We start from the raw sequence: 55726 nt of genomic DNA, 5'->3' as shown, positions 1-55726 counted from the left end.
GGCAAGGTCCAGCCGTACTTCGTCCCCCGGGTCCACGCCCACCAGCACACCGACTGACCCCCGACCCGTCCCTCCTGGGAGGCGCCATGCCCGAGGTGACCGAACGCTATCTCCCCGGCACCCCGTGCTGGGTCGACCTGATGGCGAAGAACCAGCAGGAGGCCCTCGACTTCTACCGCGACGTGTTCGGGTGGCAGGGCGAGGTCGGCCCGGCGGAGTTCGGCGGCTACACGGTGTGCACGCTGAACGACCGTCCGGTCGCGGGCATCGGCCAGGCGGAGGCGCCGGACGGCGCGCCGCCGCCGCCGACCGTCTGGACCACGTACCTGGCCACCGAGGACGCCGACGCCGCACTCGCCGCGATCACCGCGAACGGCGGCACCTCGCTGACCCCGGTGCTGGAGGTCGGCGACACCGGCCGGATGCTGGTGGCGCTGGACCCGACCGGCGCCGTGTTCGGTCTGTGGCAGCCGGTGGAGTTCCCGGGCGCCCAGGTGGTCAACGAGCCCGGGGCGCTCACCTGGAACGAGCTGCACACCACCGACCCGGACGTCGCGCGGGCCTTCTACGAGGCGGCGCTGTCCGTGGCCACCCCGCCGATGGAGGGCGCGCACCACTACTGGCAGTTCGCGGTGAACGCCCGCACGGTCGGCGGCCTGTGCCCGCTGGACCCGGAGTCCCCGGCGGGCACCCCCTCGCACTGGCTGACCTACTTCGCGGTGGACGACACCGACTCCACCGTGGACGCCCTGGTCAGGCGGGGCGGCTCGGTGCTCGTCCCGCCCGCCGACTCGCCGTGGGGCCGGGTGGCCCGGGTCCGGGACCCGCAGGGCGCCGCCTTCGCGGTCATCCGGTCGACCTAGCGCGCGACGCGCCAGGCGCGCCGGGAATGGCGATTCGTACGCCGCCCGCGGGTGAGACTGCAGACATGCTGGGACTTCCGGATCACATCCGCGCCTTCCTGTTCGACCTGGACGGCGTCCTCACGCAGACCGCCAAGGTGCACGCGGCCGCCTGGAAGGACATGTTCGACTCCTTCCTGCGGGCGGAGGCCGCCCGGGACGGCGAGGAGTTCGTCCCGTTCGACCCGATCGTCGACTACGACCGCTACGTGGACGGCCGGCCGCGGCTCGACGGCACCCGCACCTTCCTCGCCGCCCGCGGCATCGACCTGCCCGAGGGCACCCCGCAGGACCCGCCGGGCACCCGTTCGGTCAACGGCCTGAGCAGCGCCAAGAACGACACCGTGCTGCGCATGATCCGCGAGCAGGGCGTGCAGCCCTACTCGGGTTCGGTGGAGTACCTGCACCGGCTGCGGGTGCTCGGCCTGCCGCGCGCGGTGGTGTCGTCCAGCGCCAACTGCAAGGACGTACTGCGCGCCGCGGGCATCGACGGGCTGTTCGAGGTGGTGGTGGACGGGCTCACGGCCCGCCGCGACGGCCTGGCCGGCAAGCCCGCGCCGGACACCTACCTGGCCGCCGCGCGGCAGCTCGGCGTGGAGCCCGGGCACGCCGCGGTCTTCGAGGACGCGCTGGCCGGCGTCGAGTCCGGCCGGGCCGGCGGCTTCGGCGCCGTGGTCGGCGTGAACCGCACCGGCCAGGCGGACGCGCTGCGCGCGCACGGCGCCACCGTCGTCGTCGACGACCTGGCCGACCTGGTCCCCGGGGAGGCGTCGTGACCACCCCCGACCCCTTCGCGGTCGACCCCTGGGGCGTCGTCGAGCACGGCTTCGACCTGGCCGGGCAGGCCCGCGCCGAGTCGGTGTTCGCGCTGTCCAACGGGCACATCGGGCTGCGCGGCAACCTGGACGAGGGCGAGCCGCACGGCCTGCCCGGCACCTACCTGAACGGCGTCTTCGAGCTGCGCCCGCTGCCGTACGCGGAGAGCGGCTACGGCTTCCCCGAGTCGGGCCAGAGCGTCATCAACGTCATCAACGGGAAGCTGATCCGGCTGCTGGTCGACGACGAGCCGTTCGACCTGCGGTACGGCGAGGTGCGCGGCCACCAGCGCAGCCTGGACTTCCGCGAGGGCCTGCTGCGGCGCAGCGCCGAGTGGACCTCGCCGGCCGGGCGGACCGTCCGGATCTCCTCGCAGCGGATGGTCTCGCTCACCCAGCGGGCGGTCGCCGCCGTCGAGTACACGGTGGAGGCGGTCGACGGCCCGGTCCGGATCGTGGTCCAGTCCGAGCTGGTCGCCAACGAGCAGCTGCCGCTCGGCGACGGCGATCCGCGGGCCGCAGCGGTCCTGGAGGCGCCGCTGGCCGCGGAGTTGCGGCACGCGGCCGGCAGCAAGGCGGTGCTGGTGCACCGGACCCGGTTCAGCGGGCTGCGGGTCGCGGCCGGCATCGACCACGTGATCGAGGGCCCGGGCCGGGTGGACACCACCGCCGAGTGCTCCGAGGACCAGGCCCGGATCACCGCCACCACCGTGCTGAAGGCGGGGGAGCGGCTGCGGCTGGTGAAGTTCATCGCGTACGGCTGGTCGGCGACCCGCTCGCTGCCCGCCGTCCGCGACCAGGTGGAGGCCGCGCTGACCGCCGCCCGGTACACCGGCTGGGACGGACTGGTCGACGAGCAGAAGGAGTACCTGGGCCGGTTCTGGTCGGACAGCGACATCGAGATCGAGGGCGACGTCGAGCTGCAGCAGGCGGTCCGCTTCGCGCTCTTCCACGTCCTGCAGGCCGGTGCCCGCAGCGAGGAACGGGCCATCCCCGCCAAGGGGTTGACCGGGCCCGGCTACGACGGGCACAGCTTCTGGGACACCGAGACCTTCGTGCTGCCGGTGCTCACCTACTGCCTGCCGGCGGCGGTCAACCAGGCGCTGCGCTGGCGGCACACCACGCTCCCGATGGCCCGTGACCGGGCCGCCCAACTCGGCTTGGCCGGAGCGGTGTTCCCGTGGCGGACGATCCGCGGCGAGGAGTGCTCGGGGTACTGGCCGGCCGGCACCGCGGCGTTCCACATCGGGGCGGACATCGCGCGGGCGGTGGTCCGCTACGTCCGGGCCACCGGCGACCTGGAGTTCGAACGGGCCTACGGCCTGGAGCTGTTGGTGGAGACCGCCCGGATGTGGCGCTCGCTCGGCCACCACGACGCGGGCGGCCGGTTCCGGATCGAGGGCGTCACCGGGCCGGACGAGTACAGCGCGGTCGCCGACAACAACGTGTTCACCAACCTGATGGCGCAGTCCAACCTGCGCAGCGCCGCGGAGAGCGCCACCCGGCACCAGTTCGAGGCGGCGGCGCTCGGCGTGGACACCGAGGAGGCGGCCGCCTGGCGGGACGCCGCCGACAAGATGTTCATCCCCTACGACGAGAAGCTCGGCGTCCACCCGCAGGCCGACGGCTTCACCGACCACCAGCTGTGGGACTTCGAGGGCACCCCGCCGGAGAAGTACCCGCTGCTGCTGCACTACCCGTACTTCGACCTGTACCGCAAGCAGGTGGTCAAGCAGGCCGACCTGGTGCTCGCCATGCAGGTGCGCGGCGACGCCTTCACGCAGGAGCAGAAGGTCCGCAACTTCAACTACTACGAGCGGCTCACCGTCCGGGACTCCTCGCTCTCCGCCTGCACCCAGGCGGTGATCGCCGCCGAGGTCGGCCAGCTCGACCTGGCCTACGACTACACCGCCGAAGCCGCCCTGATGGACCTGCGCGACCTCGGCGGCAACACCCGCGACGGCCTGCACATGGCCTCCCTGGCGGGCGCCTGCATCGCCCTGGTGGCCGGCTTCGGCGGCCTGCGCGACCACGACGAGCACCTCTCCTTCCGGCCCAAGCTCCCCTCCGGGCTGCAGCGCCTCGCGTTCTCCATGGCGGTGCGCGAGCACCTGCTGCGGATCGACATCACCCACGCCACCACCACGTACACGCTGCTCCGCGGCGGGGTGCTGCCGATCCTGCACGAGGGCGAGTCGCTGCGGGTCGAGAAGGGCCGGCCGGTCACCCGGCCCACCCCGACCCCGGAGGCCCCGCCCGAGCGGGCCGTCCAGCCGCCCGGCCGGGAGCCGGCCCGCCGGCACGGCCAGGCCGGTGTCCAGGTCGGCACCGTCGACCACCTCCCCGCAGAGTGAGGCGCTGAACTCCGGACAGTACGGGCCCGCCCGGCGCCGCCTCCCGGTCGCGCGGGCCCGGTGTCCCTAGGCTGGCCGGCATGGTGACCGTGGCCGAGCAGATCGTCGAAGTCCTCCGGCAGGCCGGCGTCGAGCGCGTGTACGGCGTGGTGGGCGACAGCCTCAACCCGCTGGTCGACGCGATCCGCCGCACCGAGGGCATCTCCTGGGTGCACGTCCGCAACGAGGAGGCCGGCGCCTTCGCGGCCGCCGCCGAGGCCCAGCTCACCGGACGGCTCGCGGTCTGCGCCGGCTCCTGCGGGCCGGGCAACACCCACCTGATCCAGGGCCTGTACGACGCGCAGCGCAGCGGCGTCCCGGTGCTCGCCCTCGCCTCGCACATCCCGTCCGGGCAGATCGGCACCGGTTTCTTCCAGGAGACCCACCCCGAGCGGGTGTTCACCGACTGCAGCAGCTGGTGCGAGATGCTCTCCACCCCCGCCCAGCTGCCCCGGCTGCTCCGGGTCGCCGTCCAGCACGCCCTCGGCGCCCGCGGCGTCTCCGTCCTCGCCTTCCCCGGCGACGTCGCCGCGCTGCCCGCCGCCGGGCCGACCGGCGAGTCCCGCTTCCTCACCGAACCCGGCACCGTCCAGCCGCCCGCCGGGCAGCTCACCGCCCTCGCCGAGGCGCTCAACGACGCCGAGAAGGTCGCGGTCTTCGCCGGCGCCGGCGTCCGCGGCGCCCACGCCGAGGTGATGGAGCTCGCCGGGCTGCTCAACGCCCCCGTCGGGCACTCGCTGCGCGGCAAGGAGTGGATCCAGTACGACAACCCGTACGACGTCGGGATGAGCGGACTGCTCGGCTACGGCGCCTGCCACGAGGCGCTGCACGAGGCCGACCTGGTCCTGCTGCTGGGCACCGACTTCCCGTACGACTCCTTCCTGCCGCGCACCCGCACCGTCCAGATCGACCACGACCCCACCCGGCTCGGCCGCCGCACCCCGCTCGAACTCGCCGTCCACGGCGACGTCGGCGCCACCCTGCGGGCCGTCCTGCCGCGGCTGGAGCAGAAGAAGGACCGGTCTTTCCTCGACGGGATGCTCGACAAGCACTGCAAGGCGCTGGAGACCGTCGTCGGCGCCTACACCCGCGACATCGCCGGGCACCGGCCGATCCACCCCGAGTACGTCGCCTCCGTCCTCGACGAACTCGCCTCCGACGACGCCGTGTTCACCGTCGACACCGGGATGTGCAACGTCTGGGCGGCCCGCTACCTCACCCCCAACGGCCGCCGCCGGGTGATCGGCTCCTTCCTGCACGGCTCGATGGCGAACGCCCTGCCGCACGCGATCGGCGCCCAACTCGCCTTCCCCGAGCGGCAGATCGTCTCGATGTCCGGCGACGGCGGGATCGGCATGCTGCTCGGCGAGCTGCTCACCGTCGCCAAGTACCGGCTGCCGGTGAAGACCGTGGTCTTCAACAACGGCGCGCTCGGCATGATCAAGCTGGAGATGCTGGTCAGCGGCTACCCCGAGTCCGAGATCGACAACGGCGACGTCGACTACGCCGCCATCGCCCGGGCCTGCGGGGTGCCCGCCGAACGGGTCACCGACCCGGTGAGGCTGCGCGAGGTGCTGGCCGACGCGCTCTCCCGGCCGGGCCCGGTCCTGGTCGACGTGGTCACCGACCCCAACGCGCTCTCCATCCCGCCGCACATCACCGCCGCCCAGCTCAAGGGCTTCGCCCTGGCGGCCGGCCGCACCGTGCTGTCCGGCGGCGTCGGCCGGATGATCGACCTGGCCCGCTCCAACCTGCGCAACATCCCCCGGCCCTAAGGGAGGTCCGCACCCTCCGGGGCGTCCGGGACGTCCGCCGCGCGGTCGCCGTGGCTCAGCAGCAGGGTGCGCAGGATCGCGGCGAGTTCGTCCTGCCGGTCCTCGTCCAGCGCGGCCAGGATGCGCCGCTCGTTGTCGAGGTGGGCGGCGACCGCGTGGTCGATCAGGTCGAGGCCGGCGGGAGTGAGGGCGACCAGGACGGTGCGCCGGTTGTCCGGGTCCAGCTCGCGGGTGACGTAGCCCTTGGCGACCAGTCGGTCGAGCCGGTTGGTCACCGCCCCCGAGGTCACCATGGACGAGCGGGCCAGCGCGCCGGCCGTCATGCCCTCCGGCGACCCGGCCCGGCGGAGCGTGGCGAGCACGTCGAACTCCCCCCGTTCCAGGCCGAACTCGGCGAAGAGCGCCTTGAGTTCGCGTTCGGCGATGCGGGTCAGCCGGGAGAGCCGGCCGAGCACCCGCATGGGCGAGGCGTCGAGGTCCGGACGGGCCCGGGCCCACTGCTCCAGGACGAGGTCGAGGGCGTCCCGCTCGTCGGCGTGCCGGTCCATGAGGAAACCTCTCAACGCTGAACTGTTTGACACCAAGGTATCAGTCTCCCTACCGTCATCAACGTTGAACATTTCAACGTTGAGAGGTCTTCCCATGGCTTCCGCACCACGCCGCGGCACCGCCGCGGTGACCGCCCTGACCGCCACCGTCCCGATCAGCTGGGGCACCACCTACCTGGTCACCAGCCAGTACCTCCCGCCCGGATTCCCCCTGGTGTCCGGCGTGATCCGGGCCCTCCCCGCCGGGCTGGTCCTGCTCGCCGCCACCCGGACGCTGCCGCACGGACCCTGGCGCCTGCGCTCGGCCGTGCTCGGCGTGCTCAACATCGGCGCACCCTTCGCGCTGCTCTTCGCCGCCGCCTACCGGCTGCCCGGCGGCGTCGCCTCGACGCTCTTCGCCGTCCAGCCACTGCTGGTCGCCGCCCTGGCGCTGCTGCTGCTCGGCGAACGGCCCACCGGCCGACAGCTCGGCTGGGGCCTGGCCGGCGTGGCGGGCGTCGGGCTGATCGTGCTGCGCGGCCGGCTCGCCTTCGACCCCGCCGGCGTGCTGGCCGGCCTGGCGGCAGCCGGAGTGATGGCCGGCGGCATCGTCCTGACCAAGCGCTGGGGCCGCCCGGCGGGCGTCGGAGCGACCGCCTTCGCCGGCTGGCAGCTCACCGCGGGCGGGCTCGCCCTCCTGCCGCTCGCGCTGACCGCGGAAGGACTGCCGGGCGGGCTCGACGCCCGGGCGGCCGGCGGGTACGTGTGGCTCGCCGTGGTCGGCTCGCTGCTGCCGTACCCGATCTGGTTCCACGGCATCGGCCGGCTGCCCGTGGTCGCGGTGTCCTTCCTGCCCCTGCTCTCGCCCGCCGTCGCCACCCTGCTCGGCCTGCTCCTGCTCGGCGAGTCCCTGACGCCGTGGCAGGGCGCCGGATTCGCGCTCGCCCTGAGCGCCGTCGTCGCCGCCCAGCTGCCGCCGGGTGCCCTCCGCATCCGCCGGAGGAACCCCGCCCGTACCCCCGCCGCCACCGTCCCCACCGGAGAATGACGATGTCCCGCACCGTACTGATCACCGGAGCCACCGGAACCGTCTCCACCGCGCTGCTGAACGAACTGGGTGCCCGTGCCCCGAAGCTGCGGGCACTCGTCCGCGACGGGTCCGCGGCGGACGGCCTGCGGGCGCGGGGAGCGGAGGTCTTCACCGGCGACCTCGACGACGCCGGGTCGCTGCCGCCCGCCTTCGAGGGCGTCGACGACCTGTGGCTGCTCACCCCGAACGGCCCGCGGGCGCCCGAGCAGAGCGCGAACGCGGTCCGGGCCGCGGTCCGGGCCGGCGTGGAGCGGGTCGTCCGGCTGTCCGCGGTGGGTGCGGCGCCCGACGCGCCGAACCGCAGTGGCCGGCTGCACGCGGCTGCCGACCGGGAGCTCCAGCGGTCCGGCCTGCTCTGGACCGTGCTGCGTCCGCACTGGTTCATGCAGAACCTGCTCGGCGAGGCCGAGGACATCCGGGCCACCGGGACCTTCTCCCTGGACATGGCGGCGGCCAGGCTCGGGATGATCGACGCCCGCGACCTCGCCGCCTGCGCGGCCCTGATCCTGCTGGACCGCCCCGAGCGCCACCACGGCGAGGCATACACCCTGACCGGCCCGCGCCCGCTGACCTTCGACCAGGTCGCCGAGGAGCTCGGCCACGTCCTCGGCCGCACCGTCGGCTACCGGCTGGTCGGCCACGACGCCAGGCGCCGCACCCTCCTCGCCCACGGCGCACCCGGCTGGATCGCCGACATGCTGGAGGACTACGCGCGGGCCTACGCCGCCGGCTGGGGCGACCTCACCACCGGCACCGTCACCGACCTGCTCCACCGCCCCGCCCGGGACATCGCCGACTTCCTCCGCGACCACGCCCCGGCCTTCGCCCGCCAGGACCCCTCTTTCGGTGATCCGACGTGGTCCGAAAGGGACGACCTAGGCCCGGCGCGGAGGGGCCTGCCCGAGTGAGCGCTCGATGCGGGTGGCGAGCGCGCGCAGGTGGTCGCGGAGCTCGGGCGGCTCGTGCACCTCGAAGTCGCAGCCGACGGTGGCCAGCCGGACGGCCAGCCAGTCCAGCGAGTCGGCCCGGGTGCGCAGGCGGCAGCTGTGCGCGTCGATCGGCTCCAACTCGCCCGCCGCGGCGGACATGTGGGTGGCGAGGCGGTCGTACGGGGCGTGCAGCGTGACGACCGCGCGGTGGGTGTCCTGGTGCCGGGCCAGCTTGCCCGCGACGTACGCGCCGGCGTCCGCCGCGGGCAGCTCGCGCGGCTCGAAGCGGAGCCCGGTGCGCTGCGGGTCGGCGAGCCGGTCGACGCGGAAGATCCGCCAGTCGTCGCGGTCGAGGTCGTGGCCGACCAGGTACCAGCGCCGCCCGTAGGAGACCAGCCGGTGCGGTTCGACCTGCCGGCGGGTGGCGGCGCCGCCGCGGTCGCGGTAGTCGAAGCGCAGGCGTTCGCGCGCGGCGACGGCGGAGGCGAGGACGGTCAGGTCCTCCGGGTCGATCCGCGGGCCGTCCCCCGGGAGGACGGGGACGGTGGCCGCGTTGAGGGCGGCGACCCGGTGCCGGAGCCGCGCGGGCAGCACCTGCACCAGCTTGGCGAGGGCCCGGACCGACGCTTCCTCGATGCCTTCGACGGCGTGCCCGGCGGCGGTCCGCAGGCCGACGGCGATGGCCACCGCCTCCTCGTCGTCGAGCAGCAGCGGCGGCATCGCGGCCCCGGCGACCAGCCGGTAGCCGCCGACCGGCCCGCGGGTGGCCTCGACGGGGTAGCCGAGCTCGCGGAGCCGGTCGATGTCGCGCCGGATGGTCCGCGGGCTGACCTGGAGCCGGTCGGCGAGTTCGCTGCCGGGCCACTCGCGCGGTGTCTGGAGCAGCGAGAGCAGGCCGAGGAGCCTGCCGGGGGTGTCCGTCATGCCCCCCATGATGACGCGCGAAGCGGTCAGGATCTGGCCTATAAGGCCTCTAGCGTGTCTCCCGCAACCAAGGGATTCCACGAGCTCAGGGAGAGCCATGTCCACCGAAGTCAACGACCGCAGGCGCTGGTTGGCGCTGGCGGTGGTGATGACGGCCAGTCTGATGGACCTCGTCGACGTCACGATCGTCAACATCGCGATGCCGAGCATCCAGCAGGACACCGGCGCGTCGTTCAGCGCGCTGCAGTGGATCACGGCCGGCTACGCGCTGGCGTTCGCGGTCGGCCTGATCACGGGTGGCCGGCTGGGTGACATCTACGGCCGCAAGCGGCTCTTCCTGCTGGGCATCGGCGGGTTCACCGCGGCGTCCGCGCTGTGCGGCCTGGCCGGCACCCCGGACCTGCTGGTGGCGGCCCGGGTGCTGCAGGGCGCGACGGCGGCGCTGATGGTGCCGCAGGTGCTGTCGATCATCCACGCGGGGTTCCCGGCGCACGAGCGGGGCAAGGTGTTCGGCCTGTTCGGCGCGGTGGTGGGTCTGGGCGCGGTGATGGGCCCGCTGGTGGGCGCGCTGCTGACCGAGTGGGACCTGTTCGGCCTGGGCTGGCGCCCGATCTTCCTGGTGAACCTGCCGGTCGGTGTCGCCGGTCTGCTGCTCGGCCGCCGCTTCATCGAGGAGTCGCGGGCGCCCAGGGCGCTGAAGCTGGACCTGGTGGGCATGGTGCTGGTCGGCGCGGGTCTGCTGATGGTGCTGTACCCGCTGACCCAGGGCCGGGAGAATGGCTGGCCGCTCTGGGGCCACCTGCTGATGGCGGGCGGCGTGCTGGTGCTGCTGGGCTTCGTCCGGTACGAGCGGTACAAGACCGCGCGGGACGGTTCGCCGCTGGTGGAGCTGTCGCTGTTCCGGGTGCGCAGCTTCGCCGGCGGGATCGGCGTGCAGCTGCTGTTCGGCGTGACCAACGGCCTGTTCTTCCTGGTCTGGACGCTGTACATGCAGCTCGGCCTGGGCTGGAGCCCGCTGAAGGCCGGTCTGACGGGCGTGCCGTTCTCGATCGCGGTGTCGCTGGCGGCGGGCCTGTCGGTGCAGAAGCTGGTGCCGCGGTTCGGCCGTCGGGTGCTGCAGGCGGGTGCGCTGACGATGTCGGCCGGTGCGCTGCTCTACCTGGCCGAGGCGGACCGGTACGGCGCGGCCATTGCGCCGTGGCAGATGGCGCTGCCGCTGGTGGTGATGGGCCTGGGCATGGGCCTGATCGTGGCGCCGCTGACCGACGCGGTGCTGTCCGAGGTGCCGCAGGAGCACGCCGGTTCGGCGTCCGGCCTGATCAACACCACCGGCCAGCTCGGCATGGCGCTCGGCCTGGGCCTGTCCTCGGTGGCGTTCTTCGGGGTGGTGGACCGGCGCGGCATGGTCGAGGGCGTGTTCGTGGACGCCTTCGAGCACGCGATGTGGTGGGTGGCGATCGGCCTGCTCGCGGTGTTCGCGCTGATGGCGGCCCTGCCGCGGCGCACCGCCCGGGACGCGCACCCGGCCGCGGGCGAGCCGGCCGAGGAGCAGCAGCAGGACGGGAAGCCGGTCCTGGTGGGCTGACCCGGGGGAGCCGGCCGGCCGCCGGGCGCGGGGATTTGCCTCTGAGGCAAATTTCTTGCCCCGGCGGCACGGCGGGTGTGGACTGGTCCCATGAGCGACGACCAGGAGGTCGCGGGCCTCGGCGCGCGGCTGCGGGAGCACCGGCTGAGCAGCCGGCTGACGCTGGAGGCGGCCGCCACCCGGGTGGGGCTGTCCCCAGCGTATCTGTCCCGGCTGGAGACCGGGCGCCGGCAGCCCTCGCTGCCGGTGCTGCTCGGCCTGGCCCGGGCGTACGGCACCACGGTCTCGGGGCTGCTCGGCGAGCAGCCCGGCGAGCCGGACCCGGTGATCCGGGGCGGCTCCATCGAGCCCGGACGGGCCGGCGGCTGGGGCTACCGGCGGGCCGGGGCGCCCGGCCGGGCGATGCAGGCACTGCGGGTGCACGTCCCGCCGAGCGTGCAGGACGCGGTGGTGCGGGTGCACCCCGGCGAGGAGTGGCTGTACGTCACCCGGGGCCGGATGCGGCTGACCCTCGGCGAGGCCGTCCACCTGCTGGAGGCCGGCGACTCCGCGCACTTCGACTCGCTCACGCCGCACTGCATCGCGGCCGCCGACCCGGACGACCGGCTGGAACTGATCTTCGTCCACACCCTGCTGCAGAGCCCGGGCGGCGAACTCTGCCTCGGCGACGCACCCCGTCTGTGACCCGGGAGGATCCGATGACCGACACCACCACCAGCGCGCCCGCCCGACCCGCGGTGCACGCCCCGACCACCGACGCCGGCCACCGCACCGACCGGCGGGTGTGGATCCGGGCGACCGTCTACATCGCCGCCACGCACGCCTTCGCGGGCTTCGTCATCCTGCTCTTCGAACTGGGCGGACGCGGCCACTGACCCACCCCCGGCGGGTCAGTCCGAGACCAGCGCGCACAGCGCCTCCAGCGCGGCCGGGAACGCGTGGTCCGACGGCGTGCCGAACCCGATCACCAGCGCCGACCCCGCCGACGGCCCGTCCGCCCCGGCCGCCCGGCACCACCCCCGGGCGTGCAGCCGCACCCCGGCCCGCTCGGCCCGGCGCAGCAGCTCCGCCTCGTCCGGCGCGCCGGGCGGCAGCTCCAGCACCGCGTGCAGCCCGGCGTTGATCCCGGTCACCCGCACCTGCGGCGCCCGCCGGGCCAGCGCAGCCACCAGCTGGTCGCGCCGCCGCCGGTAGCGCAGCCGGCTGCGCCGGATGTGCCGGTCGTAGTCGCCCGAGGTGATCAGCTCGGCGAGCGCGAGCTGCTCCAGCACGCCGGTCTGGCCGTCCGCCAGCCGCTTGCGCTCCAGCACCGGCTCCACCAGCGCCGCCGGCAGCGCCAGCCAGCCCAGCCGCACCCCCGGCGCCAGCGACTTGCTGGCCGTCCCCGCGTACACCACCCGCTCCGGGTCGAGCGCCTGCAGCGCGCCGACCGCCTGCCGGTCGTAGCGGAACTCCCCGTCGTAGTCGTCCTCCAGCAGCACCCCGTCGTACGCCCGCGCCCACGCCACCGCGGCCGCCCGCCGGGTCGCCCGCAGCGCGGCGCCGGTCGGGAACTGGTGGGCGGGGGTGAGCACCGCGAGGCCGGTCCCGGTGGCGGGCAGCAGGTCGGTCCGGGCGCCGTCGCCGTCCAGCGGCAGCGGTACCGCGGTCAGCCCGGCGGCCGCGATCACCGCGCGCTGCGGCGGCAGCCCGTACTCCTCCACCGCCACGCTGCGCAGACCCCGCCCGTGCAGCGCCGCGCAGACCAGGCCGAGGCCCTGGGTGTAGCCCGAGCAGACCAGCAGCCGGTCCGGGTCGGTGCGCACGCCGCGGACCCGGGCCAGGTAGTCGGCCAGCGCCCGGCGCAGCTCGATCCGGCCCCGCGGGTCGCCGTAGCCGAACGCGGTGTGCGGCGCGGACGCCAGCGCCCGGCGGGTCGCCGCCAGCCACGCCGACCGGGGGAACTGCGAGAGGTCCGGGCTGCCCGGCATCAGGTCGTGCCGGGCGGCCGCCGGACCGGCCTCCGCCGGCGGCGCGGCCGGCGGCTCCGGCTGCGGCCCGCGTTCCGCCACCACCGTGCCCGAGCCCTGCCGGGACGCCAGCCAGCCCTCCGCCACCAACTGGGTGTACGCCTCCGCCACGGTGTTCCGGGCGATCCCGAGGTCCGCCGAGAGCGCCCGGGAGGACGGCAGCCGCGTCCCGGCGGGCAGCCGGCCCTCCCGGACGGCACCGCGCAGCGCGTCCTCCAGCGCCGCCCGGACGCCCAGCCCGCGCGACCGCCCGGCCGACAGGTCGAGGTGCAGGTCGCCGCCGAAAGTGGCCCAGGATCCCATACGGCAAATGAACCACACCGGCGGGCCACCTCGCACCTACGGTGGATGCCATGAGCGACCACGCCCACGTCCCCGCCCCCGTCCAACGCATCTCGCTGCCCGAGCAGGCCCCCGAGTTCTACGCCGCGATGCGCGCGCTGGAGCAGGCCGCCAAGGCCGGGTTCCACGACCCGCTGATCACCGAACTGGTCAAGGTCCGCGCCTCCCAGCTGAACGGCTGCGCCTTCTGCCTGGACATGCACGCCACCGACGCCCGCCGGCTCGGCGAGCAGGAGCACCGCCTGCACACCCTCGCCGCCTGGCGGGAGACCCCGTACTTCACCGCCCGCGAGCGCGCCGCCCTCGCCCTCACCGAGTCCGTCACCCTGCTCGCCACCCACCACGTGCCGGACGAGGTCTACGACGCCGCCGCCAAGGAGTTCGACCAGGGCGAGCTGGCCCACCTGATCGGCATGATCGTCGCGATCAACTCCTGGAACCGGATCGCCGTCACCTCCCGGCTCAGCCCCGCGCCGAAGACCGCCTGAGCCCCCCGGCCGATCTGACAGGGTGACACCCATGACCCTCAGCAGCCAGTCCGACCGCGCCGCCCGCCTGCGCGAACTCCACCGCCCCGGCGACCCGCTGGTGCTCGCCAACGTCTGGGACGCCGCCACCGCCCGGCTGGTCGCCGCGGCCGGCGCGCCCGCCGTCGCCACCGCCAGCGCCAGTGTCTCCTGGACCCTCGGCGTGCCCGACGGCGACCGGCTGGGCCGCGACCTCGCGCTCGCCCAGGCCGCGCTGGTCGTCGCCAACGTCCCCGGGCTCCCGGTCACCGTCGACCTGGAGAGCGGCTACGCGGACACCCCGGCCGGGGTCGGCGACACCGTCACCGCCCTGCTCGCCACCGGCGCGGTCGGTCTCAACCTGGAGGACGCCGCCGGTCCGGGCGTCCGGCCGCTCGCCGACGCCGCGGACCGGGTCGCGGCGGCCCGCGCCGCCGCCGACACGGCCGGGATCCCGCTCTTCCTCAACGCCCGGACCGACGTCTTCCTGCGCGCGGTCGGCCCGGCGGAGGGACGGCTGGACGAGGCGCTGACCCGCGCCAAGGCCTTCCTCGCGGCCGGCGCGGACGGCGTGTTCGTCCCCGGCGTCGCCGACCCGGAAGTGATCGCCGTCCTCGCCCGCGAGATCCCCGCCCCGCTCAACGTCCTCGCCGGACCGGGCTCCCCGACCGTGGCCGCCCTCGCCGCCCTCGGCGTCGCCCGGATCAGCCTCGGCCCCGCCCTCGCCAAGTCGGCCTACGCCGCCGTCCGCGACGCCGCGACCGAGATCTACACCACCGGCACCTACGACACCCTGGCCGGCGGCCTCGACTACGCCGAGCTCAACGCCCTGTTCGGCTAGAGCCGGTCGTCCGGACCACGCCGGGCACCCGGCTCTCCGCCCGCCGCAGGCGTTCTCAGAACGCCGGGGGGTTGTCGACCGTCTCGCCGATCGCGTTGCACGCGCCCGTGGTGCGGTCGGCGAGCGGGCCGACGATCGGGTACTGCTCCAGGTCCTTGTGGCACAGGTCGGTCGTGGAGACCGTCGACCCGAAGAAGCCCGCGCCGTCGGCCGTCCCGGCCGGGGTGTCGACGCCGTGGGCGGAGGACAGGCCGTGGCCGAGGCCGGGCAGCCCGGTCGGCGCGCCGCCCGGGAGGGCGGCGGCGGGGGCGGCGGACATGGCGAGTCCGGCCATGGTGAGTACGGCGAGCGCCGTGGTCCTCTTCATGGCCGTACCAACGACCGCGCCGCCCGCCCGGTCACCCCCGTTGCGCCTATCGGTCGACCCGGACCATCAGCTTCCGCACGCTGTTGCTGACGAACGAGGCGATCGGCTCCGCCTGCGCGCCGTCCACCGGCCGCAGGCCGGGGTACCGCCCGAACAGCCCCCGCAGCGCGGTCTCCGCCTCCAGCCGGGCGAGCCCGGCACCGAGGCAGAAGTGCGGCCCGTGCCCGAAGGACAGGTGCCGCGCCCCCTCCCGGGTGATGTCGAAGGCGTCGGCGTCCGGGTAGTGCCCGGAGTCCCGCCCGGCGGCCGCGTACGAGGCGAGCAGCGCCTCGCCGCGCCGGATCACCACGTCGCCGACCGGGATGTCCTCGCTCGCGTACCGCAGCGGGAACTGCCCGACGGGCGAGTCGTACCGCAGGGTCTCCTCCACCACCGCCGACCAGTCCGCGGCGCCGTCCAGCACCAGCTTCAGCTGGGCCGGGTGGGCGAGCAGCGCCCGCACCGCGTTGGTGATCAGGTTGAGCGTGGTCTCGTGCCCGGCGACCAGCATCAGCAGCAGGGTGCCGACCAGTTCCTGCTCGCTGAGCCGGTCGCCGGCCTCCCGGGCGGCGATCAGGTCGCTGGTCAGGTCGTCGCCGGGGCGTTCCCGCTTGGCCGCGACGACCGAGCCGAGCAGCGCGTACAGGCCCTGCTGCGCGGCGATCGCGGCCTGCGGCGTCGCCGAGCTGCTGACCAGGGTGTTGGACAGCTCGTGCAGGGCGTCCTGCTGTTCCTGCTCCAGCCCGAGCAGCGAGCCGATCACCCACATCGGCAGCGGGTAGGCGAAGTGCTCGCGCAGGTCGAACCCGCCCTCCAGGCCGGCGATCCCGTCGAGCAGTTCGGCCGCCCGCCGTTCGATTGCCGGCGCCAGCTCGGCGATCCGGCGGGGGGTGAAGGCCTGGGTGACCAGGGAGCGCAGCCGCCGGTGGTCGGCGCCGTCGGCGGTGACCATGCCCGGCACGGTGACGAAGTTGAGCAGCGGCCAGCCCTCCGGCAGCCGCCCTTCCCGGAAGGTCGTCCACAGCTGGGCGTTCTTGCCGACCCGGGGGTCGGCGAGCAGCTCCTGCAGGGTGTCGTGGTGGGTTATCGCCCAGACCACCACCCCGCCAGGGAGTTCCACCAGGACCGCGGGCCCGGCTTCGCGGAGTCGGGCGTTCTCGGTGTGCTGGTCGCGGCCGAAGGGGTCGAGTCTGACGGGCCGGTCTGCGGTGTCGGTGTCCATGGGGACCTCTCGGGAGAAGGAGCGGCCGCGCGGGGCGGGGTGAACGCGCTGTACAGCACCGGGAGGGCGACCAGCGCCCGCGACCACGGGGACGGCCGCCAGGCCAGTTCGTGTCCCGGCACCGCCAGTTGGAGGTCGGGCAGCCGGTGCAGCAGCGTCTCGACGGCGGTCTCGACGATCAGCCGGGCGGGCGACTGCGCGGGGCAGACGTGCCGTCCGGCGCCCCAGGCGAGGTGCGCCCGGTTCCCCGCGAGGCCGTCCCCGCCCGGGCCGCCGTGCCCGCCCGTGCCGCTGCCGTGGACCACCGGGTCGGCGTTGGCGGCGGCCAGGCCGAGTACCAGCATGTCGCCCGCGCTGATGTACTGGCCGCCCAGGACGGTGTCCGAGGTCGCCCACCGGCCGGGGAAGTTCTGGGTCGGCGGGTCGCGCCACAGCACTTCGTCCAGCGCGTCGGAGACGGTCAGCCGGCCGCCCGCCAGGGTGGCCCGGAAGCGCCGGTCGGTGAGCAGCAGCCGCAGCGTGTTGCCGGTCCAGTTGATGGTGGTCTCGTTGCCGGCGACCAGGATCACCACCAGGTGGTGGACGGCCTCCTCGTCGCTGAGCCCGGCGTGGTGGGCGAGCAGCCAGCTGGTCAGGTCGGCGCCCGGCCGCTCGCGCCGCTGCCGCACCAGGTCGACCAGGATCGCCTGGAACTCGGCGTTGGCCCGGACCGACTTCTCGCTGCTGTCCACGAAGTGGCTGATCAGCTCGATCAGGTGGGGGCCCATTTCGGAGGGCAGGCCGAGCAGCCGGGTGAACACCAGCAGCGGGAGCTTGCGCGCGTACTGGGCGATCAGGTCGGCGGTGCCGTCCGGACCCCAGCTGTCGATCAGCGCGTCGGCGGCCTGCTCGGTGGTCTCGCGCAGCTGCCGGTGGTCGATCCGGGAGAGCGTGTCGGAGACGGCGGCACGCAGCCGCTGGTGCTCGGCGCCGTCCAGGTTGAGCAGGGTGGGCCGCCAGACGGTCATCGGCAGCAGCCGCGAGTCGCTGCGCAGCCGGCCCTCGCGGGGGACCCGCCAGCGGCGCGAGTCCTTGGAGAACAGCTGCTCGTTGCGGGTGAGTTCGAGCAGTTCGGGGTAGCCGAGGACCAGCCAGGCCTCGACCCCGGGCTCCAGTTCGATCGGGGCGACCGGGCCGTGCTGCTCGCGCAGCCGGGCGTACAGGCCGTGCGGGTCGGCGGCGACCACCGGACCGTACAGCGGGGTGGTGGCCGGGGTGGCGCCCCGGTGCGCGGGGCAGCCGGGCGGCGGCACCAGTGCCTGGTCGGGGGTGGGGCCGGTCGTCATCGGGCGAGCTCCAGGACGGCGGTGGAGTGCAGGTGGTCGACGAAGTCGATCAGGACGTCGTACGCGGCCCGCCGGTTGCGGGCGTCGCACTGCAGGATCGGCACCTCGGGCAGCAGGTCGAGGGCGGCGCGCAGCTCCTCCTCCGGGTACCGGGGGGTGTCCGGGAAGAGGTTGACGGCGACCGCGAACGGGATGCCCTGCTCCTCCAACTGGCCCAGCACGTCGAAGGACTCGTCGATCCGCCGGGTGTCGACCAGCGCGATCGCGCCGAGCGCCCCGCGCGACAGGTCCTCCCACAGCGGCCAGAAGCGCTGCTGCCCGGGGGTGCCGAACAGGTACAGCGCCAGACGGGAGTTGAGCGTGATCCGGCCGAAGTCCAGGGCGACCGTGGTGGTGGTCTTGTCCGGGCGCCCGGAGAGGTCGTCCACGCCGACGCCGGCGGCGGTCATGGTCTCCTCGGTGCGCAGCGGGGATATCTCGCTGAGGGATCCGACCAGGGTCGTCTTGCCGACCCCGAACGGGCCGGTGACCAGGATCTTCACCGCGCCCTGGACGGTGGGCGGCAGGTAGGACGGCTCAGCGGAGTTGGCGGAGGCCAACGAGCACCTCTTCCAGAAGAGTGGTGGGCAGGCGCTCGGCCTGCGGGACGGGCGGGACCACCTGGACGGCGCCGAGGTCCCAGAGATCGCCGATCAGCACCTTCACCACGCTGATCGGCAGGCCGAGATGGGCGGCGATCTCGGCGACGGACAGCAGCCGCCGACAGATCGCCAGGATCGCCTGCTGCTCCCGGTTGAGCGCGTCCGGCTCCGGGCTGATCCCGGGGACGGCGCTGACCAGGCTCTCCAGGGCCAGCACGTTCCGGCTGGGCCGGCTGCGCCCCCCGGTGATCACGTACGGCCGGACCGGCCCCCGGCTCACCGGAGCTCCCCGGCCGGGTGCTCGATCCGCGGCGGGCTGGTCAGGTGGGTGCCGATCCGCTCCACCAGCACCTGCATCTGGTACGCGACCAGGCCGGCGTCCACCGCCTCGCTGGTCACCACCGCGAGGTGGGCGCCCGCCCCGGCCGCGACGACGAACAGGTAGCCGCCGCCGTACTCGATGATGATCTGCCGGGTGGTGCTCTGCCGCCCGCCGAAGCCCTGGGCCACTCCGCGGGCCAGCGACTGCAGGCCGGAGCAGGCGGCGGCCAGCCGCTCGGCGTCGTCGCGGCCGATCCGCTCGCTGCGGCCGATCTCCAGGCCGTCGTTGGACACCACGACGGCGTGCTGCACCTCGGGGACGGTGACGATGTCGGTCAGCAGCCAGCCGAGATCAGGGTTGGTGGTCATGGAACTCTCCGGAGCGCTGGGGAAGTTGGGGGGAAGCGGGCGAAGCGTCGGGGTCGATCTGGTGCTGCCGGGCCGCCGAGCGACCACTGGCGGTACCGGCCTGGAACAGCGCCATGAAGGCCTGGGCCTCCCTGGCGGAACGCTCCGGCGCGGGGGCGCCGGCCGCGGGGTTGCGCCGGGCGGCCGGTGCGGCGGCGCGCCGGTTGGCCCGCCGGGGGAGCTCGCCGCCGGCCGGGGGGCCGGCGGGCCGCTCGGCGGCGGGCGGTTCGGCCGCCGACCGCTCGGTGGCCTGCCGCCGGGGCAGCGGCCGCTCGGCCGGGCGCTCGAACAGCGAGCGGTCGGCGTCGGGGCCGTACCCGAAGTCCCGGTCCATCGCCGGGTCGCGCTCGGGCGCGGGCAGCGGCGGCCCGGCCGGACCGCCGCTGCCCGGCAGGACCTCGGTGAGCAGCGCGTTGGGCAGCAGCACCACCACCCGCACGCCGCCGTACGGCGAGGGCGCGGAGGAGAGCGTGACCCGGAAGCCGTACTGCTCGGCGAGCCGCCCGACCGCGGCGAGGCCGAGCTGCGGCACCTCGCCCAGCCGGGAGACCTCCAGGGTGCCGCCGCCGGCCAGGGCGACCGCGGCCTTCTCCACCGCCTGCTCGGGCATGCCGACGCCGCAGTCGTCGATCTCGATCACCGCGCCGTTGTGCACCGGCATCAGGGTGACGAACACCTGGGTGCTGGGCGGGGAGTAGCGGGTGGCGTTGTCGAGCAGCTCGGCGACCGCGTGGATCAGCGCCTCGGCGGCCGCGCCGACCACCGCGGACTCCACCCGGCTGCGCACCACGACCCGCTGGAACGGCAGGATCCGGGACTGCGCGCCGCGCACCACGTCCTCCAGGGCGACCGGCTCGGGCCAGTGCCGGCCGGCCCGGGCGCCGCACAGCACGGCCAGCGTCTGGGCCAGCCGGGCCTGTTGGGCGGCGGCGTGGTCGGCCTTGAGCAGGCCGTCGAGCAGCGCCGGGTCGTCGTGGGTGCGCTCCATCTCGTCCAGCCCGGCCTGCTGGTCGTGGGCCATCACCAGGATGCGCCGGGCGACGCTGAGGAAGGCCCGCCGGGTGGCGGCGTTGAGCTCCTGCTCGTGCTGCGCGGCGGCGGTCTCGGCGCCGCGGCGGGCCAGTTCGGCGTCGAGCCGGCCGGTGGCGGTGGCGAGCCGGTGGTCCTGCTCGGCGAGCCGCCCGCGCAGGGTCGCGGTGACGGCGCGGTAGCGCGCGGCGGCCGCCGACGAGATAACGGCGAGCAATCCGGCGGCCACCGCGCACCACTGAGTCATCGTCACGCGGCGAATTCTAGGGTGGCGATCCTACGGGCGTATGAACAGCCCACCCTTTGGCTGATCTGACCACGTCAACGCCCCCGCGGAGGTCAGCGCGACCACTCCGGGTCGTCGAACTTCGGCATGGTGTCGACCGTTCCGTCCGCCTTGGTGGGCAGCGGACTCGGGGCGGCCCCGAACGGCTGCTCCGACTTCGGGTCCTTCACCCAGGCGTTCGCACTGATCGTCACGTTGCCCGGCGCGCCGATGCTCACCGTGATCCCGACCCCGTCCTTGGTGCGGGCTCCGGCCTCGAAGGTCGAGGCGCTCTCGGTGATCGAGTAGCCCTGCGCCTTCCAGTACTCCCGGACCTTGTCCAGCAGCTTCGCCTGGTTGCCCTTGGCCACCTTGGTCAGCACGTACCGGCGGCGCGTCAGCTGCGCCGAACCGTCCGCCTCCCGGCTCACCCCGTCCTCGTGCGCCCGCGCCTGGAAGGCGTCGTCCGCGTACTTCAGCGAGGGCGAGACCGCCTTGGTGGTGCCGTCCAGCAGCCCGTCGATCTCGGTCCGCGCCGTGCCGATCTCCACCAGGGCGTGGTCCGCGGACCCGCCGTCGCCCGAGGACGTGCAACCGGCCACCAGCGAACCGCCCAGCAGCACCGCCGCCACCGCGCCCAGTATCCGCAGCTTCACAACCACTCCCACCTCGAACTCCTCGAAGCGGTGGGCCCCGGCCGAGGCCGGGGCCCACCCCAGATCAGTCGGTCACGCGGACCAGAACGGGTCGTCGAACCTCGGCACGGTGTCGATCGTGCCGTCCGGCCGCAGCGGCACCGTGCTGTCCCCGCCGAACGGGTAGCTGGTGCCGACCGCCGGCACCCGGGGCACCCGGGCGACCAGCGTGACGTTGCCCAGGTGGCCGACCCGCAGCTCCACCGTCGACCCGCCCGGCGCCTCGGCCCGCACGTCCGGCAGCACCGGGTCCGGGTCCATCGAGGTGATCCGCCAGCCGCGGCCCTGCCACTCCCGCTCCACCACGCCCAGCAGCGCGCCGTACCGGGCGGCGGCGAACCGGGTCAGCAGGTAGCGCCGCTTCTCCAGCCGCGCCGTGCCGTCCGGCTCCTTGGTGAACGGGTCGTCGTGCTCGCTGGCCACGTACGGCCCGTCCGCCCACTCCACCGCGGGGGTGATCGCGGCCAGCGTGCCGTCCAGCAGGGCGTCGATCTGCGCCCGGGCGATGCCCAGGTCGGTCACCGGGGCCTGTCCGTAGTCGTTCATCGGCGGTCCTGTCCGTAGACCCGGTCACCGTGGCCGGAGACGATGTTGCCCATGTTCCGCAGCGAGTGGCCGTCCCGGCCGTCCCCGCTGTCCCAGTAGTCCGAGTGGGAGGACATGCCCAGCGGGCCGTCGTCCACGTCGAAGCGGTGCGCGCCGAAGTCGTTGCTGGCCGGGTCCTGCCCGAACCACAGCTCGTGCGGGTCGTCCGACTTGCCGACCTGGTCGCCGATGATGGCGCCGCCGATCGCGCCCGGGACGCCGAGGATGGCGCCGCCGATCAGCGCGCCGGTCCCCATGCCCTTCGCCTCGTCGTGGCTCGGCAGGTGGCTGACCGGGTCGTTCTCGGCCGCGCCGACCCACACGTGGCTCGGGTCGACCCCGAGCTGCGAGGCGTGCTGCGCGCCGGTGCCCGGGCTGCCGACCAGGATGATGTCGTCCGCCGGGATGCCGCCGGGCCGCTGCGCGGCCTGGCCCACGGTGAACGAGCCGTACGAGTGGCCCAGCGCGGTGACGTGCGCCGGCTGGCCCTCGTGCGAGGCCCGCAGGCCCTGCAGGAACTCCTGGTAGTTCTTGCCGCCCTGCTGGCCGCGCTCCGGGCCGGCGACCGCCAGGCTCTCCGCGCTGACGTCCTTGGCCTGCGGCGCGTCGTAGCCGAGCCAGGCGATCGAGGCGGTGGACCGGCTGGGGTCCGCGTCGTGCGCCGACTGCCACATGTCGCGGGCCCGGTTGCCGTCGCCGCCACCGATGTTCTTCACCTCGGTGTTCAGGCCCGGCACGTAGGCCACCACGTCGTCCGCGGTGTCCGGGTTGCCGTAGGAGATCGCGGCGCGGCCCTGGCCCTCGTCGTCGATCGCCATCAGGAAGACCGGCGGCTGCTTGCCCTTGTCGTCGTCCAGCCGCTTGCGGACCGCCTGGAAGCCCTCCAGCTGCTTCTTCTGGTTGTCGTCGAGGTCCTTGCGGCCCTCCATGTTCTTGATCATCTGGTCGAGGTGGATCCGGTTGGCCTGGTCCTTGTCGACCGTCGGGATGCCGTTCCGGTTGCCGATCTCGTCCGGGTAGTTGTGGATCAGCCGCTGCCGCTCCGACTCGGGCAGCGCCTTCCACCAGGAGTTCACCTCGGTCGGCGGCGCGTCCGGGCCGGGCATGCCGGCCTTGACCAGGTCCTCCGGACCGCCCCACGGGGTCACGGCGTCCATCACGGCGCTGTTCAGGTCCATCGAGGCGGTCTCGGTCTTGAGGCCGTCGCCGGTCCGCGCGTTGTCGGTGTAGTGGCGCAGCCGCTCCGAGGTGACCTGGTCGGCGTGGTCGGCCTCGGACAGCGCCTGCGAGATCCGGTCCCGCAGGTCGGTGCCGCGCTGCTGGCGGTCGTTGCGGAAGTCCGGGTCGTGGTGCTCGGCCTGGCTGGGCGGCGGCCAGGAGACCCCGCCGTCGTTCGCGACGTCGAAGCCGTTCGCCTGCGCCTCGTCCAGGGCGGCCTTCAGCTTCGCCTGGGCGATCAGGAAGGCCTCCGCGCCCTCGCGCAGGATCGGCGCGATCCGGTCCAGCTCGATCTGGGCGGCCGTCAGCTTCCCGGTGGTCTGGGTCAGCGACTGCTCGGCGTTGTTCGCGGCGTCGCCGGTCCAGCCCGAGTTGCGCACCCGGGTGTCCACGCCGTCCTTCCAGGTGCCCGCGTGCTGCGCGAACTTGGCCGACAGGTCGGCGTACGCGTCGGCCGCCCGGTACAGGTCGTCCGGCTTGGCGTCACGGAGGGTGGGGACGTCCACGGTCACCTCCCCGCCCCGGCGCCGGACAGGCCGCGCGAGGCCTCCTGCTCGGACTTCCGGTAGTTCGCCGCGGTCTGCTTCAGGTTGTCGCCCTGACGGTCCATCTCCTTGGAGAGCTCGTCGAGCAGCCGCTTCCACTCGTCCGTGCAGGAGTTCAGCTCACTGCCGGTCAGGAAGCCGCGCAGGCCCCCCTCGGCGGTGTCGGACGCGGCCAGGACGCCCGAGGTCTCGTTCGGAACCTGCTCGGCGGTGCTCCGCGCGGTGTTGCCCGCGCCGTCGAGCTCGTCGGGCATCACCCGGAACCCGGTACCGCCCGAGCCCCCTGGATCGACAGGTCGCACGTTTCCCCCATGTGATGTCGCGATCCGACTGTATGAACCAGTCACGGTAGCGAACACCGAGCCCAGGGGGGTACACGGGTACCGGGAGCCGGATCAGTCCCCACCGGCCGTCGACAGCCGGTGCAGCAGCAGCACCGCGACGTCGTCCGGCCGCGAGTTCCGCTCCGTCACGTTCAGCGTGAGCAGGTCCGCCAGCCGGTCCAACGCCTCGTCAGGACCGCCCAGCGCCGGCTCGCCGGTCTGCCGGGCCCACAGCTCCAGCCCGCCCAGCATCCGCTGCACCGACTCGTCGTAGTCCTCGTCCCGGACCTCGACCAGGCCGTCGGTGTACGCCAGCAGCGTCTCGCCCGCCGCCAGCCTCCCCACCGCCGGCGGGTACTCCGCCCACGGCTCCACCCCGAGCGGCGGACCGCCCGGCAGATCCAGCTCGGACGCCTTCCCGTCGGAGATCCGCACCGGCGGCGGATGCCCGGCCCGCGCCCCGCGCAGCGTCCCGTCCGCCGGATCCAGCGTCAGGTACAGGCAGGTCGCGAAGAGGTCGGTGTCCAGCTCGGCCAGCAGCCGGCTGGTCCTGGCCAGCGTCGCCGCCGGGTCGTGCCCGTCCGTGGCGTACGCCCGCAGCCCGCTGCGCAGCTGGCCCATCACCGCGGTGGCCTCGGCGTTGTGGCCCTGCACGTCGCCGATCACCAGCCCGACCCGGCCGTCCGGCAGCCGCAGCAGGTCGTACCAGTCGCCGCCGATCTGCATGCCCTCGGTGGACGGCAGGTACCGGGCCGCCGATGCCACGCCGGGCAGCCGGGGCAGGGAGCGCGGCAGCATCGCGCGCTGCAGCTCGGTCGCCCGGTGGTGGTGGATGTCGTACAGCCGGGCGCGCTCCAGGGTCTGCGCCAGGATGCCGGCGAAGGCCGAGTACATGGTGCGGTCCTCGCGGCCGAAGACCCGCTCGGTGGCGAAGGTGATCAGGCAGGAGCCGACCTGCCGGCCGGAGGCCACCAGCGGCAGCACCGCCCAGGCCGCCGGGGCCAGCGGATTGCCGGTGGCCCGCCCGCCCGGCTCGCTGAACAGCGGGGTGGCCCGGCTCAGCGCGTGCTCCATCACCCCGGAGGACAGCTCGTGCAGCCGGTTCAGCTCGGTGCGGTACGGCCCGCCGAACACCGCGGGGGAGACCGGCAGCAGCCGGCCCTCGTCCACCAGGTCCAGCACCACGCTGGCCGCGCCGAGGGCCGGCCGGGCTATGTCGGTCAGCGCCGTGGTCACCTCGCGCACCGTGACCGCCCGGGACAGCGCCCGGGTCAGCGCCAGCAGCAGCGCGGTGCGGGCGCCCACCGTCGGCGTCGCGCCCTGCGGCGCGGCGGCCGGCTCCGGCCGCTCCACCCGGGCCCGGTCGGTCAGCAGCCCGGCCACCCGGACCGGCCGCTGGTGGATGTCCAGCATCACCTCGCCCGACTCGTCCACCCGCGCGACCGTCCCGTCGGGCCGCACCACCCGGTAGCTCAGCCGGTAGGGGCCGCCGGCGGCCAGCGCCTCGGCCATCCCCGCCTGGAGGTCGGGCAGGTCCTCCGGGTGCACCACCCGGGCCAGGTCGGGCGCCTGGGCGCTGGGCCGCTCCGGCAGCGGCAGGCCGATCACCTGGTAGGCGCGGGCGTCCCAGGTGGTCTCGCCGGTCACCAGGTCGCGTTCGAACGCCCCGGCCCCCGCCGCCCGCACGGCCAGGGCCAGCAGCTGCGGGTCCACCGGCCGCGGCTCGGCCCGGATGCCGTCGGGCACCGGGCCGGCGGCCGCGTGCACGTGGTCGATCAGGTGCGACAGCCGGGTCGCGCACGCCTCGGCGAGGGTCTCCAGGGTGTCGAGGTCGCGGCGCGGCACGGTGCCCCGGTGGGCCAGCGCCAGCGCCAGCGCCCCGATCGGGTCGCCGTCCACCACCAGCGGCATCACCGCCAGCGCGACCAGCCCGGTGCCCCGGCCGACGTTGGTGTTCGGGTAGTCGGCGCTGGTCTGCTCCGGGCTGAGCAGCACCGTCTCGCGCCGCCGCAGGGCCAGTGCCGCCGGCAGGTCGCCGGCCGGGTCGACCACGCCGTAGCGCTCGTGCGCCCACTCCGGCAGGCTGTCGGAGGCCGCCAGGCGCAGCATCCCGGCGGAGTCCAGCAGGTAGAGCGCGGACCCCTCGCGGGTGATCCAGCTCGGCCCCTCCAGCAGGACCGTCCCCAGCAGCTCGGTCGCGCTCGACGCGCGCAGCAGCAGCCGGACGCAGCGCAGCTCGGTCCGGGTGGCGCGACGGTTCGAGGTCAGGTCCATGGCGGTACCGGGCCCTTCCGGTCGTGCCGCGTGCGCGTGCGTCTTCACTGTTGCTGAACATCCTATTGACAGATCGCTCACCCGGCCGGTTGCGAACCACCGGGTCTCAGGCGCCCGCCCCCAGCCGGCGCACCACGATCACCGAGCGGTCGTCCTGCACGTCCGGCGCCACCGTCCGCACCAGCGTCTGCGCCGGGTCCTCGGTCCCGCCGTACCGCAGCAGCGGCGCCGCGGCCGCCAGCAGCCGGTCGATGCCCTCGTCGATGTCCTCGCCCGGGACCTCCACCAGCCCGTCGCTGTACAGCAGCAGCGAGTCCCCGAGCGCCAACCGCCCCCACTCCGGCGGGTACGGCACGGAGGCCAGCACCCCCAGTGCCGGGCCGCCGACCCCCGCCCGCAGCCAGCTGCCGCCGCCGGCCCGGCAGTACTGCACGGCCGGCGGGTGCCCCGCGTTGAACACCCGGTACCGCCCGTCCGACGGCCGGATCGCCAGGTGCACCGCGGTGGCGAAGGCGTCCTCCCAGTCCAGCTTGGCCAGGTAGTCGTTGGCGGCGGGCAGGAACCGCTCCGGCTCTACCGAGCCGAGCAGCGTCGCGAACGCCCCCGACAGGTGTATCGACCGGGCGGCCGCCCGGCTGCCCTTGCCGGAGACGTCCACCAGGACCACCTCCAGCAGGTCCCGCTCCGGCTGGTGCGCGGCGAGCAGGAAGTCCCCGGAGAACAGCGTGCCCCGCACCGGCGACACCGCCTGGTGGAACCGCCAGTCCAGCAGCCCGCTGGGCAGCCGCCCGAGCGCCAGGGCGTGCTCGGCGAGCTCGACCAGCATGGTGTCGCCGCGCAGGCCGCGCAGGCCCAGCCGGGTCCGGTAGCGCGAGGTGGCCAGCACCAGCACCGCCGCCGACGCGATCACCAGCACCGACCCGGGCCGCACCCCGTACGGCTGCCGCAGCAGCCCGTCCGCGACCAGGCAGAGCGCGACGGCGCCGATCAGCAGGTACTGCCGGTGGACGTGCAGCAGGTAGCCGCCGAGGATCACCGGGAAGACCAGCGCGGACGGCGGGCACAGGTCGGGCTTCAGGATCGCCAGCCAGGTGAGGGCGAGCGAGAGCACCACCAGCACGGCCAGCGCGGCCCGCTCGGCGGCCGGGTCGCCGTCCAGCAGCCGGCTCAGCCACCGCCCGAGCGGGCTGCGACGCAGCCGTGCGCCGACCCTCCTGGCGACGGTGGTGACTGCGGGCACGGCACCTCCGCCGGTACGCGGGCACAGGCCGCTGACGATCCGCTGATTCAGCTCAATTTATCGCCGAATGTCCGGATAGTCGTACTTGTGCCGCTTCCCGCGCGGGTCGACGGGCCGGGTTCCCGTGCTGTTCCCCGGACCGGGCCGCCGCCCGTTACTGCCCGTCCACCTCGCCGTAGCCGGGCTGCGGGCGCGCCGCCACCGGGCGCAGCGTGCGCAGGCCGCGCAGCACCGCGAACGCGCGACGGAGCTCACCGACCGGGGTGCGCGGTTCGGCCGCCGGGGCCGGCTCCGGGTCGAGCGGGCGGCGGGGTGCCGGGACCAGGCCGGTGACGGGCTCGGTGTGCTGCGCCGTCTGCGTCATCGTTCCTGTCCTCCGTGCTGCCGCCGAGTGGGCTGACGGGTCGTGGGTCGACCCGACTGTAGTACTTCCCGCTGGGCTGACAGTCTTACGCGTGGACGGTGACGGAACGGTATCGAAGGCAATCCGAAGACGTACCGGCGCGCGCCCCCGGTCGGAGGCGCGCGCCGGTACGCGGGCCTCAGGCCTGGAGGTCGGGCAGCTCGGGGGTGACGGTCTCGACCCGGTCGAGGCCGAGCGGCAGGTCGGGGGCGGTGATCGCGTCGGTCAGCGGGCCGGCGGGCACCTGCGGGACGGCGTGCGCGCTGGGGGCGGTCAGGGAGGCCACCACGCCGACGGCGAGCGAGGCAAAGGCGAGCATCGAGCGCTTCTTCATGCCCTGCCCAACGCCCGTCCGGCGCATCGGTCACGGCCTCCGGGCCCGCGGCTCACGGCCAGGAGCGCAGGCCCTCGGTCAGCACCCGGGTCATCCGGTCCAGCGTCACCGCCCGGTCCTCGGCCAGTCGGAACGCGCCGCCGGTGGCGAGCGAGGCGAACCCGTGCGCCATCGCCCGGACCGTCCGGGTCGCGTGGATCGCCTCTGCGCCGTCCAGCCCGTAGCCGGCCAGCACCCGCAGCACCACCTCCACCAGCCGGGTGGCGGCCGCCAACTGCTCCGGGTCGTCCTCCCGCGGCGCCTGCGGCACCGCCGCGTACCGCCGCGGGTACTCGGTGGCGTAGGCCGCGTACGCCGCCATCAGCGCGGCCACCGCCGCGTCGCCGGAGCGGCCGAGCGCCGCGTCCGCCAGCCGGTCGGCCAGCTCGCCGGTGACCCGGACGGCGACCAGCCGGCGCAGCTCGGCCAGGCCGCCGGGGACGTGCTTGTACAGCGAGGGCGTGGCCACGCCGGCCCGGCCGGCCACGGCGGCCAGCGTGAGCTCCTGGACCCCGTGCTCGTCGACCAGCTCCAGCGCCCGGTCGACCACGGCGGCGGGGGTGAGTCCGACCCGGGGCATCAGGCGACCTCCGCCAGGAACGGGAGCAGCGCGGCGGCGACGGCCTGCGGGTGGCCGGCCATCGGGTAGTGGCCGCCGTCCTCGATCATCACCTTGCGGCCGTTCAGCGCCGCCGCCTGGCGGTCGGCGACCAGCTCCGGGTCCGGGAAGTCGGGGTCCTTGGTGCCCATCAGCACCAGCGCCGGGCACCGGACCGCCGCGGACCAGCCGACCGGCGCCGAGTCGCCGGAGAGGTAGCCGGCCAGCGCGACCTTGCGGTGCGGCTCGCGCAGCATCGCCGCCAGGCCCGCCCGGTACGCGTCGAAGTCGGCCGGGCGCTCGGTCGGGAAGTAGAACTTCTGCAGCGTGCCCCACACCCCGGGGAACGCCTTGACCACCGGGCCGACCACGCCGAACAGCGCCTTCTGGAAGGCGTTCAGCGGCAGGTTCTCGATGAACGCGTCGATCAGCACCACGCCGGCCGCCCGCTCCGGCGCCAGCCCGGCCGCCTTCACCACGGTCGCGCCGGTGTACGAGCTGCCGGCCAGCACGGCCCGCTCGATGCCCAGGTGGTCGAGCAGGGCGAGCAGGTCGGCGGCGATCGCGGCGGGGGAGTAGTCGACGAACTCGGCCGAGGACTCGCCCATGCCGCGCAGGTCCATGGTGATCACCCGGTGGCCGGCCGCGGTGAGCAGCGGGACCAGGTGCCGGTAGGCGGCCCGCTGGTCGAGCATGCCCGGGAGCAGGACGACCGGCAGTCCCTCGCCCGGGGTGTCGTCGAACGCGATCCGGCCGCCGGGGACGTCGAAGAAGCGGGTGGGGGTGGTCGTGGAGCTCATCGCGGGCCTCCTGGGCTGCGTGCGTCGGCGGTGCCGATTGCTGTTAGCCATAAAGCTAAGGCTAATAGCCTTAGCCGTCAACCCCTTCGCCAAGCCCGCCGAATCATCACAAATCGCCCACAGGTCGTCAGGAGGGCATCACTGCCTCTCCCGAGACGCTTGGAAACAGGGGGTCCATAGGATTAACGTTTGATAACGCAGCGCGGTCGGCAACGCCGTACCCATACGGCACCGCGCGCGGTCGCCTAATCCACCGGGCCCACCCCCTCGCGGGCGCGCCCAGGAGCCGGGGAACCACGTTCCTTGGGGTGAATCGGCCAGGCCCCCGGGCCACCGGCCGTAGGAGACCTTCCACCTCCGAACCCGTCAGCTAACCCGGTCGGCGAGAGGGAAGGAAGGAGTGCGCCCCCGTGGCGTCCACCCAGACCGCTGACAGCTCCGGCACAGCCACCAGCCTGCTCGACCACCCGACCGGGCACGACACCCGGCACCGGCTGCCCCGGCAGTCCCGCGGCACCGGCCCGCTGCTCGGCGTCACCGCGATGACCGCCGCGCTCGGCGCCACCGGCTTCGCCGCCGCCCCGGCCGGCCACGCCGCGGACGCCCCCGCCGCCCCCTCCGTCACCGCCCCCGACGAGGCCTCCGGGGCCGTCCTGTCCGCCGACCCCGGACTCGCCCTCGCCGCCCGCATCCAGCAGCAGGCCGACGGCCGGCGCACCGCCGACGACGAGTCCGCCCGGATCGCCGCCGCCCAGGAGGCCCAGGCCAGGCGCGCCGCGCAGGAGACCGCGGCCCCCCTCGGCGACCACGCCCTGCCGGTCGCCGGCTACCGCCTCGCCGCGCAGTTCGCCCAGGCCGGCGCGCACTGGGCCCACCTGCACACCGGCCTCGACTTCGCCGCCCGCACCGGCACCCCGGTCACCGCCGTCACCGGCGGCACCGTCACTTCCGCCGGCTGGTCCGGCCCGTACGGCTACCGGGTGATCCAGACCCTGCCCGACGGCACCGAGCTCTGGTACTGCCACCTCGCCCGGATCACCACCCCGGCCGGCCCCGTCACCACCGGCACCGTGCTCGGCACCGTCGGCGCCACCGGCAACGTCACCGGCGTCACCGGCCCCCACCTCCACCTGGAGGTCCGCCCCGACGGCGCCGCCCCGATCGACCCGCTCACCTGGCTCGGATCGCACGGCCTCACGCCGTAGCCGCCCCCGACGGCAGCCGGGCCGCGACCCCTTCCCCGCGCCCGGCTCGTCGGACCAGGGCCCACCCGGGCCCGGATCCCGTCCCTGACCGGCCCCGGGAGCTCCATCCCCCGGGCCCGGCCTTCCCAGGGCCCGGTCCGCCCCGGGCGCAGGCCCTGTTCGGCCCGGTCCGCCCCGGGCGCAGGCCCCCCTCCGGCCCGGACCGCTCGCGCGTTCCGTCCTCCGCACGGCCACCCGGGTGCCGTCCGGCCCGCTCCCGGCTCAGGCCTCGCCGGGTTCGCCCCGCTCCGCGAGGTACGCCTCGATGTCGCCGGGGCCCGGCTCCGGCGCCAGGTCCGGGTACTCCGTCACCAGCAGCGCCGCCAGCCCCGGGCTCGTCCACTCCCCGTACAGCCGCAGCGCCTCCGCCTCCACCGCGGCCTCGAACCCGTCGAAGTCCCCGGCCAGCTCCTCCGGCATCGGCAGCCCGCGCGCGGTCAGCTCCGCCAGGTTCCGGTAGCTGCGCTGCATCAGCCCCTGCTCCAGCAGCCGCCGCGCGCCGTCCGTCGCCATGCCGACCAGCAGCAGCCGCGCCGCGTCCCACTCCTCCTGGCCCTCGGCCGCCACCAGCCCGGGCGCGGTGGCGTACCGCCCCAGCCGCTCCTCCTCCGGCAGCTCCCGGAACCCGTCCAGCCACGCCCGCACCGCGCCCTCGTCCGCCGGGTCGATCCCGTCGGCCCGCAGCAGCAGGGTGTACAGGCGCGGCCAGGTGACCAGGTCGGCCCGGCGCAGCAGCCCGCAGAGCACCTCGCCCTGCCACTCCGCCTCCTCGTGCAGCCGCTCCCACCGCTTGGCGTTCAACCGGCGGGCCGCCCGCTGACGGTCGATCAGCAGCCGGACGGCCTCGCCGTACGCCTCGTAGGCCCCGGGCTCGTCCACCGGCTGCACGTACAGGTACAGGCGCTCGTACAGCAGTTGCTCCAGCTGGGCGGAGCTCAGCTCGGGCCAGCCGTCGTGCAGCCGGGCGCCGCCCAGCTCCAGCAGGGTCAGTACGGTCCGCAGCGCCCCGTCCGGCACCGGCGGGCGGCCCTCCTCCCCGGCCCAGGCCAGCAGCTCGGCGGTGCGGGTGCGCGGGCTGAGCCGCAGGTCCTCGTCAGTCACCCAGGTACGGTAACCGGCTCCGCCGACCCCGCTCACCTGCGGCGGTAGGGTCGGGGCCCATGGAACTCATCCGGCTGACGGGACCGCGCCTGATCTGCCGCGAGTACCGGCAGACGCCCGAGGAGGCCGAGGCGCTGCACGCGGTCTTCGGCGACCCGGAGACCGCCCGGTACCTGCCGTTCGAACCGCGCGGCGTCGAGGAGTGCGCCGACCAGATCGGCCACTACCTGGAGGAGGCGGAGCGCGAGCCGCGCACCTACTACCGCCTGGCGGTGGTGCCGCTCGCCGACGCCGGGGACGACGGCGAGGGCGGGGTGCCGATCGGGCAGGCGGCGTTCACCCGGGACGGTGACACCGCCGCGTTCGTCGGGTACGCGCTGCGCCGGGACACCTGGGGCCGGGGGTACGCGGGCGAGATCACCGAACTGCTCTGCGGGTTCGGCTTCCGGACGCTCGGCCTGCACCGGCTGGCCGCCCGGATCGACCCGGACAACACCGCCTCCGCGCGGGTGGTGGAGCGGGCCGGCTTCCGGCTGGAGGGCCGGATCCGGCACGAGCTGCGGGTCGGCGGGAGCTGGCGCGACTCGCTCCAGTACTCCCTCCTCGAACCGGAGTGGGCGGCAGCCCGCACCACCTGAGGGGGTGGGGACAACCCCACCCCGAAGTCGGCAGCAGGCTTCATTCCGCCGACCCGCCCCGCTCGGGCACCGTTGCACCGTGAGCAGTCACGACGCCGAGGGGCCCGACATGACGACCAGTACGCTGCACCGCGCCGACACCTTCCACACCCGCCCGGCCGGGCCGCGCCGACCCGCCTTCTGGCGCGCCCCGTTCGCCGCGAGCACCTACCGCGAGCTCGGTTTCACCCTCACCGGCCTGCCGGTGGCGATCGCCGGGTTCGTGGCGACCGTCGCCCTCTTCAGCGCGGGCCTCGGCCTGGTGGTGACCGCGCTCGGCCTGCCGGTGCTGGCGCTGCTGCTGGTCCTGGCCCGCGGCTTCGGCGCGCTGGACCGGCAGCGGGCCCGCACCATGCTCGACACCGAGGTGACCGCCCCGCCCGCTGTCCGCCCCAAGCGCGGAGGCTTCTGGGGCGCGGTCACCGCCCGGCTGGCCGACGGCGCCGGCTGGCGCGCCGCGCTCTACCAGGTGCTGATGCTGCCGTGGGCGATCCTCTCCTTCACGCTGTCGGTGGTCTTCCTGACGGTCGGCTGGTCGCTGGCGCTCTACCCGCTCTACCACTGGGTGTTCGCCCGCTACACGCCCTGGCCCGGGTACCAGCTCTACGAGTACACGGACCGCGCCGGCGTCGAGCACCACGCCTACGTCACCGAGCCGTGGCAGATCACCGGGGTCTCCCTGCTCGGGGTGCTGCTGGTCCTGCTCACCCCGCAGATCATCCGCGGCGTCACCAACGTCAGCCGCCTGGCGATACGCGGCCTGCTCGGCGCCCGCTGACCGGCGGTCACCCCGCTCCGGTCCGAGGTGCGACGGCCGGGAGGCCGTGGTCCGATGAAGCGGCCGAGGCCGACCCGGCCGCCCGCGAGCCGCCCGAGGAGCGTGATGGACCACCAGGCGCCGACGCTGATCACCTCCCGTCCGCTCGACGAGTACTGCCAGCTCTTCGGCCTGACCCGCAGTCGGCTGGGCGCGGTCGGCGGCCCGGTCCTCGACTGCCCCGGCGGCGCGGCCGGGCTGGCGGCCGAGGCCCGGCAGCTCGGCTGCGAGGTGATCGCCGCCGACCCGGCGTACGCGCTGGCCCCGGCGGCCCTCACCGAGCTGGCCCGGGCCGGGCGGCGGGCCATCGAGGCCGCCGCCCGCACCGACCCGCGGCGGTACCTGCCGGCCGACCGGCACTCCCCGGAGAAGTACCTGCGCAGCTGGGACCGCGCCCACCGGATCTTCACCGCCGACCGGGCCGCCCACCCCGAGCGCTACATCGCCGCCGCCCTGCCCCGCCTGCCGTTCGCCGACCGGACCTTCGCGCTGACCCTCAGCTCCTACCTGCTCTTCGCCTACCCCGAGGTGTTCTCCGCGCAGGCCCAGCTCGCCGCCCTGCTCGAACTCGCCCGCGTCACCCGGCCCGGTGGCGAGGTCCGGGTCTACCCGCTGTACGACGGCGCCGGCCGCCGCTGCCCCCACCTGCCGGGCCTGCGCGCCGCCCTCGGCGGCCACCGGATCGCCACCGAGATGCGCGTGGTGCCCGCGGCCAGGCCCGGGGCACGTCCGCACCGCCTGCTGGTCCTGCGCACCCCGACCCGGGAGGCCCGCAGGCCCCGGGCTCAGTCCTTCGCCGCGGCCTCCGGCTGATCCCCGCTCCGCGCCGGGGTCAGGCCCGGGGCCCCGGCCTCGCCCTGCGCCTGGGTGGGGATCAGGGCGGTCGCGGCCGCGGTCTCCGGCAGCCGCTTGAGGACGTCCTCCGCCACCGCCCGACGGCGCGAGTACGGCGGGACGGTCCGGGTGTTGCGCAGCTTGTAGGCGACCGCGGAGCGCAGCGCGGCCCGGTCGGCCTCGCCCAGGTCCGGCAGCCCGGCGGCGGCCTTGGCGGCGAGCAGCGCCTGCAGCAGCTCGAACGGCGACAGGTGCCGGTCGATGGCCTGGGTGATCAGGTCGACGTTCCGCGCGTCCGGCGCGCCCTGGAGCAGCGCCAGCGCCTGCACCCGCAGCCCCTCCACCCCGGTCTCGAAGAGCTCGCGGACGCGCTCCGGCCCGAAGCCCAGCGAGGGCGCCGCGACCACGGTCTTGGCGACCGAGTCGGCGAGCGTCTGCCGGTCGGCGGCGGTCAGCGCCCGGGCCAGCAGCAGCCGGGTCAGCAACCAGCCGGCCACGAAGCCGACCACGGTGTAGTACACGGCCAGCGCCGAGACGAACCCGGCGGCGCCACCGTGGTCGCCGGCCGCGCCGCCGACCACCGGGGACAGCCACTCGCCGAGTTCCCGCAGCCGGTGCGGCAGGGTGCCGATCTGGGTGAGCCCGGCGCCGAGCAGGATCTTGGTCAGCCAGTCGGAGACCTGCTCCAGGTTGGTGTTGGGGGCGTACCCGGCGGTGGAGGTGGCCCCCTGGTCGTCCGGGTGCGCGGCCGCGCCGCTGGTCAGCAGCCGGGGCACCCCGAAGAGGAAGCCGACCAGCCCGCCGCCGACCGTGAAGGTCGCCGCGACGATCAGCCCGCCGCCGAGCGCCGCCGCCCAGTGCCCGCTCGCCGACGCGTACAGCGCCATGCCCACCAGCCCGGCGGCGACCACCGCGCCCAGACCGAACTTCACCGCCGGCACCGGCTCCCCGCCGCGCTCCAGCTCCATCGTCCCCGCCTCCCCGTCGCGGCCCGGCCTCAGCCCGTCAGCCGCCGAAACCCTACCGATCCGATCGGCAGGGCGGTTCCCCGCCGCCGTCCTGATCAACCCTCAGGCGGCGGCGGGTGCGGGCGCGGCGGGGCCGGCCGGGACGCGGAGGCTCAGCTGCGCAGGCGGGCCAGCCAGGCCTCGACGTCGTCGGCGGTGCGCGGCAGGCCGGCCGAGAGGTTCTCGTTGCCGCTCTCGGTGACCAGGATGTCGTCCTCGATCCGCACCCCGATGCCGCGGTACTCCTCCGGCACCGTCAGGTCCTCCTGCTGGAAGTACAGGCCCGGCTCGACGGTCAGCACCATGCCGGCCTCCAGCGTGCCGTCTACGTAGGTGGAGGTGCGGGCCTCGGCGCAGTCGTGCACGTCCAGGCCGAGCATGTGGCCGGTGCCGGCCAGCGTCCACCGCCGGTGCAGGCCCTGGGCGAACGCCTCGTCCGCCGTCAGGTCGCCCAGCAGGCCCCAGGCGACCAGGTGCTCGGCGAGCACCCGCTGCGCCGCGTGGTGGAAGTCGCGGTAGCCGGCGCCCGGCTTGACCGCGGCGATGCCGGCCTCCTGCGCGGCGTACACCGCGTCGTAGATCTTGCGCTGCAGCGGGGAGAAGGTGCCGTTCACCGGCACGGTGCGGGTCAGGTCCGCGGTGTAGAGGTTGCGGGTCTCCACGCCGGCGTCCAGCAGCAGCAGCTCGCCGGGCCGGGCCTGGCCGTCGTTGCGCACCCAGTGCATGACCGTGGCGTGCGGGCCGGCCGCGGCGATGGTGCTGTAGCCGACGTGGTTGCCCTCGACCCGGGCGCGGACGTAGAAGGTGCCCTCGATCAGCCGCTCCGCGGTGGGCTCGGCGGTCGCCAGGACCTTCATCACGTCCTCGAAGCCGCGCGCGGTGGCCTCGCAGGCGAAGCGCAGCTCGGCGATCTCGAACTCGTCCTTGACCAGGCGCAGCTCGGCGAGGGTCTCGCGGAGCTCCTCGTCCCGCTCGGCGGTGGTCCGGTCGGCCAGCGCCGCCTCGACCCCGGCGTCGTGGCCGCGCAGCACCCGCACCGGCCCGGTCGCGGCGGCCAGCGCCTCGGCCAGGGTGCGGAGGTCGCGGCACTCCAGGCCGAGCAGCCGCTCGTTCTCGGTCAGGCTGTTGCGCCGGCCGTCCCAGAGCTCGCCGTGGTTGTCGAGCCAGAACTCGCCGTTGTCCCGGTCCGAACGGGGCTGCAGGTAGGCGGCCTCGCGGTGGCCGTCGGCGGTCGGCTCCAGCACCAGCACCGCGCGCTCCGACTGGTCGCCGGTCAGGTGGGCGTACTCGGACGACGGACGGAACGGGTAGTCGGTGTCGTTGGCCCGGACCTTGGGGGTGCCGGACGGGACCACCAGCAGTTCGCCGGGGTAGCGGGCGGAGAGCGCGGCCCGGCGGCGGGCGGTGTGCGCGGCCTGCGGGATCGGCTCCAGGTCGTGCCGCTCGGTGTCCGCCCAGCCCTGCCGCATGTTCGCGGCCAGCGCCTCGGTCACTCCCCGGGTCAGCCCGTTCTTCCGCGGCTTGTTGTTCTCGGCCTGGTCCACAACCGTCTCCTGACTCTGATCACTGATGCTGATCGGCGGATCGAGCGGGCTCGGAGCGATCGGCATAATGAACCCGTCTGCTGGCGCGATCCGTACGGTATACCGAACGCCGATCCGAGGAAAGGGGACGCCGTGAACGGCTCCGAGGGATCGGTCCGGGATGTCCTGGCCGCCAACCTGAAGCGGGTGCGCACCCGGAAGGGGCTCTCCCTCTCCGAGCTGTCCCGCCGCTCCGGGATCGGCAAGGCCACCCTCTCCCAGCTGGAGTCCGGCACCGGCAACCCCACCATCGAGACCGTCTTCAGCCTCGCCCGGGAGCTGGACGTGCCGATCTCCGACCTGGTCGACCGACGGCCGGCCGCCGGCCTGACGGTGGTCCGCGCCGCCGAGGTCGAGGTGCTCGCCGGGGAGGGCGTCGACCTGCGCCACCTGCGCCGGATCGAGTCCGGCGACTCGGTGATCGAGGTGTACGACCAGCAGGTGCGGGCCGGCTGCACCCAGGACTCGCTCGGCCATGCCGGCACCGAGCACACCGTGGTCCAGTCCGGCCGGCTCGGCGTCACGGTGGACGGCCGGCAGGTCGAGCTCGGCCCCGGCGACTACGTCGGCTTCGACGCCGGCAGCCCGCACAGCTACACCGCGCTGGACGGCACCGTGCACTCCGTCCTGCTGCTGCACTACCGGGCCGAGCAGAAGCCCCACCTGAACGACCCCGGATTCGGCTCCAAGGGCGCCCACCGTTCGGTATGACGAATGGGCGGGGGTTCGCTTCACGGAACGGACCGGCCGGCGCCACGCCAGGGAATGCCGAAGCCCCCGGGACCTCGCCGTGAGGCCGCCCCGGGGGCTCGACAACTTCTGCGCTCTCCGCCGTGGAGCTACGACCTAGGCCGCGAACTCCACGGAGGCGCGCCCGAGCGAGTCAGACGCGCTCTGCGGCGCAGTCGTGGTGTTACTCACTCAGGATCACCTCCTTTCCGTGTTCTGCAGCCACCATAAGCAACCCGCCCTGCACGGGGCAACGGATTTATCGGGGGCGAAAAGGCCGAAGGCCCGGAGGCGAGCCTCCGGGCCTTCGTGCTACTGAGTAGCGGGGACAGGATTTGAACCTGCGACCTCTGGGTTATGAGCCCAGCGAGCTACCGAGCTGCTCCACCCCGCGTCGGTGAACCCAACACTACGGGAGAGTCGCCGAGAAGGGAAATCGGTTACCGGGGAGGGCCCGGCGCCTCCTCAGCCGTGTGCGGCGGCGACGGCCGACTGCCGTCCGCGCCGGGTCTGCGCCCACACGGCGAAGCACACCAGTACCGCGAAGGCGGGCACCATCACCAGCCCGTACACCAGCAGGAAGCCGTCCGTGCCGAGCCCGGCCGCGGCGTTCCAGGTGCCGTGGATCGCCATCGCCAGCAGCAGCCCGCCGGGGGCGGCCAGCCGGGCCAGCCAGCGCCGCCCGGTGGTCAGCGTGACGGCGATGCCCAGCCCGGTCAGCGCGGTGAACAGCGGGTGGGCGAACGGCGAGAGCAGGCCGCGCAGCACGAAGGTGTGCACCGTCGAGTCGAAGTCCCGCAGGCTCGGTGCCTGGCCCAGGCCGATCGCGTCCAGCCGGGCCTGCCGGTCGGCGCTGAACGCCCGGCCCAGGTAGAGCGCGTTCTCGGTGAAGGAGAACCCGCAGGCGGTCACCCCGCCGAGCACCGTGCCCGCCGCCAGCGTGCGCGGGCTGAGCCGGGACCGCAGCCGTCCGTGCGGCGCCGGCCGGAAGTACGGGTGGGCGCGGACCCGGGACCGGACCGGGCGGCCCGTCCGCAGCCGGACGACCCGCGTCCCGAGCGGACCCCGCCGCCCTGCCGCCGCCCGGGCGTCCCGCCGCACCATTCCGCACGGCGGCGCGGTCCGGCAGCGCGACCGCCGCCGGAACGGCAGCAGCAGCATCAGCAGCGCGCTGGCCTTCGCGGTCTCCTCGATCAGCGGTGTCGCGAACTCGGCGCCCAGCGTCTCGCCCCGGGCGCTGCCCTGGTGCGCGATCAGGAAGTCACTGGCCCAGCCGTTCGCCATGATCGCCACCGTGGTGGCGGCGCACGCCCCCCAGGCCAGGCAGAACAGGGCGTGCCGCATCGGCACCCGGCCGGTCCGGTTCAGCCAGGCCAGCGAGCCCAGCACGAAGGGCAGCGGCAGCAGCGCCAGACCCATCCCGACCAGCAGCCCGACCGTCCCGGTCTGCCGCTGCACCAGGCGCAGGATCAGCAGCCCCGACCCGGCCAGCGCGAACGCCGCCAGCGCCGAGGACAGCGCGGGCCGGCGCAGCGCGGCGAGGCGGCCCAGCCACCGGCCCCGGCGGGCGTGCGACCGCAGCCCGGGGGCGGCTCGGCGCGCCCGGGGCCCGACGGGCACACCGTACGGACTGCTCACGCGCACGAGAGTAGGCGACGCACCCCGTGCCCGGGGAGGTCTCCGCGCAGTCCGTACCCGGAAGAGTACCCAGCGTGATAAGGGGAGTTGCTCAGCGGCGACGGAACAGCAGGTCGTGCACCACGTGGCCCTTGGCCAGGCCGGCCCGCTCGAACTTGGTCACCGGCCGCCACTCGGGCCGCGGCGCGTAGCCGGGCACCGAGCCCTCCGGGTGCTCGGACGGCTCCAGCCAGCCCGAACCGTCACCCTCCGGGTGGACGTTCTCCAACTCCGGCCGGGCCGCCAGCACCTGGGCCATCTGCTCGGCGTACGGCTCCCAGTCGGTCGCGCAGTGCACCAGCGCGCCCGGGGCCAGCCGCGGCAGCACCAGGTCCAGGAAGGAGTCCTGGATCAGCCGGCGCTTGTGGTGCTTGGGCTTCGGCCACGGGTCCGGGAAGTACACCCGCAGGCCCGCCAGCGAGGCGTCCTGCAGCATGTCGCGGAGCAGGATGATCGCGTCGCCCGCCGCCAGCCGGACGTTCTCCGAACCGTCCCGCTCCAGGAACTGCAGCAGGTTGCCGTGGCCCGGGGTGTGCACGTCCGCCGCCAGGATGCCCGCCGACGGGTCGGCCGCCGCCATCGCCGCGGTGGTGTCGCCCATGCCGAAGCCGATCTCCAGCGTCACCGGCCGGCCGTCGAACAGCGTCGGCAGGTCCAGCGGGGTGCCGTCGATCGCCAGGCCGAACCGCTCCCAACCGCGGTCCAGCGCACCGGCCTGCGCCTTGGTGATCCGGCCGCGGCGCGGCTGGAACGTGCGGATCCGGCGCTCGCGGTGCTGTTCCTCGGTGGCCTTGTGCGGGTACATCGGCGCGGGGTACGCCGCCGGTGCGGCGGACATCCGGGCGGACGGGGTCAACTGGGAGGACGGAGCAGAAGCAGTCACAATCGCACCAGTCTACGGCGGTGCCCCGCCGACCGGACCCGGGCGTGACGGATTCCTCAGCCGCCCACCTGCGCCCGTCCGCGCCCGTCCGCCGCTCGCCCAGCCCGCCCGTCCGCCGCCCGCTCAGCCGCCGGCGTCCAGGGCCGCCAGGGCCCGGCGGGCCACCTCACGGCCGATCCCCAGCGAGGCGGTCGCCGCCGGGGACGGTGCGTTCAGCACGTGCACCACCCGCCGCGCCGACCCCGGGTCCGCCGGGTCGAAGCCCGCGAACGCGAAGTCGTCCAGCAGCGAACCGTCCCGCGCCACCGCCTGCGCCCGCACGCCCGCGGTGGCCGGCACCAGGTCGGCCTCGGTCACCGCCGGCAGCAGGCGGCGGACGGCCGCCGTGAACGCCCGCTTGGACAGCGAGCGGTGCAGCTCGCCGATCTCGTACCGCCAGTGCCGCCGGGCGATCTGCCACGTCCCCGGGAAGCGCACCGTCTCCGCCACGTCCCGCAGCTTCACCGTGCGCCAGTCGTAGCCCTCCCGGGCCAGTGCCGGCACCGCGTTCGGGCCCACGTGCACGTCGCCGTGGATGCCCCGGGTCAGGTGCACCCCGAGGAACGGGAACGCCGGGTCCGGCACCGGGTAGACCAGCCCGCGGACCAGGCCGCGCCGGTGCGGCGCCAGTTCGTAGTACTCGCCGCGGAAGGGCACGATCCGCACCCCCGGGTCGTCCCCGGCCATCCGGGCCACCCGGTCGCTGTGCAGGCCCGCGCAGTTCACCAGCACCCCGGCACGCAGCTCGCCCGCGGTCGTTCGCACCGTCACCCCGTCGGAGCGCCGCACGATCGACCGGACCTCGGTGCCCAGCCGCAGCTCCGCGCCCTTCTCCTGGGCCAGCTCGGCGTACCGCCGGGCCACCGCCGGGAAGTCGCAGATGCCGGTCGTCGCCAGGTGCAGCCCGGCCACGCCGGTCACCTCCGGCTCGAACTCCCGGATCCCGGCCGCGTCCAGCTCGGTGACCGGGATGCCGTTCTCCCGCCCGCGCTCCGCGAGCGCGGCGAGCCGCGGCAGTTCCTCGGCCGCCGTGGCCACGATCAGCTTCCCGGTCACCTCGTGCGCGATGCCCTGCTCGCGGCAGAACTCCACCATCTCGGCGGCGCCCCCGGTGGCGTACTGCGCCTTCAACGACCCCGGCCGGTAGTAGACGCCGGAGTGGATCACCCCGCTGTTGCGCCCCGTCTGGTGCGCGGCGAGGCCGCCCTCCTTCTCCAGCACCACCACCGACACCCCGGGCCGCGCCCGGGTCAGCGCGTACGCCGTCGACAGCCCGACGATCCCGCCCCCGACCACCACCACATCCGTCACGGCTCGATAGTGGCACCCCGCCCCGAGCGCCGTCAGGCGCTCGGGGCGTTCGGTCCCGCTACAGCCACGGCCAGTCGGCCCGGGCGCCCGACTCGAGCAGCGGGATCAGCCGGAACGCCGCGTCGCCCAGCCCGCCGAAGGTGTGCCGGCCGCTCACGCCGGAGACCCCGTGGCCCGGCCGGTAGCCCGCCAGGTTCCAGGTGTACACCGGAACCTGCGCGGGGACCGCGCCGAGCGGATCCCCGTAGGAGGCCTGCTCGTCGGTCACGATCACCACCCGGTCGTGCCCGCGGAAGTGCGTGCGCACCGCCTTCGCGGTGTCGGTCCCGCCGAGGTTTCCGAACCGCTCCACCGCCTTCAGCACCGACTCGCCGCGCCGCAGCTCGATCACGGAGCTGCCGGTGCCGAACTCCACCAGGTCCGCGTGCTCGGCCCGCAGCGCCAGCGCCGTACCGAAGACCGCCGCCGAGTCCGCCCGGTTGAGCTGGGTCTGCGCACTCGGCCGGTCGAACATCGACCCGGACCGGTCCACCAGCACCAGGGTCCGCCCCGGCAGCGCCGGGACGTTCTCCAGCGAGTGGCCGAGCGCCTTCTCCAGCGCCCAACTCCAGCGCAGCGACGGCGCGTTCCGGTACGCGGCCAGGTACCGGAACGGGAACTGCCGCCCCTTCCGGACCTCGCCGCGGTCGGCGATCCGCTGTGCCACCGCCTCCGCGACCTCGTCCGTGACACCGGCCTGGTCGAAGTTGCGCAGGTTCCGCAGCAGCGCCATCGTCCCCATCGACGGGATGATCGCCTGCCACGCCGCGGCGTCCATCGGGCCCTGCAGCCAGCCGGCCAGCGCCTCCCAGGTCAGCCCGGCCGCGGCCAGCCGCTCCGGGCCGTCCTCGCCGGTCAGCACCGCCCGCCGCTGCTCCACCGGCAGCGCGAGCAGCGCCCGGTTGGCGGTGAGCAGCGCGGCGTCGGCCGGCGGCACGGCCTCGTCCGGCCGGTGCCGGCGGTCCAGCGCGTACCGGAACAGCTCGCCCTGCCAGGCCTTCCGCGGGTCCGGCGAGGGGTGCGTCAACTCCAGGACGTCACCGAAGCGGTAGCCCTTCGAGGCGGTGTCGTACTTCAGCAGCGACCGGCCGTCGTACAGCCGGCGGACGGCGTCCGCGACACCGCGCTTGACCGGCTGCGGCAGGTTCCGCCCGTAGCGCCCCGTCCAGTAGGCGAGGAACTCGCCCGGCTCGTCGGCCCGCTGGAGCACCGCGTCGATCACCTGCCGCGAGTGGCCGGGCGCCTTGGCGTCCAGCCGGGCCCGGGTGAACTCGGCCGCGCCGACCAGCGAGGCGGTCCGCATGTGCGCGCCGTAGCGCAGCCAGCGCAGCAGCCCGAGCGTCCACTCCGGGTCCGAGACGGCCAGCTGCCGCACCAGCGCGGTGTACCGGTCGTCCCGGTCGCCGCCGCGCTCGTAGAAGGTGTCCTGCCCGACCAGGTTGCTCACCGCGAGCAGGAACAGCTCGGACTTCTCGTCCCGCAGGTACCCGACCCCGCCCTCGTGGGTGACCACCCGCTGCCCGGTCGTGGCCACCGGTGAACTCTTCTTCTTCGTGCGGACATTGAAACGAGACATGAAAAATCCCCCTGGGAGAAAGACAGGGGGAGGCATGGCAGAAAAAGGCGCGCCCGAGATCGAGCCGCGGTCCGGCGAACCGACGGCGACGGCGGGGGCGACAGTCCCGCGCGCTGCCATTACGCGACCGGCCCCGACTCGCGTCGCGGCCGACCGGGATTCGAACCCGGACTACGGGAGCCGGAAGTAGCCCCTGCCTGCGCACCGGGCGCTCCCGATGCTGTGCCTCCCGAGATCAAAGGCGGCATCGGTACGGGACCTGACTCTTGCGGATTTGAACCGCGGCTCCCCGAGGGGAGCGTTACCTGAAGTAACCGAAGCCTGCGCACCGGGAGGTGCGTATTCAAGAATAGGTGTCCAGAGAACAGAAGCGGCTGAGGTGACATTAGCTGCTCTACCGATTGAGCTACACCGGCCCGAAGCCGATGACGGGACTCGAACCCGCAACCCGCCCATTAACAGTGGAAGTAACCTCTGCCTGCGCACCTGGACAAGAGAGACGATAACCGGCGGGCGAACGGGCCCGCACGCGAATTACGCCGACCCCGCCAGCACCAGCCGCGCGCGCTCGGTCAGCTCCTTCACCCGCCGCTCGTCCGAGTACGGCTCCAGCCGCCGCAGCAGTTCCACCACGTACTCGCGGCTGCGGTGCGAGGAGATCCGGCCCGCCACCTCGACCGCCCGCTCCCCGGCCGCGACCGCCGCGTCCAGGTCGCCGGCCTCCGCCTCGGCCATCGCCGAGACCACCAGCCGCAGGCCGTGCGAGCGGACGAACCCCTCGGTCGGCCGGGCCAGCGCCTCCCGGGTGAACTGGCGCACCTTGGACGGCACCCCGAGGTCGCGGAAGCACTCCGCCGCGTCCGCCGCCAGCCGGTCGTAGGCGTAGAAGTCGATCCAGGTCGGATCGGGGTCGCCCGGCCGGGACCGGTCCAGTGCCGCCTCCGCCGCCGACAGCGCCGCCCCGCACGCCGCCGCGTTGCCCGCCTTGGCGTGCGCCCGCGCCTCCACCAGGTGGAAGAAGCTCATCGTCCGCGCCGTCGCCAGGCCCCGGTTGCGCTCCAGCGCCGCCTGCGCCAGGTCCACCGCCTCGTCCGGGAAGGACCGGTACGAGGCCTGCAGGCTCATCGAGGCCAGCACGTAGCCGCCGAGCGGCACGTCGCCCGCGGCCCGGGCGAGGCGCAGAGCCTGGATGTAGTACCGCTGCGCCGCCTCGTGCTGGCCGGTGTCGAACGCCATCCACCCGGCCAGCCTGGTCAGTTCGGCGGTCGCCCCGAACAGTGCCCGGCCGACCGCGTCGCTGTACGAGGCCAGCAGCAGCGGCGCCGCCTCCACCCGCAGGCACTCCGGCACCATCGACGAACGCCAGTCCCCGCCGCCGTACTTGGAGTCCCAGCGGCGGGCCTCCTGGGCCGCCTCGCGCAGCTTCGCCGCGTCGGTGTGCCCCACCCGGTAGCCGGACGGGTCCGGCAGCACCTCGCGGGCCACCGAACCGTCCGCCGGGGTGATCAGCCAGCGCGACACCGGCGTCGCGTACGCCGACACCGAGAAGGTGCCCGCCAGGCTGTCGCTCCACCGGCCGCCGCCCGGGCCGCGCCGCAGGTCCAGGTCGACCCGCCACAGCTCGGTCGCCGAACGCACCGCCTCCGGCACCTCGCGCGGGAACTCCAGGCCCAGCTCCGGCGTCGGGTGCGAGTCCGCCAGGCCGATCTCCTCCAACGGCACCGGCCGGCCCAGCTTGTTGCCCAGCGCGGTGGCGATCAGGTGCGGCACCGGACGCTGCGGCACCATGCCCTTGGTGACCCACCGGGCCACCGACGTCTTGTCGTAGCGGAGCGTCAGGCCGCGCTGCGCACCGAGGTCGTTGACCCGGCGGGCGAGACCCGCGTTGGAGATCTGGGCGAGCGAGAGGAGTGCACCGAGCCGATCGTTCGGGCCTCGAGAGCTGGCGGTCATGGTGGCGGTGGCACCCCCTGGCGACGTGGTGCGCGGACGGTGGCGAACGCGGACAGCGGCGCGCCACCGGGCTGCTGCTGCACCTAGCGTAGTCGTCCGGGTTCCGAGGGTTAAGGGTCGGCATTCCGGATGGCGGGATCGCGCACCCGCGAGGCCGACCGTCGACCGGCGCCCGGGCGGACGCGCCCGCCCCCGCCGGGCCGTCGCGGACGCCCGTGCTCCGGTGCCGTGCCCACGTGCGCCACTCGTGCTCCCTGGCCTCGCGAGCAGGTCGGCGATTCGCTGGAGGCCGTGGATCGGCCCGCCGTCGAGGACCCGGCGGGCCGGGGGAAACGCTGCCGTGATCCCCGCGGGCAGCGAGCGGTCCGGGAGGGCATGCGGATGCCCTCCCGGGCATGCGACGCCTTTCGGCCATTTCCGGGCCCCGTCCGGCCCGGAATCCACCGCCGGAACGGCAGGACGGCACGGCCCGGGCCCCGGAGGGGGCGGCCCGGCCCGCGCCACCCCCCGCCACCCCGCCACGCTCCGCCCTCGCCCCCGCGCGGCCCGTCCGCCGCCCGGCACCGCGCCACCGCACGCCACCACCGGCGCGCGGCCCGCCCGCCGAGCCCCCCGTCACCCTCCGCGACCGTCGCCCGCCGTCCGCTCCCCGGGCCGTGCACGACCCGCCCCGGCGTCCCGATCGGACGTCAATCCTCGTACTGAGCTGCGCAACAGGGGTTCCCCGGCGCCACTCCGGTGGCACGATGTCTCCTGACGGCGCGCTCCCCGCCCCGCGGGTCCCGCGTGCCCGGTTCCTCGTCAGGCGGAGGCGCGCGATGCGGTGGCTCACCGGCTGGAGCGGCCTGACCCGGGCCGCCGACCCCGCGCTGGCCGCGGTCCGCCCGCTCGCCGCGACCACGCTCTGGGCCGGGCCCAACTCGCTCTGGGCGGTGGGCGACTGGCGCCCGGACGAGATCCGCCTCGCCACCCTCCGCCCCGGCGCCCCGGCCACCGTCACCGGCGGGCTCGTCCCCCTCGACCCCACCGAGCTGACCGCCGCCGACTCCCCGGCCACCGTCCGGCTCGCCGTGCTCGGCCGCTGCGGCGCCTCCGACCGCGAGCTCGCCGCCGGCCTCGCCGCGGCCCGTGGCGGCGCCGTCCGCCACCTCACCCACTGGCCCGGCAGTTACACCGTGGTCCTCTCCACCGGTGCCCGCTCCACCGTCCTGCTCACCGACCTGGCCGGTGCGCTCCCGGTCTTCCACACCCCCTTCGCCGGCGGCACCGCGTACGCCACGGCCGCCCTCCCGCTCGCCGACCTGACCGGCGCCCCCGTCGACCCCGAGTACCTCGCCGCCCACCTGGCCGTCCCCGACTCGCCCGAGGCCACCGGCACCCGCACCCCGTACGCCGGAGTCCACCGCGTCCCGCCCGGTCACACCCTCGGCATCCGGTCCGGCCGTCCCTACCTCTCCCCGTACGAACCCGAGCCCGGCCCCGAGCCCCGCGAGGAACCCCCGGCCGTCCGCGAACTCACCCGCGCCCTGCTGGAGGCCGTCCGCTGCCGGGTCCGCACCGCCCCCGAGCCCACCTCCGACCGGCCCCGCCTCGGCGTCGACCTCTCGTACGGCACCGCCTCCGCGACGGTCGCGCTGCTCGCCGCGGCCGTCCCGCTCCCGGCCGGCCCCGCCCCCACCGCCCGGAGGGCGACCGACCCGCCCGTCCGCACCGGCGCGGTCAAGGGCTCCTGGGCCCGCCCCGCCGCCCACCGGGAGGACGACGAGGACCGCGAGGACCCCGGGCCGACCCTGGCCGCCGTCACCCTCGCCGCCCACGACGGCCCGGACGCCGCCGACCGCCCTGGCACCCTCGCCCTCGCGGTCGACGCGCCGCGCCTGCGGCACATCCTGCTGCCCGCCGCGCTCCCGTACACCGACCTGTCCGCCGACCCGCTCGCCGGACCGCTCACCGACGAACCCGGCACCGCCCTGCTCGCCGCCGACCGCTTCGCCGCCGCACACCGCGCCGGCGGCGCCGACCACCTCACCGGCTACGGCGCCCGCCAGGTCCTCGACGGCCACCCCGCCCGGCTCGCCGACCTGATCCGCACCGGCCGCGCCCGTGAACTCCTCGCCCCGGTCGTCGCCCTGGCCGGCGCCGACCGGGCCACCGCCGGCGCGCTCACCGGCACCGTCCGCACCCCGGTCACCGTGCTCCGGGCCGCCCGCCGGCTCGCCCGCACCCGCTACGCGGAGGCCCTCGACGACCTCGCCGTCCGGCTCACCGTCAGACCGCCGGTCGCCGACCCCGTCACCGCCGGCACCGGCGCCGCCGCCGACCTCGCCTGGACCGTCCCCGCCCCGGCCGCCCGGCTGCTCTCCGACGAGGCCCTCGCCGTCCTCGCCCAGCGGCTGCGCACCGCCGCCCGCGGACCCGCACCCGCCGAACACCCCGGCGCCCGCCGCGCCCGGCTCGCCCTGCACCGGCACGCCGCCGACTTCCGCACCCTGGTCCACGCCACCGAACAGCACGGCCAGCGGCTGCACGCGCCCTTCCTCGACAACCAGGTGGTCCGCGCCGCCCGGCTGCTCCCCGACGAGACCCGGCTGCAACCGGGCGCCCGGCACGCCCTGCTGCGCGCCGTCCTGGCCGGCACCGGCCGGGCCGACCTGCCCGCCGACTGGGGCCGCGGCCCCCGACCCGACCGCCTCACGCCCGCCCGGACCGGCCTGCGCCTGGCCGCCGACACCCTCGCCGACCTGTTCCACCGGCCGCTGCTCGGCGACGCCGGGCTGATCGACGTCCCCGCCGTCCGCCGCACCCTCGCCCTGGCCACCGACCCGGAGCACCCGCTGCCCCCGGCGACCGTCGGCGCCCTCGCCGACCTGATCGCCACCGAGCTCTGGCTCCGCCGCACCGCCGCCCGCCGGCACGGCTCCTCCTGGACCAACCTCCCCGGCCCCCGCCGCCCCGCCCTGGACCCCCGGCCCTGAGCGCCCGGCGCCGAGCGCCCGCCCCGGGCTCCCGCCGTGCGGCGTGCCGACCGGGAGCCGCCGCGCCCAGCGGGAATCATGGGCCGGGTGAGAGAACCGTTCCCCGTGCTCGGTGAGGCGCCGGCCGGGCGCCCCGGGGTGTTGGTGGCGTGCGACGGCTCCGACGGTTCGCTGTGGGCGCTCGACCGCGCGATGACCGAGGCGGAGCTGTTCCGGCTGCCGCTCTACGTCCTCGCGGTGGTCAACCCGTCGCCGACCGGGTACCCACCGGGGATGGCCGAGCTGGTGCAGGAGAGCGTCGAGCACCTCACCGCGAGCATGGCGGACGGCCTGCGCCGCGCCGTCTCCACCGTCCAGTCGGCCCGTGAGCGGCCGTACGGCGGCGAGCTCTCGCTGCACGTGGTGCTCGGCAACGTGATCGAGGTGCTGCTGCAGACCGCGTCCGCCCACCACACGCTGGTGGTCGGCACCCGGGGCAACGGCGGCTTCGCCCGGCTGCTGCTGGGCTCGGTGAGCACCGCGGCGGTGCACCACTGCTCGCGCCCCGTGCTGGTCGTCCCGGCGCCCCCGGTGACCTGAGCGGCCCGCCGCGGGGGAATGCCGGCCGGATGGTTGAGCGTTCACCAATGGTTACCCCGTACGGCAACCCCTGGAGTCCCGCGTCATGAAGGTCGAGATCTACTCGGACATCGCCTGCCCCTGGTGCTACATCGGCAAGCGCCGCTTCGAGCAGGCGCTGGAGCGCTTCGAGGGCAAGGACGGCGTCGAGGTGGTCTTCCGGCCGTACCAGCTGGTGCCGGACGCGTCCGAGGAGCCGCGCAACCACCGCGAGTGGCTGGCCGAGCGCTACGGCCCGCAGTCGGTCGCGATGGACGCCCGGGTCGCAGAGCTGGGCCGCGCCGAGGGCATCAGCTACGACTTCGACGCCGCGATCGAGGTCAACACCCTGCTCGCGCACCGCCTGCTGCACCTCGCCGAGACCGAGTACGGCCCGGCCGCGCAGACGGACCTCAAGGAGCGGCTGCTCAAGGCGCACTTCTCCGACGGCGTCAACGTCGGCGACCGCGCCGCGCTCACCGCGATCGCCGCGGCCGCGGGGCTGGACGCCGAGCGGGTCGCCGCCTACCTGGCCGGCGACGAGGGCACCGCCGAGGTCCGCGCCCAGCTGGCCGCCGCCCGCGACCTGGGCATCAGCGCGGTGCCGACCTTCGTCTTCGAGGGCCGCTGGGCGGTCCAGGGCGGGCAGGAGGCGGACACCTTCCTCTCCGTGCTGCGCCAGGTCGCCGCCGAGACCGGCGCCGTCACTCCGGCCCCGGCCGAGGGCTGCGCCGACGACGCCTGCGCGGTCTGACCGCGCCCCCCGGACCGGGACGGGCTCAGCAGCTGAACCTGGCCGACGCCCAGTCCGCCACGTCCAGCCGGCCGAGCCCGCCCGTCGCGGGCTCGACGACCAGCCGGATCCAGCGCTGCCCGGAGAGCGGGGCGTGCACCCGCACCGCCCCGTCCCCGGCACCCACCCGGCCCGAGGTCCACAGCGTGCGGCCGTCGCCGCCCTGCACCGAGAACTCCACCCGGCCGAGCTTCAGGCCGAGGTCGTCCAGCCCGGCCACCGCGTCGAACGAGTCGCACGGCCGGTTGAGGTCGATCCGCACGCTGGACGGCACCCGCACCGCCAGGACGTGCGAGTAGTGCGACCCGCCCACCCAGGACCCGCCGGTGCGCACCACCTGGCCGCGGCCGTGGATCGCCGGGCTGTCCTCGGGCACCCGGTTGCCGCCGACGAACGGCAACTCGTCCAGCCAGAAGGTGCTCGGCGGCTGCACTACCGGCGGTTCGACCACCGGCGGCTCCGGAGGCTGCGGCGGCTCCGGGGGAGTGACGGTCGGCGTCGGCACCGGCGGGGGTGTCGGGGTCGGCGACTCGACCGCCGGGGGCTCCGGCGTCGGGGTCGGGCTGGGCACGGGCATCGCCCGCGACGCCGGCGTGGGCGTGGGTGTGGGTGTCGGTGTCGGGGTCGGGGTGGGCTCCGGCGCGGGCTCGGACGGCGGGGGGCTCGGCGCGGGCGATGGCGGGGCCACCGGCGGCACGGCCGGGGCCGAGGACACGGGCGGAGCGGCCACCGGGGCCGGCGGCTGCTCCGGCGAGCCGGCCAGCGCGTACGCGGCCACCGCCGCCACCGCCACCGCGACACCGGCCGCGATGCCCGCCTTGGCGGCCGCGCCCAGCCCCTCCCCGGCCACCGCCCCGACACCCGAGCCCGACCCGCCGGCCGCACCCGCACCGACGGCCGCCGTTCCGCCCGCCGTCGCTGTTCCCGCCGTCGCGCCGCCCGCCGCCGTGCCCGCGACCACGCCGCCGGCCACCACCGCGCCACCGGCCACGGCCGCCGCGGCGGCCGTGAAGTACCCGGACCCGACCCAGAGCAGCACGCCCCCGGGCAGCACCGCCCGCAGGCTGTGGTTGATGTCGGCCAGCTCCAGGTACGCCGCCGTGCAGCGGTCGCACTCCTGGATGTGCTTCCCGACCTCCGCCGAGGCCCGCTTGCGCAGCGACCCGCGCGCGTACGCGCCGAGCCGGTTGGCGTACGCCGCGCAACCGGAGGCCTGGCTGCCCGACACGTGGGCCTGCAGGAAGGCGGCGGCCAGCCGGTCGCGCGCCCGGTGCGCCTGCACCGCCGTCGCGTTGGCCGTCTTGCCGAGCATCACCGCCACCGTCTTCGGCGACTCCCGCTCGACCTCGGTGTGCCAGAGCACCACCCGGTCGTCCTCGGGCAGCTCGGCGTAGGCCTGCATGACCATCCGCCGGTCGGCCAGGGCCATCGCCCAGGCGTCCGCCCCGGGGTCGGCCAGGTCGAACTCCACGGTCGCGGCCGAGGTCTCCGCGAACAGGCTGAAGTCGTCGACCAGTTGTTCGCGCCGGTCGCTGCGGCCCCAGGCCGCCGCCACGTTGCGCACCGCCGTCAGCAGGTAGGCGCGGACCGCGAACTCCGGACCCTTGCCCGCCTTCAGCGCCTGCAGCGTGCGGGCGAACACCTCGCCCGCCAGGTCCTCCGCGGTGAAGCTGTCCCGGCAGCACGTCCGGGCGTAGCGGCGCACCGAGTCGGCGTGCCGCCGGTAGATCTCCTCGTACGCGGCGTCGTCCCCGGCCCGGACCCGGGCCGTCAACTCGGCGTCGGAGGGCGGGCGCTCCCCGTCGACCGGATCGGCGGGCGCGGGCACCACGGCCCGCACCGCATCGGCCTCGGCGTGGCCGCCGAACTCGCGCGGCCCGACGAACGCCGCCGGGGTGACCCCGCCCTGCCCGGCGGCCGCCTGCCCCGGCACCCGGCCGGACAGCGACTCACGGGCCGGGCTGCCGCCCTGGTCCGGCACGTGGCCGGGCGCCCCCAGTCCGGGCCCGAACTCGCCGGGCCCGTACTCGCTCTGCTCCTCGGCGCTCACCGCCGACCTCCGGACAGCTCGGGGGAGGGAACGGCACGCAACGGGACAATGGCTCCAACCACGGGCAAAGAATGGCATAGCGCGAGGTCCACCGGTAGCCGGACCGGCCCGACCCACTCTTCCGGGCAGCACCCGCCGACCAGTTCGGACAGCCGGCCAACTGCCCGAACCGGCACGGCCCGCACCCGGCCGATCAGGCCGAGCGCAGCCCCTGCAGCAGGATCTCCAACAGCCGCTCGCCCGGCGAACCGTCCGTCCGACCGGCCGCCGCCCGCGCCGCGGCCGCGTGCACCGGAACGGCCGCGGTCAGCACCAGCACCACGTCCGACACGCTCACCCCCGGCCGCAGCTCCCCGGCCGCACCGGCCCGGGCGACCAGCGCCGCCAGCAGGTGCAGCAGCAGCCGCGGATCGGCCGACTCCTCGACCGGCTCGGCCGGCACCGGCGCGAACGCCCGCTGCTCCGCGCCGCGCTGCTCCGGAACCCGGCCGATCTCCTCCGCGTACCGGAAGGCGTCCGGCGGCAGCAGCCTGCCCGCGCCCGACGCCGCCGCCCGCTCCAGGAAGCCCGACAGCGCCTCCCACGGACCGGCGGTGGAGCCGTACAGCGACTCCCGGGCCTGCGCGGTCAGCCAGGCGACCTCCTCGGCCGCGATCCGCTGGACCAGCACCTCCTTGCTCGGGAAACGCCGGTACACGGTGCCGACACCGACCCCGGCGCGGCGCGCGACCTCCTCCATCGGCGCGCCGTAGCCGAGTTCGCCGAACACCTCACGGGCGGCCCGGAGCACGCTCTCCAGGTTCCGCCGGGCGTCCACCCGCAGCCGGGAGCCGCCGCCGCGGCCGGCCCCCTGCTCCACCTCGACCGGACCGCGCTGCTCGGGCACCACATGCCGGCCCACGGCCACCGGCAGTACCGTCGCGCGTTCCTGATCAGTCATCTCAACCTCCCCCGAAGGCGCCCGCCCCGGGCGCCGAACAGTCCAACCAGCGCACCCCCCGGTGCAACCCTTCCCCGGAACCCCGCCCTCCAGTCGGGCGGCTCGCGGGCGGCTCGGGAGCGGCCGGGCCCGGACCGGCTCCCTCGGCGGTCCGACGCACAATCCGACCATAGTTCAAGGAAGTTCGCGGAAGAAGTGGACCTTTGCCCATCCGATGCCCATCCGATCCGATCCGGAGTGTGGACAAGAGGGCTCCCGGGGGTGCGTCATAGGGGGACACAACAAGGACGTACAGCGGATCACAGCGCAGACGGCGGCCGGAGGTGCCCCATCAGGATCCTGATCATCGGCGGCGGCTGCGCCGGCATGACCACCGCCGCCCGCCTCCAGCAGCTGCTCCGCACGGAGCTCCGATCGGGTGACACCGAGATCACCGTCGTCGAGCCGCAGCCCTACCTGACCTACCAGCCCCTGCTCGCCGAGGTGGCCGCCGGCTCCATCGACCCGCGGCACGTCGTCGTCCCGCTGCGCCGCGCCCTGCCGGACTGCCGGGTGCTCACCGCCCGGGTCACCAGGATCGACCACGCCACCAAGCGCGCCTGGGTCGACGCCGCCCCGCGCGGCGAGCTCCGGCTGCCCACCGAAATCCCGTACGACGTGCTGGTGGTGGCGCCGGGAGCGGTCTCCAGGACCGTCCCCGTCCCCGGCCTCGCGGAGCACGGCCTCGGCTTCGGCACCGTCGGCGAGGCGGTCAGCCTGCGCAACCACGTCCTCGAACAGCTCGACCTCGCCTCCACCACCCGCGACCCCGAGCTCCGCCAGGCCGCGCTCACCTTCGTCTTCGTCGGCGCCGGCTACGCGGGCGTCGGCGCCCTCGCCGAACTCGAGGACATGGCCCGGTACGCGGTCAAGGGCTTCCACAACCTCACCACCGACGACCTGCGCTGGGTGCTGGTTGAGGCGACCGACCGGATCCTCCCCGAGGAGTCCGTCGAGCTCGCCGCCCACACCCTCGCCCAGCTGCGCGACCGGGCGGTCGACGTCCGGCTCTCCACCAAGCTGGAGTCCGCCGCCGACCGCCTGATGGTGCTCTCCGACGGCAGCCGCTTCGCCGCCCGCACCCTGGTCTGGACGGCCGGCGTCCGCCCGGCCCCCGTACTCCGCCTCACCGACCTCCCGCTCGACGCCGAGAGCCGGGTCCCCTGCCTGCCCACCCTCCAGGTCGCCACCGCCGACGGCACCGTGCTGCCCGACGCCTGGGCCGCCGGCGACTGCGCCGCCGTCCCCGACCCCACCCGCGACGGCGACCCCTGCGCGCCCAACGCCCAGCACGCCCTCGCCCAGGCCGCCCTGCTCGCCGAGAACCTGGTCGCCGTCCTGACCGGCCGGCCGCTCACCGAGTACCGGCCCGGACCGGCCGCCTGCTCCACCTCGCTCGGCCTGCGCAAGGCCGTCGCCCACACCCGCAGCGGCAACCGGGTCACCGGACGGCGCGCCTGGTGGCTGCACCGCGCCCGCCACCTGCGCCGCCTGCCCAGCACCGACCGCCGGATCCGGGTCCTCACCGACTGGCTGCTCGGCGGCCTGTTCAGCCGCGAAGTGGTGACCCTGGGCGCCGTCGAGCACCCCCGCGCCGAGTTCGAGGCCGGCTTCACCGAGAACAGAATCCCGGGGGCGCGCCCGGAGTCGTAGCGGGGGCGCATGAAACCACGGACGCGCCACGATCAGGGCGCGACTTCCGAAACCACCCGGAGGCCTGACAGGATCAGCCTCGTCGGATCATCACGCCGAGTATTTGGCTGTACGCAAATCGTGATGATCGTACCTAATCTGGAACCTGCCCCCTCTCTTTCCTACGGACCCCTCCCGACGCCAGACTGCCCCGACCCGTACCCGTACCGAAGAAGCGGCCGACGTTGAACCTCATGCGCTGGAGCGCCCGGCTCACCGGAGCCCCGTGGCGCGCCGCTCCGCCCACCGCCGACGAGCCGGTCACCGTCCCCGGCCCGCGGGACCCCGTCGTGCCGCCCGGCCTCCTCGACCCGTGCGAGCTGGAGCTCCTCAACGACCAGCGGGACGTCCTGCGCCGACTGCCCGCCCCCGTCGCCGTCACCTACGGGCCCCAGCACCAGCTCGGCTACGCCAACCGCGCCTACCGCGAACTCTTCGGCACCCGCACCATCGGCCTGCCCGCCGCCGACGCCCTCCCCGAGCTGAGCACCCTCGGTGTGCTCCCCCTGCTCGACCAGGTCCTGCGCTCCGGCCGTCCCCGCGCCGTCAAGGCGCGCTGCATCCTCGGCCTCAACGGCAGCCGGTACTACAACATCTCCTGTGTGCCGCTCGGCGCCGACACCACCGCCCCGATCGGCGTCCTGATCTTCGCCGCCGAGGTCACCGACCAGGTCCAGGCCGCCGGCCGCCTCCGCGAAGCCGAACGCCGCCAGCGCGAGGCCGCCGTCACCCTCCAGCGCAGCCTCCTCCCGCAGAAGCTCGAACAGCCCGCCGACCTCCGGGTCGCCGCCACCTACCAACCCGGCGGCGCCGACGCCGCCGTCGGCGGCGACTGGTACGACGTCATCGGCATCGAAGGCGGCCGGACCGCCCTGGTCATCGGCGACGTCATGGGCCGAGGACTGCGCGCCGCCGCCGTCATGGGCCAGCTGCGCACCGCCGTCCGCGCCTACGCCCGGCTCGACCTCCCGCCCGACCGCGTGATGGGCCTGCTCGACGGCCTCGCCATGGAGATCGACGCCAACCAGATCGCCACCTGCGCGTACGCGGTCTGGGACCCGGCCACCCACACCCTCCACTACGCCTCCGCCGGCCACCTCCCCCTCCTGCTCCGCTGCCCCGACGGCACCGTCCTGCGCGGCGAGGAACAGAACGGCCCCCCGCTCGGCACCGGCGGCGGCACCCACCTCTCCCACACCCTCCGCCTCCTCCCCGGCACCACCGGCGTCCTCTACACCGACGGCCTGGTCGAACGGCGCGAGGAAGACATCGACCAAGGGCTCGACCAACTCGCCCGCACCCTCGCCGGCGCCACCGGCACCCCCGACGTGGTCTGCTCCCGCCTGCTCCGGGCGATGGGCGTCACCGCCGAGCACGACGACGACGTGGCGGTGCTCGCCTTCCAGGTGCCACTTGAACCCGAGGCGTCCGGTGTGTAAAGTTCTCCGAGTTGCCTGACAGGGAGCACCGGACACGTGTCGACGTGGACGATCCCGGGGCGGCCAATCCTTGAAACACCACTTCTGATCCGTAGCGGGTCGCGTCTGTTCGCGTCTCCGTTCGTATTTGGTGTGCGCGTTTATATGGATTGCGGCCGGATTCGCTTTTCGGAGCGGGGATCGGCTAGAGTTTGAAACGTCGGACGGGCCGTCAGGTCGAAGAAGACGAAAGCGAGTCGGGAAAGCACACGGTGCGGATCTGATAAGCTTGAAACACGAAAGAACGAAGCGCCCGGAGGGCCCGCTGGAAGGCGGTCCGAAGGAAGCGTCCGTTCCTTGAGAACTCAACAGCGTGCCAAAAGTCAACGCCAGATATGTTGACATCCCCGGCCTCAGATTCTTCTGGGGTTGGAGATTCCTTT

The 55726-nt window shown here is 74.9% G+C and carries 52 protein-coding genes, 1 tRNA gene, 1 pseudogene and 1 riboswitch (1 of these 55 cut by a window edge); of the genes and pseudogenes, 22 read left to right on the top strand and 32 right to left on the bottom strand.

Going from position 1 to position 55726, the window contains the following annotated elements; translation table 11 throughout:
* The 5 genes from ACGFX4_RS07975 to ACGFX4_RS07955 form a co-directional block, all read left to right on the top strand.
* A protein-coding gene (locus tag ACGFX4_RS07975) for an SRPBCC domain-containing protein (protein ID WP_393071126.1) crosses the window boundary here: on the top strand, positions 1 to 57 show its end. 399 nt of this gene lie to the left of the window's left edge; 57 of the gene's 456 nt are visible here — the last part of the coding sequence; the start codon falls outside the window, past its left edge; the stop codon is at positions 55 to 57.
* A 29-nt stretch (positions 58 to 86) separates the two neighbouring features.
* A complete protein-coding gene (locus ACGFX4_RS07970; protein WP_393071125.1) occupies positions 87 to 863 on the top strand; it encodes a VOC family protein in 777 nt (258 codons plus the stop codon).
* Between the two features lie 65 nt (positions 864 to 928).
* A complete protein-coding gene (locus tag ACGFX4_RS07965; protein WP_393071124.1) occupies positions 929 to 1678 on the top strand; it encodes an HAD family hydrolase in 750 nt (249 codons plus the stop codon).
* Positions 1675 to 4071, top strand: a complete 2397-nt coding sequence (locus ACGFX4_RS07960; protein ID WP_393071123.1) for a glycoside hydrolase family 65 protein — start codon at positions 1675 to 1677, stop codon at positions 4069 to 4071. The genes ACGFX4_RS07965 and ACGFX4_RS07960 overlap by 4 nt, the downstream gene beginning before the upstream one ends.
* An 80-nt stretch (positions 4072 to 4151) precedes the next feature.
* Positions 4152 to 5885, top strand: a complete 1734-nt coding sequence (locus ACGFX4_RS07955; RefSeq protein WP_393071122.1) for a pyruvate dehydrogenase — start codon at positions 4152 to 4154, stop codon at positions 5883 to 5885.
* Here ACGFX4_RS07955 and ACGFX4_RS07950 read toward each other — a convergent pair.
* Entirely contained in the window at positions 5882 to 6433 is a 552-nt protein-coding gene (locus ACGFX4_RS07950) for a MarR family winged helix-turn-helix transcriptional regulator (protein WP_393071121.1), read from the bottom strand. The two genes, ACGFX4_RS07955 and ACGFX4_RS07950, sit on opposite strands and share 4 nt — an antisense overlap.
* 94 nt (positions 6434 to 6527) lie before the next feature.
* Here ACGFX4_RS07950 and ACGFX4_RS07945 point away from each other — a divergent pair, with 94 nt between their 5' ends.
* Together ACGFX4_RS07945 and ACGFX4_RS07940 are read left to right on the top strand one after the other, a co-directional pair.
* On the top strand, positions 6528 to 7460 hold the full coding sequence (locus ACGFX4_RS07945; protein ID WP_393071120.1) for an EamA family transporter: 933 nt from the start codon (positions 6528 to 6530) through the stop codon (positions 7458 to 7460).
* Between the two features lie 2 nt (positions 7461 to 7462).
* Positions 7463 to 8410, top strand: a complete 948-nt coding sequence (locus ACGFX4_RS07940) for an NAD(P)H-binding protein (protein WP_393071119.1) — start codon at positions 7463 to 7465, stop codon at positions 8408 to 8410.
* Here ACGFX4_RS07940 and ACGFX4_RS07935 read toward each other — a convergent pair.
* Positions 8378 to 9355: a helix-turn-helix transcriptional regulator gene (locus ACGFX4_RS07935; RefSeq protein WP_393071118.1), complete on the bottom strand. Its 978-nt coding sequence runs from the start codon at positions 9353 to 9355 to the stop codon at positions 8378 to 8380. The two genes, ACGFX4_RS07940 and ACGFX4_RS07935, sit on opposite strands and share 33 nt — an antisense overlap.
* A gap of 97 nt (positions 9356 to 9452) precedes the next feature.
* Here ACGFX4_RS07935 and ACGFX4_RS07930 point away from each other — a divergent pair, with 97 nt between their 5' ends.
* The 3 genes from ACGFX4_RS07930 to ACGFX4_RS07920 all read left to right on the top strand — a co-directional run bounded on the left by ACGFX4_RS07930 (position 9453) and on the right by ACGFX4_RS07920 (position 11815).
* Positions 9453 to 10940 (top strand): MFS transporter, encoded by a 1488-nt coding sequence (locus ACGFX4_RS07930; RefSeq protein WP_393071117.1) that lies wholly within the window; start codon positions 9453 to 9455, stop codon positions 10938 to 10940.
* A gap of 90 nt (positions 10941 to 11030) precedes the next feature.
* Positions 11031 to 11624: a helix-turn-helix domain-containing protein gene (locus ACGFX4_RS07925; RefSeq protein WP_393071116.1), complete on the top strand. Its 594-nt coding sequence runs from the start codon at positions 11031 to 11033 to the stop codon at positions 11622 to 11624.
* A 14-nt stretch (positions 11625 to 11638) separates the two neighbouring features.
* Positions 11639 to 11815 carry a DUF6126 family protein gene (locus ACGFX4_RS07920; protein ID WP_393071115.1) on the top strand — a complete coding sequence of 59 codons (177 nt, stop codon included), beginning with the start codon at positions 11639 to 11641 and terminating at the stop codon, positions 11813 to 11815.
* A 15-nt stretch (positions 11816 to 11830) separates the two neighbouring features.
* On the opposite strand, the gene ACGFX4_RS07915 is transcribed toward ACGFX4_RS07920, so the two are convergent.
* Entirely contained in the window at positions 11831 to 13252 is a 1422-nt protein-coding gene (locus ACGFX4_RS07915; protein ID WP_393071114.1) for a PLP-dependent aminotransferase family protein, read from the bottom strand.
* A 50-nt stretch (positions 13253 to 13302) separates the two neighbouring features.
* Here ACGFX4_RS07915 and ACGFX4_RS07910 point away from each other — a divergent pair, with 50 nt between their 5' ends.
* Together ACGFX4_RS07910 and ACGFX4_RS07905 are read left to right on the top strand one after the other, a co-directional pair.
* Positions 13303 to 13779 carry a carboxymuconolactone decarboxylase family protein gene (locus ACGFX4_RS07910; protein WP_393071113.1) on the top strand — a complete coding sequence of 159 codons (477 nt, stop codon included), beginning with the start codon at positions 13303 to 13305 and terminating at the stop codon, positions 13777 to 13779.
* Between the two features lie 31 nt (positions 13780 to 13810).
* Complete coding sequence (locus ACGFX4_RS07905) at positions 13811 to 14638, top strand: isocitrate lyase/phosphoenolpyruvate mutase family protein (protein ID WP_393071112.1); 828 nt, start codon at positions 13811 to 13813, stop codon at positions 14636 to 14638.
* A 55-nt stretch (positions 14639 to 14693) separates the two neighbouring features.
* On the opposite strand, the gene ACGFX4_RS07900 is transcribed toward ACGFX4_RS07905, so the two are convergent.
* The 17 genes from ACGFX4_RS07900 to ACGFX4_RS07820 form a co-directional block, all read right to left on the bottom strand.
* Positions 14694 to 15005 carry a hypothetical protein gene (locus tag ACGFX4_RS07900; RefSeq protein ID WP_393071111.1) on the bottom strand — a complete coding sequence of 104 codons (312 nt, stop codon included), beginning with the start codon at positions 15003 to 15005 and terminating at the stop codon, positions 14694 to 14696.
* Between the two features lie 46 nt (positions 15006 to 15051).
* A complete protein-coding gene (locus ACGFX4_RS07895; protein WP_393071110.1) occupies positions 15052 to 16143 on the bottom strand; it encodes a cytochrome P450 in 1092 nt (363 codons plus the stop codon).
* Positions 16128 to 17591: a cytochrome P450 gene (locus ACGFX4_RS07890; protein WP_393071109.1), complete on the bottom strand. Its 1464-nt coding sequence runs from the start codon at positions 17589 to 17591 to the stop codon at positions 16128 to 16130. Before ACGFX4_RS07890 ends, ACGFX4_RS07895 begins: the two co-directional genes overlap by 16 nt.
* Complete coding sequence (locus tag ACGFX4_RS07885) at positions 17588 to 18190, bottom strand: ATP/GTP-binding protein (RefSeq protein ID WP_393071108.1); 603 nt, start codon at positions 18188 to 18190, stop codon at positions 17588 to 17590. The genes ACGFX4_RS07890 and ACGFX4_RS07885 overlap by 4 nt, the downstream gene beginning before the upstream one ends.
* Entirely contained in the window at positions 18168 to 18512 is a 345-nt protein-coding gene (locus tag ACGFX4_RS07880) for a DUF742 domain-containing protein (RefSeq protein WP_345698434.1), read from the bottom strand. Before ACGFX4_RS07880 ends, ACGFX4_RS07885 begins: the two co-directional genes overlap by 23 nt.
* On the bottom strand, positions 18509 to 18922 hold the full coding sequence (locus ACGFX4_RS07875) for a roadblock/LC7 domain-containing protein (protein WP_393071107.1): 414 nt from the start codon (positions 18920 to 18922) through the stop codon (positions 18509 to 18511). Before ACGFX4_RS07875 ends, ACGFX4_RS07880 begins: the two co-directional genes overlap by 4 nt.
* Entirely contained in the window at positions 18906 to 20237 is a 1332-nt protein-coding gene (locus ACGFX4_RS07870) for a sensor histidine kinase (protein ID WP_393071324.1), read from the bottom strand. Before ACGFX4_RS07870 ends, ACGFX4_RS07875 begins: the two co-directional genes overlap by 17 nt.
* Before the next feature lie 92 nt (positions 20238 to 20329).
* Entirely contained in the window at positions 20330 to 20923 is a 594-nt protein-coding gene (locus ACGFX4_RS07865; protein WP_393071106.1) for a hypothetical protein, read from the bottom strand.
* Between the two features lie 60 nt (positions 20924 to 20983).
* Positions 20984 to 21496 carry a hypothetical protein gene (locus ACGFX4_RS07860; protein ID WP_393071105.1) on the bottom strand — a complete coding sequence of 171 codons (513 nt, stop codon included), beginning with the start codon at positions 21494 to 21496 and terminating at the stop codon, positions 20984 to 20986.
* On the bottom strand, positions 21493 to 23259 hold the full coding sequence (locus ACGFX4_RS07855) for an alpha/beta hydrolase (protein ID WP_393071104.1): 1767 nt from the start codon (positions 23257 to 23259) through the stop codon (positions 21493 to 21495). Before ACGFX4_RS07855 ends, ACGFX4_RS07860 begins: the two co-directional genes overlap by 4 nt.
* Before the next feature lie 2 nt (positions 23260 to 23261).
* Positions 23262 to 23552, bottom strand: a complete 291-nt coding sequence (locus ACGFX4_RS07850) for a hypothetical protein (protein WP_393071103.1) — start codon at positions 23550 to 23552, stop codon at positions 23262 to 23264.
* A 141-nt stretch (positions 23553 to 23693) separates the two neighbouring features.
* Positions 23694 to 25895 (bottom strand): SpoIIE family protein phosphatase, encoded by a 2202-nt coding sequence (locus ACGFX4_RS07845; protein ID WP_393071102.1) that lies wholly within the window; start codon positions 25893 to 25895, stop codon positions 23694 to 23696.
* Between the two features lie 106 nt (positions 25896 to 26001).
* Positions 26002 to 27135 (bottom strand): PP2C family protein-serine/threonine phosphatase, encoded by a 1134-nt coding sequence (locus tag ACGFX4_RS07840; protein ID WP_393071101.1) that lies wholly within the window; start codon positions 27133 to 27135, stop codon positions 26002 to 26004.
* A 154-nt stretch (positions 27136 to 27289) separates the two neighbouring features.
* Positions 27290 to 27499 (bottom strand): hypothetical protein, encoded by a 210-nt coding sequence (locus ACGFX4_RS07835; RefSeq protein WP_393071100.1) that lies wholly within the window; start codon positions 27497 to 27499, stop codon positions 27290 to 27292.
* A 178-nt stretch (positions 27500 to 27677) separates the two neighbouring features.
* Positions 27678 to 27872 carry a hypothetical protein gene (locus ACGFX4_RS07830; RefSeq protein WP_393071099.1) on the bottom strand — a complete coding sequence of 65 codons (195 nt, stop codon included), beginning with the start codon at positions 27870 to 27872 and terminating at the stop codon, positions 27678 to 27680.
* Positions 27873 to 27924: 52 nt separating this feature from the next.
* A complete protein-coding gene (locus ACGFX4_RS07825; protein WP_393071098.1) occupies positions 27925 to 28491 on the bottom strand; it encodes a TetR-like C-terminal domain-containing protein in 567 nt (188 codons plus the stop codon).
* Entirely contained in the window at positions 28491 to 29309 is an 819-nt protein-coding gene (locus ACGFX4_RS07820) for an alpha/beta fold hydrolase (RefSeq protein WP_393071097.1), read from the bottom strand. The genes ACGFX4_RS07825 and ACGFX4_RS07820 overlap by 1 nt, the downstream gene beginning before the upstream one ends.
* Positions 29310 to 29555: 246 nt before the next feature.
* Positions 29556 to 29709, top strand: a riboswitch (cyclic di-AMP (ydaO/yuaA leader).
* A gap of 10 nt (positions 29710 to 29719) precedes the next feature.
* Here ACGFX4_RS07820 and ACGFX4_RS07815 point away from each other — a divergent pair.
* On the top strand, positions 29720 to 30514 hold the full coding sequence (locus ACGFX4_RS07815; RefSeq protein WP_393071096.1) for a M23 family metallopeptidase: 795 nt from the start codon (positions 29720 to 29722) through the stop codon (positions 30512 to 30514).
* A gap of 261 nt (positions 30515 to 30775) precedes the next feature.
* Here ACGFX4_RS07815 and ACGFX4_RS07810 read toward each other — a convergent pair whose 3' ends face one another.
* The gene (locus ACGFX4_RS07810) at positions 30776 to 31654 is read right to left on the bottom strand and encodes a hypothetical protein (protein WP_393071095.1); all 879 of its coding nucleotides are present in this window, start codon (positions 31652 to 31654) and stop codon (positions 30776 to 30778) included.
* A 59-nt stretch (positions 31655 to 31713) separates the two neighbouring features.
* On the opposite strand from ACGFX4_RS07810, the gene ACGFX4_RS07805 reads away from it, so the two are divergent.
* From ACGFX4_RS07805 to ACGFX4_RS07795, 3 genes are all read left to right on the top strand, one after another.
* Positions 31714 to 32292, top strand: a complete 579-nt coding sequence (locus tag ACGFX4_RS07805) for a GNAT family N-acetyltransferase (RefSeq protein WP_393071094.1) — start codon at positions 31714 to 31716, stop codon at positions 32290 to 32292.
* A 109-nt stretch (positions 32293 to 32401) separates the two neighbouring features.
* Positions 32402 to 33109, top strand: coding sequence for a sensor domain-containing protein (locus ACGFX4_RS07800; protein ID WP_393071093.1), 708 nt, complete (start codon positions 32402 to 32404; stop codon positions 33107 to 33109).
* 105 nt (positions 33110 to 33214) lie between these two features.
* Positions 33215 to 33961, top strand: coding sequence for a hypothetical protein (locus ACGFX4_RS07795; protein WP_393071092.1), 747 nt, complete (start codon positions 33215 to 33217; stop codon positions 33959 to 33961).
* Here the strand turns inward: ACGFX4_RS07795 and ACGFX4_RS07790 are convergent.
* Together ACGFX4_RS07790 and ACGFX4_RS07785 are read right to left on the bottom strand one after the other, a co-directional pair.
* Entirely contained in the window at positions 33934 to 34950 is a 1017-nt protein-coding gene (locus tag ACGFX4_RS07790) for a hypothetical protein (RefSeq protein WP_393071091.1), read from the bottom strand. The two genes, ACGFX4_RS07795 and ACGFX4_RS07790, sit on opposite strands and share 28 nt — an antisense overlap.
* Positions 34951 to 35102: 152 nt before the next feature.
* Entirely contained in the window at positions 35103 to 36599 is a 1497-nt protein-coding gene (locus ACGFX4_RS07785; protein WP_393071090.1) for an aminopeptidase P family protein, read from the bottom strand.
* 66 nt (positions 36600 to 36665) lie between these two features.
* Between ACGFX4_RS07785 and ACGFX4_RS07780 the strand changes: the two genes are divergently transcribed.
* Positions 36666 to 37283 carry a helix-turn-helix domain-containing protein gene (locus ACGFX4_RS07780; protein ID WP_393071089.1) on the top strand — a complete coding sequence of 206 codons (618 nt, stop codon included), beginning with the start codon at positions 36666 to 36668 and terminating at the stop codon, positions 37281 to 37283.
* 338 nt (positions 37284 to 37621) lie between these two features.
* Here the strand turns inward: ACGFX4_RS07780 and ACGFX4_RS07775 are convergent.
* The 6 genes from ACGFX4_RS07775 to ACGFX4_RS07750 all read right to left on the bottom strand — a co-directional run bounded on the left by ACGFX4_RS07775 (position 37622) and on the right by ACGFX4_RS07750 (position 44779).
* Positions 37622 to 37695 (bottom strand) — tRNA-Met (locus ACGFX4_RS07775).
* Between the two features lie 71 nt (positions 37696 to 37766).
* Positions 37767 to 38939, bottom strand: coding sequence for a PrsW family intramembrane metalloprotease (locus ACGFX4_RS07770; protein ID WP_393071088.1), 1173 nt, complete (start codon positions 38937 to 38939; stop codon positions 37767 to 37769).
* Positions 38940 to 39030: 91 nt separating this feature from the next.
* Positions 39031 to 39861, bottom strand: a complete 831-nt coding sequence (gene trmB, locus ACGFX4_RS07765; protein ID WP_393071087.1) for a tRNA (guanosine(46)-N7)-methyltransferase TrmB — start codon at positions 39859 to 39861, stop codon at positions 39031 to 39033.
* A gap of 123 nt (positions 39862 to 39984) precedes the next feature.
* A complete protein-coding gene (gene lhgO, locus ACGFX4_RS07760) occupies positions 39985 to 41211 on the bottom strand; it encodes an L-2-hydroxyglutarate oxidase (protein WP_393071086.1) in 1227 nt (408 codons plus the stop codon).
* 58 nt (positions 41212 to 41269) lie between these two features.
* Positions 41270 to 42826, bottom strand: a complete 1557-nt coding sequence (locus ACGFX4_RS07755; RefSeq protein WP_393071085.1) for a TROVE domain-containing protein — start codon at positions 42824 to 42826, stop codon at positions 41270 to 41272.
* Positions 42827 to 43360: 534 nt separating this feature from the next.
* Positions 43361 to 44779, bottom strand: coding sequence for an MFS transporter (locus tag ACGFX4_RS07750; RefSeq protein ID WP_345698457.1), 1419 nt, complete (start codon positions 44777 to 44779; stop codon positions 43361 to 43363).
* 818 nt (positions 44780 to 45597) lie between these two features.
* Between ACGFX4_RS07750 and ACGFX4_RS07745 the strand changes: the two genes are divergently transcribed.
* From ACGFX4_RS07745 to ACGFX4_RS07735, 3 genes are all read left to right on the top strand, one after another.
* Positions 45598 to 47754 carry an asparagine synthase-related protein gene (locus ACGFX4_RS07745; protein WP_393071084.1) on the top strand — a complete coding sequence of 719 codons (2157 nt, stop codon included), beginning with the start codon at positions 45598 to 45600 and terminating at the stop codon, positions 47752 to 47754.
* Positions 47755 to 47841: 87 nt separating this feature from the next.
* Positions 47842 to 48333 (top strand): universal stress protein, encoded by a 492-nt coding sequence (locus ACGFX4_RS07740; RefSeq protein ID WP_393071083.1) that lies wholly within the window; start codon positions 47842 to 47844, stop codon positions 48331 to 48333.
* A gap of 85 nt (positions 48334 to 48418) precedes the next feature.
* On the top strand, positions 48419 to 49105 hold the full coding sequence (locus ACGFX4_RS07735; RefSeq protein WP_393071082.1) for a DsbA family oxidoreductase: 687 nt from the start codon (positions 48419 to 48421) through the stop codon (positions 49103 to 49105).
* Between the two features lie 25 nt (positions 49106 to 49130).
* On the opposite strand, the gene ACGFX4_RS07730 is transcribed toward ACGFX4_RS07735, so the two are convergent.
* Together ACGFX4_RS07730 and ACGFX4_RS07725 are read right to left on the bottom strand one after the other, a co-directional pair.
* A complete protein-coding gene (locus ACGFX4_RS07730; protein ID WP_393071081.1) occupies positions 49131 to 51194 on the bottom strand; it encodes a sigma-70 family RNA polymerase sigma factor in 2064 nt (687 codons plus the stop codon).
* Between the two features lie 193 nt (positions 51195 to 51387).
* Positions 51388 to 52134 carry a TetR/AcrR family transcriptional regulator gene (locus ACGFX4_RS07725; protein WP_393071080.1) on the bottom strand — a complete coding sequence of 249 codons (747 nt, stop codon included), beginning with the start codon at positions 52132 to 52134 and terminating at the stop codon, positions 51388 to 51390.
* A gap of 336 nt (positions 52135 to 52470) precedes the next feature.
* On the opposite strand from ACGFX4_RS07725, the gene ACGFX4_RS07720 reads away from it, so the two are divergent.
* Together ACGFX4_RS07720 and ACGFX4_RS07715 are read left to right on the top strand one after the other, a co-directional pair.
* Positions 52471 to 53826, top strand: coding sequence for an NAD(P)/FAD-dependent oxidoreductase (locus ACGFX4_RS07720; RefSeq protein WP_393071323.1), 1356 nt, complete (start codon positions 52471 to 52473; stop codon positions 53824 to 53826).
* Between the two features lie 224 nt (positions 53827 to 54050).
* Positions 54051 to 55277: pseudogene (locus ACGFX4_RS07715) on the top strand (PP2C family protein-serine/threonine phosphatase); the annotation flags it as partial.
* A 238-nt stretch (positions 55278 to 55515) separates the two neighbouring features.
* On the opposite strand, the gene ACGFX4_RS07710 reads toward ACGFX4_RS07715, so the two are convergent.
* Positions 55516 to 55726, bottom strand: a 211-nt coding sequence (locus tag ACGFX4_RS07710; RefSeq protein ID WP_393071079.1) for a hypothetical protein, incomplete at its 5' end; no start/stop codon positions are given.

The sequence above is a fragment of the Kitasatospora sp. NPDC048365 genome (genome assembly GCF_043200835.1).
Classification (GTDB): Bacteria; Actinomycetota; Actinomycetes; order Streptomycetales; family Streptomycetaceae; genus Kitasatospora; species Kitasatospora terrestris.
This window is presented reverse-complemented; position numbering and strand designations above follow the sequence as displayed.

Excerpts from the sequence above, each read along its gene's own strand:
- ACGFX4_RS07970 (WP_393071125.1), top strand. The coding sequence starts at position 87 with ATGCCCGAGGTGACCGAACGCTATCTCCCCGGCACCCCGTGCTGGGTC.
- ACGFX4_RS07965 (WP_393071124.1), top strand. The coding sequence starts at position 929 with ATGCTGGGACTTCCGGATCACATCCGCGCCTTCCTGTTCGACCTGGAC.
- ACGFX4_RS07955 (WP_393071122.1), top strand. The coding sequence starts at position 4,152 with ATGGTGACCGTGGCCGAGCAGATCGTCGAAGTCCTCCGGCAGGCCGGC.
- ACGFX4_RS07950 (WP_393071121.1), bottom strand. The coding sequence starts at position 6,433 with ATGGACCGGCACGCCGACGAGCGGGACGCCCTCGACCTCGTCCTGGAG.
- ACGFX4_RS07945 (WP_393071120.1), top strand. The coding sequence starts at position 6,528 with ATGGCTTCCGCACCACGCCGCGGCACCGCCGCGGTGACCGCCCTGACC.
- ACGFX4_RS07940 (WP_393071119.1), top strand. The coding sequence starts at position 7,463 with ATGTCCCGCACCGTACTGATCACCGGAGCCACCGGAACCGTCTCCACC.
- ACGFX4_RS07935 (WP_393071118.1), bottom strand. The coding sequence starts at position 9,355 with ATGACGGACACCCCCGGCAGGCTCCTCGGCCTGCTCTCGCTGCTCCAG.
- ACGFX4_RS07930 (WP_393071117.1), top strand. The coding sequence starts at position 9,453 with ATGTCCACCGAAGTCAACGACCGCAGGCGCTGGTTGGCGCTGGCGGTG.
- ACGFX4_RS07925 (WP_393071116.1), top strand. The coding sequence starts at position 11,031 with ATGAGCGACGACCAGGAGGTCGCGGGCCTCGGCGCGCGGCTGCGGGAG.
- ACGFX4_RS07920 (WP_393071115.1), top strand. The coding sequence starts at position 11,639 with ATGACCGACACCACCACCAGCGCGCCCGCCCGACCCGCGGTGCACGCC.
- ACGFX4_RS07915 (WP_393071114.1), bottom strand. The coding sequence starts at position 13,252 with ATGGGATCCTGGGCCACTTTCGGCGGCGACCTGCACCTCGACCTGTCG.
- ACGFX4_RS07910 (WP_393071113.1), top strand. The coding sequence starts at position 13,303 with ATGAGCGACCACGCCCACGTCCCCGCCCCCGTCCAACGCATCTCGCTG.
- ACGFX4_RS07905 (WP_393071112.1), top strand. The coding sequence starts at position 13,811 with ATGACCCTCAGCAGCCAGTCCGACCGCGCCGCCCGCCTGCGCGAACTC.
- ACGFX4_RS07900 (WP_393071111.1), bottom strand. The coding sequence starts at position 15,005 with ATGAAGAGGACCACGGCGCTCGCCGTACTCACCATGGCCGGACTCGCC.
- ACGFX4_RS07890 (WP_393071109.1), bottom strand. The coding sequence starts at position 17,591 with ATGACGACCGGCCCCACCCCCGACCAGGCACTGGTGCCGCCGCCCGGC.
- ACGFX4_RS07875 (WP_393071107.1), bottom strand. The coding sequence starts at position 18,922 with ATGACCACCAACCCTGATCTCGGCTGGCTGCTGACCGACATCGTCACC.
- ACGFX4_RS07870 (WP_393071324.1), bottom strand. The coding sequence starts at position 20,237 with ATGACTCAGTGGTGCGCGGTGGCCGCCGGATTGCTCGCCGTTATCTCG.
- ACGFX4_RS07860 (WP_393071105.1), bottom strand. The coding sequence starts at position 21,496 with ATGAACGACTACGGACAGGCCCCGGTGACCGACCTGGGCATCGCCCGG.
- ACGFX4_RS07850 (WP_393071103.1), bottom strand. The coding sequence starts at position 23,552 with ATGCCCGACGAGCTCGACGGCGCGGGCAACACCGCGCGGAGCACCGCC.
- ACGFX4_RS07845 (WP_393071102.1), bottom strand. The coding sequence starts at position 25,895 with ATGGACCTGACCTCGAACCGTCGCGCCACCCGGACCGAGCTGCGCTGC.
- ACGFX4_RS07835 (WP_393071100.1), bottom strand. The coding sequence starts at position 27,499 with ATGACGCAGACGGCGCAGCACACCGAGCCCGTCACCGGCCTGGTCCCG.
- ACGFX4_RS07830 (WP_393071099.1), bottom strand. The coding sequence starts at position 27,872 with ATGAAGAAGCGCTCGATGCTCGCCTTTGCCTCGCTCGCCGTCGGCGTG.
- ACGFX4_RS07825 (WP_393071098.1), bottom strand. The coding sequence starts at position 28,491 with ATGCCCCGGGTCGGACTCACCCCCGCCGCCGTGGTCGACCGGGCGCTG.
- ACGFX4_RS07820 (WP_393071097.1), bottom strand. The coding sequence starts at position 29,309 with ATGAGCTCCACGACCACCCCCACCCGCTTCTTCGACGTCCCCGGCGGC.
- ACGFX4_RS07805 (WP_393071094.1), top strand. The coding sequence starts at position 31,714 with ATGGAACTCATCCGGCTGACGGGACCGCGCCTGATCTGCCGCGAGTAC.
- ACGFX4_RS07800 (WP_393071093.1), top strand. The coding sequence starts at position 32,402 with ATGACGACCAGTACGCTGCACCGCGCCGACACCTTCCACACCCGCCCG.
- ACGFX4_RS07795 (WP_393071092.1), top strand. The coding sequence starts at position 33,215 with ATGGACCACCAGGCGCCGACGCTGATCACCTCCCGTCCGCTCGACGAG.
- ACGFX4_RS07790 (WP_393071091.1), bottom strand. The coding sequence starts at position 34,950 with ATGGAGCTGGAGCGCGGCGGGGAGCCGGTGCCGGCGGTGAAGTTCGGT.
- ACGFX4_RS07785 (WP_393071090.1), bottom strand. The coding sequence starts at position 36,599 with ATGCCGATCGCTCCGAGCCCGCTCGATCCGCCGATCAGCATCAGTGAT.
- ACGFX4_RS07755 (WP_393071085.1), bottom strand. The coding sequence starts at position 42,826 with ATGTCTCGTTTCAATGTCCGCACGAAGAAGAAGAGTTCACCGGTGGCC.
- ACGFX4_RS07750 (WP_345698457.1), bottom strand. The coding sequence starts at position 44,779 with ATGACCGCCAGCTCTCGAGGCCCGAACGATCGGCTCGGTGCACTCCTC.
- ACGFX4_RS07745 (WP_393071084.1), top strand. The coding sequence starts at position 45,598 with ATGCGGTGGCTCACCGGCTGGAGCGGCCTGACCCGGGCCGCCGACCCC.
- ACGFX4_RS07735 (WP_393071082.1), top strand. The coding sequence starts at position 48,419 with ATGAAGGTCGAGATCTACTCGGACATCGCCTGCCCCTGGTGCTACATC.
- ACGFX4_RS07725 (WP_393071080.1), bottom strand. The coding sequence starts at position 52,134 with ATGACTGATCAGGAACGCGCGACGGTACTGCCGGTGGCCGTGGGCCGG.